Below are 44,576 nucleotides of genomic sequence, written 5' to 3' on the forward strand. Positions count from 1 at the left end.
TCTGATGTCGGCTAGGTAGCCGCTGAATGCACGAGTCGAACGTTCGTTGCAGCCGGTTTCTTGACATACCAAATGAGTCGCGACCAGAATCGGATCACGGTTTCAGAACCAGTGTCTCAAAGCGTGAAACAAACCAGCGTCCAAGAGAGCTGTCGCTCATGACCGGGCGCTCACAGAGATGGTCTGGCGTTAATCAGGCGGATCGAGGCCGTAGTATTGTTTCGCCACGGTCAGGAACTGGTTCGCATCCACTCGTGGCTTGTACGTGAGGTCCTCGCCGTCGATGGCGATCTTCACCAGCAGGTCGACCAGTCGCCACACGTTGTAGAGGACGCACGCGAACGCGAAGTTGAAGAACCGATAGTCGCGTTCAGTCGAGGTGGTTCGCACCATGAAGTGTTTCTGCTTCTTAAAGCCGTTCTCGATACCCCAACGGCGGCGATACCACCGGATCAGCCGCTCGATCATGTGGATGAATTCCTTCCCCTCCATCCGTTGATCGTCAGTGCCACGCGCTGTCACGTAGGGGTGGTTGGTCTCGAAGACGACGGTTTCGGCGGTGTCTACGTCTCCATCCTTGGCTTTCTGCTTGCGCTCTTCGACTTCCTCTTCTCGCTGGATATCCGCGAGCAGCCGCGAGAACGACATCCCCTCGCTCGGTTCGCCGTCCACATTCTCGAACTCCCACTCGCCGCACATCTCCGTCCACACCTCTGAGAGACTGTCGTCCTCGTCATCGTCCGAATTCGACCGCTGCGGGAGGTAGATCTGTTTGCGTGTCGACGTGCCCTCAAGCGTCTCTTCCTCGGTGACGTGGAAGCGTTTGCCGTTGCGGTACATCCACGCGATGGTTTCGGCCTCATCACTGCGTTCAAAGATGCGTGTCGGATTGAGGAAGTGGACGCCGTACTCCTCACAGGTGTCCTTCACAGGGCCGCTGTCGAACTCGCGGTCCATCATCACGAGGTCGATATCCACCATTTCGGTCGTTTGCGACAGGAGCTTCTCGACGATCTCGTCTTTCGACTGACCTCGCACGCGCGGAATGGCGTCGAGGACGAGCGGCACATCCATCCCGACGATTTTGAGCACCGCCCACTGGTAGTAGTCGTTGCCGTCCTTGTAGCCGAGGATATCGTCATCGTGGTCCTCCAGATCACCGGTGAACGGGAAGCCCTTGGTCACGTCGATGGCCGCAAAGACCGGTCCATCGAGCTCGCCGTTCTGGCGAGCGCGGGCGATCAGCATCCGCGTCGTATTGCGAAGCATCGAGCGGATCTCCGCGACCGAGAGCTTTCCGATCTGGTAACGGTGGGTCGATCCCGTAGGAATCCGTTCGCGTGTGGTATCGAGTGAGAACGACGCGGGGCCGCTGCGGGCGTACATGTCCTCGCGCATCCCCATGTAGGCATGTTGCTCCCAGAAGGCGTTCTCATGAATCTGCCAGTTCGGGCCACGAGAGAGCGCGAAGGCGTCGGTCACGAACGGTTTGGCCTGCTGCCACACCTCGTCGGTTTTTGCGGCGACGAGTTGACGTTCGGGAGGGTCGTCGGCGTCCGACTCATCTGCTTCGTCGATGTCGATCCGGTCAGGAAGCGACACCCCGCAGGCACGCGCGGCCCTCACAATCGAGTCAGCACACTCCCGTACGGCGTCGCGGAGCTTCTCGCTGAAGCGTTCGTTCCACGCGCGCCAGAACGTCGATTGATTCGGGAGGGTTTCGAAGCCAAGATTCTGGCGCAGCGAAGGATGTGTTCGGAGGTGGTCGTGGAGGGCAGTTTCGTCCCACCCGTTGATCTCCATGAGGAGGGTCGCTCGAACGTGGATCGCCATCGGATACCGTCCCGAATACGGTGCTAACGAATCTTGTGCGGCGAACGTGAGATGATCGATCGGAAGGTGGCAGACCAGCGTCTCGATGTCGGTGTAGCTCCCGGCCCGCTCACACTGTGATTGCGCGATGGTCGTGACATCCGCAACGAATCCGTCGAGAGCATCGCCTGTCCCGTCGGGGTCGTCCTCGAAAAACCGTGACCGGCCATTGTAGCCGGTGGCGTCGGCGACGAGAGCCGCTGCCACCATCTCCGCAGTGTCGTCCAGCGGGCTTGTGGTGGGTGATTTCGCGTCGATACGTGCATCTGTGTCGGCTGAGTCCGACTCTGGCGTTGACTTCGGACTCATATAGTATATCTAACCGTACCCACAAGTCGTCCGACAGACGAACACTGCGCGGAGGTGGCGCTGTTCACACGCGGCTACGGTAGCGTGGCGAGTGTTGTCCCATCGGTTTCTGTCGGGTACGACGACCGCCTCGTCACCGGATCATGATCGAGTCGTTCTCGCTCGGGGGCACCGATGGTTCCGAACGCTTGCACTTCCTTGAACAGTTACTGCTCTGGGACGCTCGTCAGTGCGGGAGAGTATCTGCTCTGGGCATCGAGCGGCGGGAGGTCCTTCTCGCCAGCGCTGACCTTCGCACGTTCGAGCCGCCACTGGTCGTTGTCGAACGGGACGTCGTAGTTCGCCTCGGCCCGCGCAAGAATGCTCTGGACCGCTGACTCGGGAATCTCGAAAAAGCCAGCGGTGGCGTGCTTCTCACGGCCCTTGCGGACCTCGCGGATGAACGTCTGGGTGCGGACGTACTCGGCGGGAATCTGCTGGAGGAAACCATCCTCAACGGTATAGCCGAACGGCGGGCGACCGACACGCTTGCCGTCGGCGATGGCGGCGTCGATACCCTCCTGGACGCGCGAGCGGATCATCTTGCGCTCGGCGTCGGCGAACACCATCATCATGTTGAGCATCATCTCGGCCATCCAATCGTCCTCGCCGACCGTCCCGATAGGTTGGTTCACGAGGTCGATGCCAACGCCTTTCTCGCGGAGGTCCTCGACGAAGCCAGCGAGGTCGGCGAACGACCGCCCGAGCCGATCGAGTTCGTGCGCGACCACCACGTCGTACTCCGCGACGTGCTCGCGGAGACGCTGGTACTCCCGCCGGGAGGTCGATGCCCCGCTTTCGCCAAGGTCACAGAACCACTCGATCTCGTTCGATGTCTCCGTCTCACTGTACTTCTGGCGGATCGCGCGCATCTGGCGATCCTCGTTCTGGTCGTCGGTCGAGACGCGGACGTAGGCGGCGATCTGCATGGTGGATTCGGACACCCTATTCGTACCGGGATTCAGTACATAAAGAACAGGGGTTTTCGTATCGATGCGAAAAACAGCTGTTTTTCGCGTCCGTTTTGCCGCGGTGTTTTCATACGATATGCAGTCGTCAACAACGATAGACTCAGATCATACGTCTGTTTCGTCTAACCCCTAGAGATCATTCGCTCGCCGCGGCTTCTTTGAGCTCATCGTATTGTGTCTTGATCTTCGAGGCACACGACGTACAGCAGACTTCGTGAGTCTGCTCACCCAACTCGACTGTCTCGCCGTCATCAACTGATTTTCCACAGACGGTACATTCCATCGAGACCGACTCTGCACCCAGCTGTGGTTTCCAAGTTGATTCACTCACCAGTCGCACCGTGTAACTCCGAATCTGTGCACCATCGAGAGTTTCCGAGAGGAGAGCCCGGATGTCTTGTTCGCTCCCGTGTGCGACAAATAATACCGTCGCGTCGAGCGTTCGAATAATGTGTTCGACAGCTGGCGTGTCAGCGAGCGTGTTCGCTACGGTTTCATCACTATTGGGTTCAACATCAAGTTCGACGAGTACCGACGGTCCTTCGACCAATATCGACCGATCAATATCAAGGGTGAATCGTTCGATGACGCCTATCTCCTGAAGACGTTCAACGCGATCCGAAACTGTCGGTGGCGAACGGTCGACCTGCTTTGCGATCTCTCGATAGGAGTGACGAGCGTTCTCCATCAGCAGCTCGATGATCTCGTAATCAACGTCGTCGATCCCAGTCATGGCTATGTGTATGCTATGGCGAGTCAAACACATTCTCCTGTCGTTTGCAAGGGGAGCGAATACCGCGTAGAAATGGTCTGTACTGCTGCTCATCGCTAACTTCGAAACAGAAGATCTGTACCATCCCCTCGTGGTGGTTTTCGTTTTTGGGACTGTTCCACAATCTACCTCAAGCCACCCGAAATAGATCTGTGAAACAATCGAATATCGTTGCCCAGAAAGCACAAAAACGATCCGCCCGATATCTGAGGTGCAATGGCAGTCCAACAGATCGGTCTGAGCGATGAGATGGAAGAGTGCGTGGATACCTGCATCGAGGCCGCCGAGGTCTGTGAGTGGTGTGCCGACGAGTGCGCGGGCCACGGTGAGGGGATGGCCGAATGCCTCCGGCTCTGCCGGGACGTCGCCGACCTCGCGTCGCTGTGTGCGCGACTGTGTGTTCGAGACTCCGAATTCAACTCTCAGGTCGCCGAGGCCTGTGCTGAGGCGTGTGAGGCGTGTGCTGAGGAGTGCGAACAGCACGACCACGACCACTGCCAGGCTTGCGCCGAAATCCTGCCCCGCTGTGCAGAAAGCTGCCGGAACATGGCCTGAATACGGTCTCCACAGCTGCAGGAGACTCCTCAGCACGGGACAGTACAGAATCGATCGTTATTTTTGATCCAAAGCAACTTCCGAGAGGAAGTTCGGGTGTGTCGAACTATACCCGGACAGTACAGTTGAGGGGGTTCCCACCGGAAACCCCTCGTAGACGACGGTTTGAACGGGGACGATTGCACCATGATACGCAATAACCAAGAGAACGCCCGACTCCGGACGTACTGATGGCTAGTGAGGACATGATGACTTCTTTGACCCACGAGACGCCACCTACTCCAGCGGAGCGTTGTAGCTACTCTTTCGACAGCGAATCCGACACTGCCGGCGCGTACAGTTGCTGGCGGCCGTCATGGGGAGACACCGATCACTGTGTCTGACACGTTGAGCGAGCGAACAAGCCAGTAGATGCGCTCGCCGCGGCCCGTACCGATAACCGAGAGCGGTTGGACGGGGCGTATCTCCCGAACGTGTCGATAGGTTCTTCCCTCTCGTTTGCGGACTGTACGCTCCGGAATGCCTGTCTGACAAACGCAACCCTACGGAACGCCGACTGTAGTCGCGCCGATCTCTCCCGAGCGAACTGTACTGGGTGTGACTTTTCGGATAGCGTTCTCGACGCCACCTGCCTGGATCGTGCTACGCTCGATGGGGCGGATCTCTCACACGTCAGCGGGGCGGAGGTGACCCTCGTTGGCGCTACGCTCGTCGGTGCCGATCTCTCGCATGCACGATTCGAAGACGCCGATCTCTCGGATGCGGACTAACCGACGCCACCTCAGCAACACGACTCTCAGGCGCGCGATGCTTCGTGAGACGACCTTGACGGATGCAACGCTCAAAGAGACGCTTCTGGTTGACGCCGATCTTACCGAGGCGGACCTAGAGTACGCAGCGATGATCCGAACCGATCTCCGCGGGGCGGATCTCACCGGGGCTCACTTCTACGGGAGTGTCCACGACAACTGCCGGATCGACCACTGAACGTCCCTCGATGGGGTTTGTAGCTACGAGCAGATGATCCCTGAGGACGAGTCACTCGGCGCTGTCGTCGCCGATGGGAATGTTGATCTACTGGATAAGGCGATCTGGACGTACGGCGCACTGCAAACCATTTCCCGAGAGAACAAGCTGAACCAGCAGGCGAGCGAGTATTACGTTCGGCAACACGACACCCAGCGGCGGCAAGTCTGGGCGAGGGGACAGTACCTTCGCTGGGCGAAAGCCGAAGGCGCACGCTGGGTGATGCAGTACGGTGAGGGGATTTGGAACGTGGTCTACACTGCACTCGTGGTGATCGTTCTGAGTGCAGTGCTCTATCCCCTCTCCGCGGTCGGCGGGTTGCGCCGGTCGAGTTCGGGGGCAGCTCTCACCTATGCGACGGGCGGCCCGCTCGATCCCTCCACGGTCACTGGTATCAGGAATTTGGTGGCCATTCTCGCGGAGAGCCTCTACTTCAGCGTCGTTACGTTCACGACGCTCGGCTATGGCGACTGGGTTCCACTCGGGTATGCGAAAGGGCTCGCGATGGCCGAATCGCTCATCGGGACGTTCATCGCATCGCTTCTGATTTACGTACTCGCGCGACGGGTCATGTGGTGACGGTTCCGTTCAAATTAAGCGATGGTTGATACCATCGCCGTGACCAGAGACCGCTTACGTGCCACGTGGCGTCGAAGAGGTGATCTCGGCAAATCTGCTAAAATCGATCGTCGTCGGTTCTGTTCGAACGATTTCACCCTCGTGCTGACAGGGAGTCACCCCTGCAGGGGTAAACTCGCCGTCCTCACCCGTATCTGGATACGCGACCACACGAATCGTGTGCTCCCCTGAAAGTTCGGTCCTGAGAGTAATCGGCACCCCAGCCGAGGCCGTACCAGTACTCGGTGGCTGTCCGACCCGAGTCGTACCGAGGACGGTATCGTTTTCCAGCACCACCAACCGAACCCGTGTGCTCGCTTCACGGCTGAAATCGACCCAAACGGTATCCTGACGCCAAATTCCATCGGCAATCTCGCCAAGCGCATAGAACGAGATCTTGCTTACGCCCCTGCAAGCGGTTCCGGACTCTCGTCGAGAGACAGCCGTGGTGCTCGGTTCGTCGGTACCTCCTCCAGCTCGTTTCGAGATCGTCTTTGATCTCGGAGTGGACGTGGGACATTGCTGGGGTGATTGATCACTAGACTTGCCCGTTGGTGGAACGGCCGTCGGACTCTCGTTCGCTCCACCCGAATCACCGGCACAACCTGCAAGAGAGGCCAGAGCCGCTGTAGACACAGCGAGAAGCGTGCGTCGTCTCATATATATGGCTGAAACTGGGTGGAATATGTGCTTTTTGAGAGGGTGACCTGAGTGTTGCCGAATCGATGGCCGGTTCCACACGTGAGTCGTCCGTAGCTAATGGGATGATGGACGATCACGCCAGCGCATAGAGGACGAGGTTTCGAACTCCGGGGAGGAAACCGGCGAGCCCCGCTGCGAGAAAGAGAAGCCGCGTCCCGAGCGGCGTCGTTTCGCTGTCGGTGGCGACTACCCAGACCAGACCCGTTGCGAGACTCAGCTTGAGGACGACGAAGAGCCATCCGACGCCGATTATCGATGCGGTGGGGAGCGTCGCAGCGAGATTTAAGACGGCGCGTGAAAGCGGCACCTGCTCGGACACGGCGAGAATGTCGACGCCGACTGCCGTCGAAACCGCGTCAATCGCCTGTCCGAAGACGACGAACACACCCATCCAGCCAGCCTGTTTGGATACCGGTGGCGAGGCGCGATGGACAGCAACCCAGACCATGGCTGTGAGTGCAACCGCTCCGAGAACACTAACAGTAGGCCATAGGACGTGCACGTGGCCAACATCACTCAAAAGCGAGGATAGACATAGAAGTCCTCCCACAGAGAGTGCCGCACCGGTGGCGAACCCCGTCGCTGCCCGCGTGCGAACACCACTCTGGCTCATAGGAGAATCGCCATCAGGCCGTTGGTTACCGATGTTGATTGATTCATCTCACTATATCTCGTCGTTCTGCTTCGGTTTTCGTGCGGTAGCGATGAAAATCGTTCCACCGTTGAATGTGGCTACCGTCGTTGATCCGAATCGGCTGGCGAGCGCTGTTGGGATGTTTTCCTCGGGAAACCAGTTCGTCGTGTACTTCGAGAGAGGGACGATCACGGGGTTGAGAATCGTCCACGGGAACTCTTGAAATGGCTGCGCGTCGAGGACGACAATCCGACCGCCGGGACGCAGCGCTCGGTACGCCGTGTCGACCGCGTCTGCTGGATTCGGCATGGCACTCAGCGTCATTGCAGCATAGACCGCATCGAACGCCCCGTCATCGGCTCCGAGACGCCCTGAATCACCATGTACTAGATGAACGTTCCTCCAGCCTGCCTGCCGAACCCGTTCGGCGGCGCGCTCCACCATTCCGTGGCTGTAGTCCACGCCGACTACAGCTCCCTGGCTCCCCACACGAGTGCGAAGCGCTTCGAAGGAGTTGCCCAGACCACAGCCGAGTTCCAGTACGCGCTCGCCGGAGTCGAGCGCAAGCGACTTCACCGCCCGCTCGCGGAGTTCGGTCTCACGACCGAGGAAGGCGACATCGTACAGTCGGTTGAACAGGCGTTCGTGACGACTCCACCAGTCGTAGATCGACCGACCGCGCTCGCTCACGAGAGGTCTACTCCGCGGAGTCGGCGGGCGTTGATGGCGACGATAATCGTCGACAGCGACATGAATACTGCGCCCACTGCGGGCGAAAGCAGGATACCGATCGGTGCGAGTACCCCCGCGGCGAGCGGGAGCGCGAAGACGTTGTAGCCGGTCGCCCAGACGAGATTCTCCTGCATCTTCCGGTAGCTCGCCTTCGAGAGGCGCACGAGCCGCATCACGTCGAGCGGGTTGTTCTCGACGAGGATGATGTCGCCAGATTCAATGGCCACGTCAGTACCGGAGCCGATGGCGATACCGACATCGGCCCGCGTCAACGCGGGTGCATCGTTGACTCCATCGCCGACCATTGCAACGAGCTTTCCCTCCTCTTGCAGCTGCGTGACCATTTGATCCTTCTCCTCGGGAAGCACCTCAGCGAAGTACTGGTCGATGTCTAACTCTTCGGAAACCGCGGCCGCGACGTCCTCGGAATCGCCGGTGATCATCGCCACCTCGATGTCCATATCATGGAGCGCTCGGATCGTTTGGTGGCTCTCCTCGCGGATGACGTCCGCGAGTGCGAACGCGGCGACCACATCGGTTTCCTCGCGGACGAGATAGATGACCGTCTGTGCGTTCGCGCCGGCTTCTTCGGCGAACGACGTGATGGATTCGGACCGCTCGATGTCGAATTTTCTGAGGAGGTTCGGTCCGCCGAGATGCACAGTCGTCCCATCCACGGTAGCGCGGACGCCGAGACCACGGAGGTTCTCGAACTCCGAGACCTGCGGACGGTCGACGTCGCGCTCGTCGGCCGCGTTCCGGATGGCACGGGCGATCATGTGCTCGGAGTCGCCCTCGACGGCCGCAGCCACGCCAAACGCCCGTGCTTCGTCCCAGTCTTCAGCCGTCTCGACGCCGACGACGCCCTGCTCACCCTTGGTGAGCGTCCCAGTTTTATCGAACATCACTGTATCGAGATTCCGGGACTCTTCCATGGCAATGCGGTCGCGGATGAGCATCCCGTTCTGGGCCGCGGTCGAGGTGTTGATTGCAACTACGAGTGGGACCGCGAGTCCAAGCGCGTGCGGACACGCGATGACGAGGACGGTGACGACACGTTCGAGGACCATGATGTCGAAGCCAGTTGCGATGACCCAGCCGACCAGCGTGAGAGCCGCAACACCCAACGCGACGTAGAACAGCCAGCCCGCCGCCTGGTCGGCGAGCAACTGCGTCCGGGATTTCGACTGCTGAGCTTCATCGACGAGACGCATGATACCCGCCAGCGTCGTCTCCTCACCCGTCGTGGTCACCCGCACACGGAGGCTGCCGTCCTGGTTGACCGTCCCGGCGACGACTTCGCTACCAGGATCTTTGTCGACCGGACGGGACTCGCCGGTTATCATCGACTCGTCGACCGATGACTCGCCCTCGATGACTTCGCCGTCGGCAGGGACGCTCGCGCCCGGACGGACGAGCACGACGTCGTCCTCGGTCAACTCATCAATCGGAACTTCCTCGGTGTCGCCGCCCTCGGTGACGCGCTCTGCGGTGTCGGGCATGAGCTTTGCGAGCTCGTCAAGTGCACCCGAGGCCTGCCGGACCGAGCGCATCTCCATCCAGTGGCCCAGCAGCATGATGTCGATCAGCGTTACGAGCTCCCAGAAAAACGGCGTCGTCCCCGGAAGGACGAGGCTCGCCAGCGAGTAGACGAACGCGACGGTGATCGCCAGCGAGATGAGCATCATCATGCCCGGCTCGCGGTTTTCGAGCTCCGTCCGCGCCATCGAGAGGAACGGCACGCCCCCATACGCGAAGACGACTACCGAGAGAATCGGCGTTATCCATTCACTGCCGGGGAAGACAGGTGCGGTGTAGTTGAAGATATCCTGGATGAATTCGCTGAAGACGATGACTGGAATCGAGAGAGCCAGCGATATCCAGAAGCGTCGGCGGAACATCTCCTCGTGACCTGAGTGGTCCGTCTGAGCGATGTCATCGCCGCTATCGCCGGGCCGGTGGGTCGGCGGTGTGTCGGTGGTTGCAGGTTCGTTTCCTCGTTCGGTTTCGTCACGTATCGAATGTTCGCTCATAGTAGTGTAGTGTCCTGTTTTCGTGTTCAGCCGGTGTATTCGATGATACGTCCCATACCGCCGTCGAGATGGTAGATGTTGTGACAGTGGAACAGCCACTCGCCAGGATTGTCCGCGAGGAAGTCAATCGTGACCCGGCCCATGTGGCCCGGCACCATCACCGTGTCCTTGAGCACGTCGCCGACGTGGAAGAAGTGTCCGTGGAGATGCATTGGGTGAGCGACTGGACTTCGATTGTTCAGCCGTATCCGAACGTGCTCGCCAGCCTTCACGGCAAACGGGTCCGCGTCGGGGAATCGCTGGCCGTTGATGAGCCACGTTCCCGGACCGCGGCCTGCCGAGAGGGTGACATCGAACGTCCGGTCCGGTGACCCCTGTAGCCCCTCGATGGATTCAACCGCGTGAAGGTCGCCGTAGCCGAGCTGATTGCCATCGAACGACGGTTTGCGTGGAGTGCCGGTAGCACCCTCGTAGCGCAGCGTCGCCGTGGCCGGTTGTTCGTCGCCATCGACCGACCGGGCCTCGATGGCCCACGCTCCGGGATTGTTCGCTTCGACGACTGCATCGTAGCGCTCGCCGGGACCGAAGGCGAACGAGTCGGTCGTGACGGGTTCGACGGGCTGGCCATCGGCGTGGGTGATGTTCAGTCGATGGCCACCGAGACCGACGCGAAACGTCGTCGCCCCGCTGGCGTTGATGAATCGGACTCGGAGCCATTCGCCCTTTTCGATGGTGAACTCCGATGGATTCGACGGAAGACGGCCGTTTGCGAGCAGGCCCGCGTAGTCCGGACGTGAGGCCATGTTCATACCACCGTCCATCTGATTGCGACCCATACCTCCACCCATTCCACCACCCATACCGCCTCCGCCCTGAACGGCCCATTCGGATTCCGGCTGCGGGGCACCCCGCAGGTAATCGTTGAAGATCACGACGATGTCGCGGTCGAACGCAACGTGTGGCGACTCCTCCTCGACGATGAGCGGGCCGATGAGGTGGCGGTCGAGCTGTAGCCCAATATGACTGTGATAGAAATACGTCCCGGCCGGGACCGCTTCGAAGGTGTAGGTGAACGTGCCGTCGGGTTCGACGGGCGCTTGCGTGACGTTCGGCACGCCGTCCATCGGGTTGGCGAGCGGAATCCCGTGCCAGTGTATCGTCGTTGGGTCGGGCAGCTGGTTTTCGAGGCTGACCTGAAGCACGTCGCCCTCGGCGACCCGCAGTTCCGGTCCGGGCGTCTGTCCGTCGTAGAGCCATGCGGGATTCGAGCGTTCGGTTCCGTTGGGCGAAATCGGGCCGGTCGTGGCAGTGAGCGTTCGCTGCTGATCAGCGTTTTTCGGGACGGTCGGTGACTGCGAGGTGGCTGCTTCGGGCGATGGCTCGGCGCTTGCTGGGGCCGAAGCCACGGTCGGCGTGGACGAATCGGTGCTCGACGACGAAGACGAACAGCCGGCAAGCATGCTAAGAGACGCGCCCCCGGTGGCTGCGAGCAGCTCTCGTCGAGAGATATCCAGGTTCATATAATTGGAGTCAGTCGCTTTCGAGTTTCTCCCGGCGAGTTTCGAACTCCTCGTCGGAGAGGTCGCCGCGTGCGTAGGCGCTCCGGAGTTCCTCCAGCGCAGTATCACGCGAGTCGGTGTGGCCGGCTACGCGACGGACGAGGAGATAGCCGGCTCCGAGAACCACGAGAAGCACGACGAGCGGGACGAGAAGCCCGACGAGTCCGGCGTTCCCGCCCGCGCCATAGCCGTACATCCCACCCATCATCGGCATTGCGAATCCCATCATGAGCATCGGAGCCAACACGAGGATGGCGAGACCGACCAGTAGTATCGTCGCAAGGTCCGTCCGAGTAGAGTTGGCCATCGCCTCACGCCTCCTCGCCAACGGTTTCAAGGACGCGCTCGAAGCGCTCGTAGACTTCTTCGGCGATGGAATCAAGCGCGGGGTTGTCGGTGATGCCGACGAGCTGTCCGGGATCGACCGCGCTCACGGTCACACTGTCGTCGGATTCGTAGACGATGACGTTGCATGGCAGGAGCGCACCCAGTTCGGGTTCTTCGTCGAGACCTTCGTGGGCGAGCTGTGGGTTACATGCACCGAGGATGCGGTACTGTCGAGTGTCGACGTCGAGTTTCTGTTTGAGCGTCTCACGGACATCGATATCGCTGAGGACACCGAATCCTTCGTCTTCAAGTGCATCAGTTGTCGCGGCCACTGCTTCGTCGAGCGATTCGTCGGCGGTCGTGGTGAGCGTGTACGTCATAGGCTTGGTTGTGTGTAGTAGTGTGTCTTCTACACTATATTGTCCCTTGGATTTCTTTTGTGCGGTGGAATAGGGTGGAATGCTCACACCGAGGCTTCGTAACCCGTGTCTTCGACTGCTCGGACGATGGCGTCGCTGTCAGGGTCACCCTCAATTGTGGCGTTTTCCGCCTCGTGATCCGCACGGACATCCGAGACGCCGGAGATGCCCTGAAGTGCCTCCTCGACAGTCTGTTCACAGTGCTCGCAGCTCATTCCTTCGACTGTGATTGTCGTCGTCATACAGGTAATCCTATGCCCGCCTGATTTATTCCGATTTCTGCTTCGATAGTGGTGGTTTGATGACCCGGAAGCTGTTGGTTCCAAAGTGGATATTCGGAAGAGCATTTAGTGGTTGATGCCGTCAGTAACAGTATGCGCGATCTCGATGAAACGGACCTCGAAATCCTCGACCTGTTGCTGAGCGATGCACGTCAGCCGTGGAGCGAAATCGCCGAGGTGGTTGATCTGTCGCCACCGGCTGTCTCAGAGCGTGTCAAGCGGCTACAGGAGATAGGCATCATCCGTCGCTTTACCGTCGATGTCGACCGGTCACAGCTTTACGAGGGCGTTCCCATTCTCCTGAAGCTCACGGTTAAATCGGAACGGTTCGAATCCGTCCGTGCAGAGCTTCTCGAAGCCGAAGCAGTCGAATACGTGTTCACGACCGCCGAACACGATCTCCTCTGCTACGCACTCGTTGTCGATGGCGATGTCCCAACGTGGCTTGCAGAGATACTCGACGTACGGAGCATCAAGGACTACGACGTACAGCTTCTGACGGGTGTCAAATGGACGCCCACCCTCAGGGAAACGAAGTTCGCTCTGACGTGTGCTGAGTGCGGCAATACCGTCACCCGTGAAGGGACTGCCGCCCGTATCGGCGACGAACTCCACCAGTTCTGCTGTTCCTCGTGTGAAGCCCGGTTTGAAGAGCAGTACGAACGGATGGAAGAGGAAGCAACAGGGTAGATTGACTCTCATCGCAACCACTTTCGAACCATAAGTCTGCACAGGCCTGAGCCTTGAGTATCATAAGAACAACCGCATTAAACGAGCATCACGTAGTTACTGGTGATGAGTCACCGAAAAACACAACTCGACATACAGGGCATGAGTTGTGCGAACTGTTCGCAAACAATCACTCAGGCCCTCACCGACCTCGACGGGGTGAGCGAGGCGAACATCAACTTCGCCACCGACGAGGGAACTGTCGAATACGACCCGGAAGCAACGTCACTCGCGGCGATCTACACGGCAATCGACGACGCCGGGTACAGCGCACTGAGCACGTCAGCCTCCATTGGCATTACGGATATGACGTGTGCAAACTGCGCCGAGACCAACGAGGAAGCGCTCGAAGACGTTCCTGGCGTGATTTCGGCGGAAGTCAACTACGCGACCGACGAGGCGAACGTCGAGTACAACCCCGCCGAAACCGACTGCGAGCAGCTCTACGATGCGATTGAGAGCGCTGGCTACTCACCCGTGCGCGACGACGGGAGTGGGGACTCCGAGCAGGACCAGCGCGACGCCGCACGGAACGAAGAGATCCGCCACCAACTTCGGCTGACGCTGTTCGGCGCAGCACTCTCGCTCCCGATGCTCGCGTTCCTCATCGAGAAATTCATTTTGGGCGGCGGGGCGCTCCCCGAGACGATTTTCGGCATTGAGTTCGGCTGGGTCGAGTTCCTACTTGCGACGCCCGTGCAGGCTGTCCTCGGCTGGCCGTTCTACAAGAACTCGTACAAGGCGCTCGTGAAAAACCGCTCGGCGAACATGGACGTGTTGATTGCGCTCGGCTCGACGACCGCGTACCTCTACTCGGTCGTGGTCCTGTTAGGCCTGCTCGCGGGCGGGCTGTACTTCGACACCGCCGCGCTGATCCTCGTGTTCATCACGCTCGGCAACTACCTCGAAGCCCGCTCGAAGGGACAGGCTAGCGAGGCACTCCAGCAGCTCTTGGAGATGGAGGCCGACACCGCAACCGTCGTCGATGAGGATGGAAATGAAGAGGAAGTCCCTCTCGATGAGGTCGATGTCGGCGACTGGATGAAGATCCGGCCGGGTGAGCAGATTCCGACCGACGGCGTGGTGGTCGACGGCCAGTCGGCAGTCGACGAGTCGATGGTCACCGGCGAGTCGGTGCCCGTCGAAAAGGAGGAAGGTGACGAAGTCGTGGGTTCGACCATCAACGAGAATGGTGTCCTCACTGTTGAAGCGACCAAGGTCGGCGCGGACACGGCGCTCCAGCAGATCGTCCAGACTGTGAAGGAAGCTCAGTCTCGCCAGCCCGACATTCAGAATCTCGCCGACCGCATCTCGTCGTATTTCGTGCCTATCGTGATAGCGAACGCGCTGCTGTGGGGTCTCGTCTGGTATCTGTTCCCCGAAGCACTCGCAGGATTCGTCGGCGCACTGCCGCTGTGGGGACTCGTCGCGGGCGGACCGGCAGTGGCTGGCGGTACGGTCTCGATCTTCGAGTTCGCTGTGGTCGTCTTCGCCTCCGCCGTGCTCATCGCCTGCCCCTGTGCGCTCGGGCTGGCGACGCCGGCGGCGACAATGGTCGGGACATCTATCGGTGCCCAGACAGGCGTGCTGTTCAAGGGTGGTGACATCCTCGAACGCGCCAAGGACGTCGACACGGTAGTGTTCGACAAAACGGGGACACTCACTGAAGGTGAAATGGAACTGACCGACGTCGTTCCGCTCGACAGCACTCGCACCGCCACTGACGGTGGCGACGCTGAGACGGCAGCCGACGGTGGTACACAGGCGATCAGAGGAGAGGCAGAACCGGGAGCTGAAACGGAAATCAACGAGGAGACCGTACTCCACGCTGCGGCGAGTGCCGAAGCTGGCAGCGAGCACCCGCTCGCGCAGGCCATCGTTGAGGGCGCTGAAGAGCGCGGCATCGACCTCACTGACCCCGAGAACTTCGAGAACGTTCCCGGCCACGGAGTCCGTGCGACGGTCGACGGCGAGGAAGTGCTCGTCGGCAACCGCAAACTCATGCGCGACAATGACATCGATCCATCGGCCGCCGAGGACGAACTCGAACGGCTCGAAGGTGAGGGCAAGACCGCGATGTTGGTTGCTAGCAACGATACTCTGCTGGGGCTGGTGGCTGACGCCGATACGGTTAAAGAGAGCGCGAAAGAGGCCGTTGCGGCGCTCCACGAACGGGATCTCGCGGTCCATATGATCACCGGCGACAACGAGCGGACGGCCAGAGCGGTCGCCGAAGAGGTGGGGATCGACCCCGACAACGTTCGCGCGGAGGTTCTTCCCGAGGATAAATCCGATGCGCTCGACGCCATCCAGCAGGACGGTCGGAGGGCGATGATGGTCGGCGACGGCGTCAACGACGCGCCCGCGCTCGCAACCGCCTACGTGGGCACCGCCATCGGCTCCGGTACTGATGTCGCTATCGAGGCCGCCGACGTCACGCTGATGCGCGACGATCCCCTCGACGTGGTGAAGGCCATCCGCATCTCCGACGGCACGCTCCAGAAGATCAAGCAAAACCTCTTCTGGGCGCTCGGCTACAACACGGCGATGATTCCGCTCGCCTCGCTGGGATTGCTCCAACCGGTGTTGGCCGCGGCCGCGATGGCCTTTTCGAGCGTCTCGGTGCTCTCGAACAGCCTGCTGTTCCGGCGGTATACCCCCGACCACGACTACAAGCTGCTCGGATTCCTCCGCTAACGAAGCGGAAGCCTTCTCTCTATGACCAGTCTCACACATCAAATGATCAGAATACATCTGAAGTAACAAGGATACAGTAAGCCAACCGATCTCAAGGCTTGTTCCAATCGATGGGATAGACGTCGAACCCATCTTCGAGTAATCGGCAGACGACGCTCTTGTCTGGCTGTAAGTCGGGGAATGTAGGGACCAGTAATTTTTATGATATCGTGGACAGCACTGCGATCAATGACTGACTCTCGGAGCCGTTCGCCCCCTCGCGCGTGGCCGTCGTCGCGGTGTTCGACCAACCGCGGGAATCTGGATTATGTTGGTCCTGCCGATGCTCGATATCGGACTGTTTCAGGACCCGCTGTTCGTCCAGTCCAGCTACGAGTTGCGGATGAAGCTCTTTCCCGGGCATCATCCCTTCGCGTAATCGTCGATACCGGTTTTACACCGATGTCAATACGTTAGTCCCCACGGCTGGGCGGTTGGCTACCTTCTCCTCGCTATCTTCCTTGTAGTGGGCGTGTTCTACCGGCGAACACGCTTGGAGCGATAGTTGGTCACTACGCTCCGTTTATCCCAACAGATACCGGAGCCACGGATTGGATTCAACCACGCTAAGCTGTTCGAGATAGGAATCGAGGCCCAGAATCCGCCCGGCACCGAACGCGCCCAAGCCGAACAACAGGACCGCATACACGAGGTGGTCGTCGACGACCCAGCCGTTGGCGAGCGGGAGTCCGGCCAGCAGACCACCCTCAAGGCTAGCCGCCCAATAAAACAGCATCATCACCGCGCCCCAGAACGCACTCCATCGGACGAACGCACCGAGGATGAGCGCGAGTCCGGTCAGCGTGAGACCCCACATGTTCAACAGGTCGATGAGGGGACTGCCAGCCATATCGACCCACGCACCCATCAGTGGATTGCCCTCCGGGACTGCACCCGTCAAGAACCCAGCCGCAGTCCAGTTGTTTGCTGGATCATCATCGAGATACGTGATGAGTTTGGTAATCCCGCCCTGAAAGAGCGTCCATCCCATCATGATTCGAAGCAGGAACAACGAGTAGCCGATCCATCGTTCGGAATAGTCAAATCTCACCGACCGATTCAATATCTCCGTTTCGAGCGTATTCGTCGTCGACATGATACAGTATCTACTGACACGTCGATGCTTTATTGCGATTATGGCTTTCACAGTTCCGGTAATATCACCGACAACCTTCGAACTAAAGCAGGGGTCATAGAACCATGAAAATCCAGCTGAAACCGAGATAGAGGAAATCTACGGCTCAAATTGATATTCGTGATTATTACTGTTCATATCAATATAGTGTCAGTTGTTTGTCCGCTCTCAATACGACGAAATCCGCCTTCAAATAGAGAGAATCAATAGTGTACTGCTTTTATTCCGTCCGCAGACGCCAATAATTCTCTTCTATACTGCCGTCGGGTCCGGTTGATAGTGTCTTCCAATTCCGCAATATAGCGCCTCTCTTTCTTCGGTTTCTGAGCAACAATCGACAAAAATGATGCCCACCTCATTCGAACTATGCCGACAACACTCGTCGATGGAGTTCTCGAATCACTCCGCATCGGCGTTGGGTTCTTGTGGGTCGCTGCGTGGGCAATCATCATGGGGCTGGTCATCACCAGCCTCGTCCAAGTGTACGTCTCCAAAGAGCGTATGGCGAAGGTTCTCGGTGAGGGAGACCTCTCCGGTCTCACGAAAGCGACGCTGTTCGGTGCCGCGAGTAGTGGCTGTAGTTTCGGCGCTGTCGCCATCGGCAAAGGGCTATTCAAAAAGGGTGCTCACGTTGTGAACTTCCTCGCGTTCATGTTCGCTTCGACGAATCTCATCGTCGAGCTGGGTTTGATGATCCTGCTACTGCTCGGCTGGGAGTTCCTCGTCGCCGAACTCCTCGGCGGGATCATCCTCATCGCCGTCATGGCGCTGCTCGTTCATCTGACGCTCCCTGAAAATCTCTTCGAGGACGTGCGAGCGGAACTCACCCAGCGTGATAGAGAACAGGGTGTCACCGAAGACCCGACCTGTGGGATGGAAGGCAAAGACGAGTATTCGCTCGTCACCGACGGGGGCCAGACAGTGAAATTCTGTTCAGCGGGCTGCATGGAGACCTACGAACAGGAGATGGCCAGCAGCGGTGGCTGGCGCGACGAACTGCTCTCATGGGGCGGCTGGTACAAGATCGGTAACCAGTATCGTAAGGAGTGGTCGATGATCTGGACCGACGTCATCGCGGGCTTTCTCATCTCCGGGTTCGTCATCGTGTTCATCCCGCAGTGGGTCTGGAACGCGCTATTCTTACAGGGCGACGGGCTGCTCGTCAGTGCTGAAAACGCGATCATGGGCGTTGCAATCGCCGTCATCAGCTTCGTCGGCAGCATGGGCAACGTCCCGTTCGCCGTCGCGCTCTGGGGCGGCGGCGTCAGCTTCGCCGGCGTTATCGCGTTCGTTTACGCCGACCTCATCACGATTCCTGTGCTGAACGTCTATCGGAAGTACTACGGTTGGAAAGTGATGACCTACATCCTCGGCGTGTTCTTCGTAACGATGGCCTTTTCGGGATTTCTCATGGAAGAGCTGTTCGACGTTCTCGGCATCGTTCCGAACCTCGCCGGCGGCCAGACCGCAACCGAACAGACGTACTTCGAACTCAACTACACGTTCTATCTCAACCTCATCGCGTTTGCGCTCTCGGGATTTCTCTTCTACGTTTATCGGCGGGGTCTCGGTGCTCCGGGCCAGTACCGGGATCCAGTCTGTGGGATGCGGACCGACGAGGACGGTCCAACCGTCACTCACGATGATGAGACGTACCACTTCTGTTCGGAGAGTTGCAAGCGTGTATTCACTAACGATCCCGACGGCTACTCCGACGTTCACCCGATTGCCTCTCCGACTGGCGGACAGGCTCACGACCATGACTAAACACAGTAAACCGAACTCTGTCCAAATGGACGCCATCCTGAAGTGGTGCGTCATCCACGGGGGGAGTGAATACCGTGATTGAGCGCCTCCTGCACGCGTTCGGATACGCCCTCGCCTACGGATTGTTCTTCAGAGCGGAGACCCCCGAAACCGTCGTGCGTCGGTTGCGGCTCGCCTATCGACTCGTTGGCGTCCGTATCGAGCAAACAGCGAGCATCAACGGTATGGAACGAACTGTCTTTCGTTGCCCGTACCGGAGCCTCTTGGCCGGCCGCTACGGCGAGAAGTGGGTCTGTCACGAAAAGCTGGACCGCGTCGACGATGGCTACGTCACATATCTCAAACGACACAAGGGAATCGATTACAACCGACCGCGGAGTTGTGAGCAGCTGACAGGCTGTGAGGATTCCACGTGCTGTTTTTCGGAAGTATCGGAACCCGAGGTGAAAGAGAATGGGCCGTGATGACGGTCAAACGCGCATCGCCGACCAGTTCTCGTCTCTGGGAGAGCGTGCTGCCATTTGGAAGGCGTTCGCCCTGTTTTTACCGACTAACCAATTCCTGAACGTCGGCTATTCCGAGTGGTATCAGCCGCATTTCGTCGGATTGAGCCAGCGTCGACTCGCCGAACGAATCGGTTCCGACATCGCTGCTCGGCTCGGGTCGACGGACGGTGTCTCTCTGCTGGATATCGGCTGTGGACGGGGTGGTCCCACCCTCCATCTCGCCACCGAGCACGGATTTGTGACCACGGGTATCGACCTCGTTCCGTGCAACGTCTCGATGGCGAGGCGAAACGCGGCGGCAACCGTGGACGCGCAGTTCGTGGTTGGTGACGCGTTGCAGCTTCCATTCGAACGTGACTCGTTCAACGTCTGTACCGCCATCGATTCGCCACCCTACCTCCCAAACAAGCGTGAATTTCTCACGGAGATGGCGAGCGTGACCGTCGAAGACGGTCTCGTTGCCGTTTCGGATTTCGTTCGACCCGAATCGTTGTCACAGGAGGCGCGCGATACCGTCGATACGTTCGCGGATGCGTGGGATCTGGCTCCGATAGCGACGCTCGAACAGTACAAGAGAGCTATCGCTGTGAGCGGCCTCCACCTCGATGCGGCAGTCGACATCAGTCCCAACAGCATCGCTCGATTCCAGAAGTGGACGGGATTGTACCTGTCTCTGGCTCGGCGTGGTCTGCTGAAACCAGTCGAGCGGTTTCTGGATCGACGTAATATCGACTGCGACGCGATCACTGAGCAGGTATCTACTACTCATCCAGCACTTCCGTTATTGCGGCACGTCATCATCTATGCGCGAGCGTGACTGAGATTCGACTCCTCACCATCACACTCAAAAGTTGAGCTGGCAGATCTGTCATGAAGTGGTAGAGTGAAACCAATTTCAGTTGTCTAAATTTCGGATGAGAGTGTGCATGACGAATCTACCTAGCCGACCTCAGCTATACTAAGCGCTGGCCGACTTGATCAGTCAATGATTGACGGCTAAGATCGCACTTCTCGCACACAAAGTATCCGTGCTCGTTCCGAACGAACTCGTGATCAGTCGGGTCACACGCCCGCTTCTTGAATGGTGGATCCTTGCCGAGTGGCATACACGCTACACTCGCCGGGAGTTGTTATAGATCAGGATTTGTCACGAGGTGTCTATCGGAACTTCGCGAGGGGACTCTCCTCGGTATCGTCGCTTTCGGTGTCGTCGTCCCCATCGAGCAGCTGGCCGATCGGGGTTCGGTCGCCACTCGGCTCTAGGACTTCGAGCCCGTCGTCGGTCACGGCGATCACGTCGACCATGTCCCGGTCGATCCGTCCGGGGAGCGCCGGGCGCTTGACCGTCGACCACTCCGAGAAGTCGGATATATCCTTCTCCGTCGCGGGGTAATCCGTCGGATCGGCGAATACGTCCTCCGGATCAGTGAACGTGGCGAGCGTTTCGTCGTCCGAATCGCGGAGTTCGACGGTCTCGGTGTCCTCGTGATAGAGCCATACACTCTGGCCGCCAGCGGGTCGATAGACCCGGACGTCGTTGGGTCCGGCCCTCACGTCCCCGTTCGCATTGTAGAGACGAGAGACCCCCTCATTTCCGCTGTAAGCACGCATACACTCAGGGTACTCGTCGAGACGCCGGGCGATGCTCTCGGCGGTGTCGGGTCGGGCGAGCATGAGACAGCGCCGACCGTTCTCGACTGACCGAGCGATGTGCTCCAGCGTCACTCCCGGCGCAGTGTCACCCGTCGAATGTTCGGCTTCGACGTCAACGGTCCCCGCGCCGCTCAGTCTATCGAGTAGTCCGTTCTCCTCGCGGAATTTCTCGACGAGGGAGGCCACTTCCGCGGGTTCAAGGGTGGGGTTTTCGCGTGCAAGACGTAGCTTCGTGCTCTCTGGTTCAGCGAGGGCGTCGGGGTCGTCGTCGCCACCTTGCCGAACGACGTGCAACGGGAGGCCGACCGCAAGGAGATTGTCATAGGCGTCTCGCATGAGCTCGGCGTGAGCCATGCCGCCCGTGTTCTCATTCACTTTGTTGTCCTCGTCGACGGGTGAGAGGAACCGGGCCTTGCCCTCGTCAGTACACCGAACGTGCAACTCGCCGCGGTGGTCGCGCTCGAGGATGCTTTCGGGGAGTGGTCCAAGTAGTCCCTCGATCTTACTGGGTGTATCGGGGACGTCGTCGCTCACTCGTTCGACGTACCGGGCGATCCGATCCGAGGCGTCGGAGAGGCTTACGAACCCGTCCTCGTCGCCGTCGTAGTAGCCCGCGTCATAGACGGCCTGGAGCGCCATGGCCCGAACGAGGGCGGGCGTGTCGTCGTCCTCGTCGCTCTCGTTGGTGCCGTCGTCCTCGCCGGGATAGAGTAACGTATCGGCCTTGATCTCCGCGCTCGTGCGGGCTTTCTGGCCGTGTTTCTCTTGGGAGTGGGCGATCAGTTCGTCCGTTTCGTCCTCGCCCCTGAGTGGGAGCGCGTCAAGCGCGGGAGCGAGGGCTTTCACCTTATAGGAGTCCGTTTTCTCGTCGCGGTCGTCGTGGGTCCGCATGTAGAGGTGATACTTCGACAGTTCGGTGAGGTGCTCGGGTTCAATGTCCGGCGAGTGTTGGGGCGCGATCTCGCGAGCGTCGGCCGGGTCGCCGGGGTCGAACGTCAAGAAGGTCTTACAGTTGCCTTGAATCGCCCGCTGAACGCCGTCGGGGAGGCCGATCTTGTCGTCGTTGCCCGTCTCGAGGTTCTGGCAGGCCAGCGTCAGCGAGAGCCCGAACGCGCGGGCCTCCCGGAGGATATTGTGAATCTCACTTTCCTTGCTCACGATCTTGTCGAACTCGTCGATGACGGTGTAGAACTTCGGCGGGTCGGGCTCGTCGTCGGCGTTCGACTGCTCGCGAATGGCGATCCAGATTCGCCGAATGAGGGCCGTCGCGATGAGGCGCTTTGCCGTATCACTCGACGAGCGATTACGGACCACGATGATCTTACCCTCCCGTACGGCCTCCTCGATCGAGATCGTACTACTCGGGTGGGAGACGATTCGGCGGGTGGTCCCCGACTCGACCCACTCTTTCAGGCGTCGGATGAGGGGCTCAACACTATCCTGTTCGATGTCCGCGAGCACGCGCTGGGCGTAGTCCTCGATCCATTCGATCCGCTCAGAGGCCATCATGTCGGCGTACTCTTGGCGGCCGTCCTCGTCGAGCAGCGCGTAGTACATGTCGAGCATGGTCACGTCCCGCTCAGTCTCGATTTGCCACTGAGCAAGGCCACGGACCACCGACCGGGTAATCCCGCTCATGCGGGCGTGCCAGCCGCCGCCTGAGCCCGACTGTGCGAGCAAGGCCTCCAGGTCGTCGGCCAGCGCTTCGATCGCCGCCTCGGTGCTCGCCGTTCCGAGCTCGGGATTCTTCAGCGGAACCTCGAGGAAGTTGAAGCCGATCTCGTACTCCGAATCCGCGCCGATGTCCAAATAGAGAAGGTCGTCTTCGCGACCTTCGGGGATGAGCGAAACGACGTCCTCCGCGTCGTCTCCTTTCGGATCGAAGAACAGCCCGCCGTGGCCGCGTTGCATGATCTGGCGGAAGTAGTTGATGAGCAAGGTGGTCTTACCCATCCCGGTCGATCCCCCCACGAACTGATGGACGTTCAGGATCTCCGGGTCGACACCCGCCTCAACGCCGTTCTTGGTCCCCCACCCGTACCATATCGGGTTCGCGGGCTCGTCGTCGGAGAGGAGCGCCCGCTGTTTGTCCTCTAGGGGCGAGGTCGCCCGATCGAGACCGACCGAATCGAAGTCGAACCGCGGGGTTCGTGGTGGAACGCCCTTCCCCGCCGTCGTCATGCTATAGTCGGCCTGTTGGGTGTTGAGGTCGGTCGGGACGTGACACGCGCCCGTCGCGGTGTCGATCGGCATGAGGATGTTACGGTCGGCGAACTCGCGACCGGCGGCCGATCGAAGGAACTCATCGAGACCCTCGCCGGTCATTGGGACCGTTCGGAACCCCTGCCGATTCTTCGAATTGTAGAACTTCCGGTACATTCCGGCCGTGTTCATGACGCGCTGCTCGGCAACCTCTGGATCGTCGGAAACGGCGATGATTCGAAAGTTGAGGTGGTAGGCCTTGCTCCCGTACTGGGATTTCACGACCTGATAGACGTCGTCGTTATCGAGATCGACCGTCGTCGTGTGCTGGATATCATCATCGCCACCTTCCGTGAACGTACTCGCCATCTGCTCTAGGATCGCACCCTTTCTGAGGCTCGCTTTCTGCTCACCCATCTCCTTGAGCGTGTCCGGGATCCCCGAGAACCAGTTCTTGCTATCCTTCGGGTGACTCGATATCGCTGGGCGGAGGACCATCTGTACCAAAACGTCGGTATCGGCGAGTTCGGGCGACCCCACCATTTCCGACGTAATCGAGTCGTACGGGTCCTGTGCGAACTCGTTTTGCTCGATTTTGTAGTGCTTGATCGGATAGTAGAAGTTCTCCTCCATGAGCTCGAGGCGAGCGCCGGCGATGTACTTCCCCGCTGGCGCGTCCATGAAGTGCGGGGTTAACTCCTGAATGTCCGAATCGGGATAGTACGTCTGTAGTTGCCGGAGCATCTGGCGTTTCGCGTCCTCAGTACCGGGTGCGAATCGGAATTGAAGGATCTCATCGCTGTCTGTGTAGAGGAGCTCGAAGGCGTGGGTCGGCGACGTGTTCTTGGTCCGGAAGCGACCGGACCACTCGGCATCATGCAGCGATTTGAGGAGCCGCTCGCCACGCTCGAGGCCGTCGTCGCCACGGTAGGGGCGAATCCCCAGGATCGGCAGGTCGCCCCGTGCACGGTCGTATAGGTCCGTACTGAGCGCCTCGCTGATCTGGCGGGCTTCGACCTCATCCGAGCCACCGAACAGTGAGAACATTAGGTCCACCCCCAGTTGCACGGGTCGCGTCCCTGATCGTCCGTGTAGTTCGCGAGGTACATCCTCGTATCGGGGTGGTCGGTCGGGTCGTGCTGATAGACAGCGAACTGTCGCGGGTTGATGTCGTCCGACATTTCGATTCTGAGCGGGTACTGATCCTCGTCGACGACGAACAGCGCTTGACTGTAGCCGTCGCTTTTCTTGCCCATATCGGCGTTCCTGATGTACTGTTGGGACCGAGGAGTGAGGTCGAGGATGTCCGCCCACGTCGGGTTCATTTCCTTGGTGTGGTGGTAGAGCTGCATGGCCTGATTATTGTAGATCACTTCGGCGCTCTCGGAGAGTGAGACTTCCGTGCTTCCGTCGTCTTTCGTTGAGGTTTCGAACAGGTCGCCGATCTCCTGAGTTGCGAGCATGATCCACTCGCCCCAGTGGCGAGCGTGGCGGTGGAGTCGCTTGAAAAAGCCCGCACTCCGGGGGTTTGACAACATATAGTGGAACTCGTCGACGCACATCGCGGTGTGTCCCTCGAAGGCCTTTTGCTGCTCGTGGAGGTCGGACAGACGCATCATCATCTCGAGGCCGCCAGCGCGTTGATCCTGCTCTTGGTCTTGGTGATCGAGGTAGATCACGTCGTGATCCATCAGATCTAGGTCCGACCGCTCGCAAAAGTGCGAGAATCGGCCATCAGGCTCGAACGCCTCGATGTCGTGGGTAATGATATCTCGGGCGACGCCTTGGCGCTTCTCTAAGGTCCCCTCCTCGTTCGCGAGGCGCTCCCGAACGAACTCGTCGGGGTCGAGCACGATATCCTCGAGGACCTCGATAACGTCGGGGATCGTTGCACTCGGGTTCCGGTAGCTCTCGGGATCGCCGCGTTCGATCCCCTGCCGGCGCTGGGCCTCCTTGGCCGCGAGCGTCCATGTGTCGCGCTTCTCGCCGATATTCGCGAGGTCCATCATATCGTAGTAGGCGTACAGGAACGTGTCGAACCGATTGAGGAACCCGTGCCATGGCGACCCTTTTTTGATATTACGGTACTTCTCAGGCGGGACGTACGGAACGTTCAGCGGGTTCACGGCCGCGTCCTTTCCGACGCGGATCCACTCGCCACCATAGATATCACACAGGCTTTTGAGGTCCTGAAGCGGCGTCGAGAGGATCATCTTAAACGGGATATCGCGCTCGTCGTGGTGTTGCTTGAACGAGTTGACGAGGTGCTGGAGCGAGGTCGTCTTGCCGCTCCCGATAGTCCCGTAAATTCCCATTGAGTGGCCGTTCTCGAGATCGCCGACGTCGACGCGGGTCGGCTCCCGGAGGTAGTCATGCAGGCCGATCATGGTCCCGTCGGCGTCCTCGCGATTCTTGTACTGATAGGCCCACTGTCGGGCGAGGGCGTCGGCCCGAAGTGTGACGTTCTCGCCGAGCTCGTTGTTACAGACGGGAATCGACGACTGCCACCCCTCGTCGTGGCGATCGTCCATCCGAGCGGTGTCGAGCCCGCACTCGCGTTTCAGGATCATCTCGATATCCTCAATCGCGTCGGTGAGTCGGTGGTCCGAATGGTTCACTTCGCCGGTCTGTTCGTCCCAGTGGCGCGTTGAGGCCTCGATCGTGACCGAGAGGCTCGCAGAGAACACTGCGAAGTTGGTATCATCGATCGACTCGGCGAACGAACTGGCCTCGTCGTACTTCCGCTGCACGTAGTCCTCGAAGAACGTCCCGAATTGCCCCTCAAGGCGGTCTTCCATCGAGTGTTCTTGGTTCTTGGCGGTGCGCTTCGGGTTCGCCTGCCGTTCGAAGTGGGTCGCGATCTTGACGTCCACTCCCGGCCGGTGGTACTGGTACAGTGGCTCGAGAAACGCCGTCGGGGGGACGTCCGGCCAACCCGTGACCTGGAGCGTCGCCGAAAGAGTATCGCCGTCGAGTGTGATCGACCCGTCCGTCTCGGGGTCGAACGTTTCAGGCATGACGAGGGTCCGGTATTGGTGCATCAGGTCGTCCTCGTCGGTCACGTCGCTGATCCCTTCGCAAAAGTCGACGTCATTCCCTGGGTGTGAGACGTTGTGATTCGGGTCGCCGGCGTCCTCCGAACCGGGAACGGGCGACTGTCGGACCATATCAGTGAAATGCTTGATCTGCGTAACGTCGTCCGGTCGGTAGGCGTCGGCGATCACTTCCGTGAACTCGGCCGATGTGAGCCGCCGAGCCGAGATCCCCTGTAGCTTCTCTAAGCCATTCTGGAGCGATTTGAGGCGGCGATTCAATTCGCGGACCATGATCCCCGTGAGGTCGCTATTCTCCCGGAGACGTCGAACGCGGCGCTCCTTGACCGGCTTACCGATGAAATCGAGGTCGGCGAGGCCGCCGTTGATCCCCGAGAGGGTTCGGGCGGCGTCGAGTTCGTTCGCTTCGAGGACGATGTAGTGCTCGCGCTTCGCGGTCGTGTTCTCGTAGAAGCTCTCAATCGTGGCCCGTTCCTTCGCGATGTCCGCTTGGACCTCTAGGGGCCACGTATCGGGCTCGTCTCCAGCCTCCATCTCTAGGACGGCCTGTATGGCCTCACGTTCGGTCTTATCCACCGACGGGTCTATCTCCCGTGTTGGGGGCTGATCGACTGTTCCAGAGCGAATGGTGGCCCGCAAGCGCCGTTCATGCCCCTTGGCACTCTGTTGGTGGTCAGTGTAGTCGACCGAGCGGGGGATATCGACCATCATCCCACGTTGATGTGGAGGGAGTGTCGAGAGGACGCCCGCGAAGGCGTTAATGGGGAGCAGAAGGTCATCTTTCTCGTACATCGCCATGCTCGCCGGGTCGACCTTGATCGCTCCGACGACGCCATGACCACCGTCGAGCTCGACAGCGTGCTCGTGTTTGAAGGCACGCTGTACGGCCGCGAAGTCCTGAATGATCGTGCCGCGCTCGGGTTCGAACCACTCCGTGATCGGCGAGTGGCTCAAAATACCCTCGAGTGGCGAGCCATTCACGAGGCGGTCAATCCGCCCCGGCTTGATGGCCGCCTGAAGGTCGGCGTCGATCGACGGCGTTTCGGTATCAGTCTGTTCGGTCGGTGTATCGTCTGTTTTACTCATATGAGTCGTGTCAGTGTCGGTTATCGGTCTCTGCGGCTCGGAAGCGTCGGATCCGAGCGAATCGTTTCACGGCCGTGCCACTCGGCGTAGCGCGAGCGGAGATACTGGAGGGTCGACTCGTGACTCGGCGTAACGATCGAAGCGAGCAGCGCCGTCACAAGAACGAGGGCGTCGAATACGAGTGTCGCGACGAGGACCACCAGCGCGACCTGCCACGGGGCGATATTGAACAGGACCACCGACGGAACCAACAGGAGAACACAGACGACGACGAGAACCATTGCCCACACGGCATTGAACCCCAGCCAATTCGGCATGAGGCTCACATTCTCCATCGTCAGCTGCTCGCCGGTATCCCGCGGGTCGTAGGAGCCACTATCACTTGCCATCCGATCCCTCCGAGCCATCCGTACCGAGGCCGCTGTCGAACGCGCCTTTCTCTTCCATTTTCAGATTGAAGTATCGCTTGCGCTGGGTCGTCGTGAGACCACCCGCACGGTCGTTCATCTCCTCAAATCGCCGCATTCGCTCTGAACGGGTTGGGGAGACGCCACCGTCAGCCGACGTCTTGCTACTCGAGCCGACGCCCGGGTCGTCACTTCGCCATCGGTTGAACCGCTCTTTACCGCTGTATGCAACACCGGCCGCACTCCCCGACGCCGCCGAACCGAGGAACTGAGCGCGGTTCTTGACGTCCCACCATTTGCCCTGAGCAGCGGCCCCCTTGCGCTTGACGTAGCCCTTGCCCTGCTCTTTGACCCGCTCCGTGTCCGGGGCTTTCTCGCGAACCTTCGCCGCGACCGCGCTACTGCCGGCGGCCGCCCCGGCCCCAGCGCCGACCGCCGCGATCAGGCGGCCTTTCGAGAGCCACATGAAGATCAGCATCAACGGCGGGGTCGCAAGTGCCGACGCGATTAGCCCCAGAGAGACGAAAGCCGCGACGATCCCATCGAACGACAACCCCCAGTCGAGCTGCGAGGCGGCGAACAGTTGCACGGCGACGGCGGCCTTAGAAATGAGCAGTGCGAGGTGGGTCACATGCAGGTAGCCGCTAAACTTCCCGAATGTCGAGGTCGGAGAGTAGAGCCATGCCGCCGTGAACGGCATAGAAATCATCGGAAAGAACGCGATGTAGATCCAGATTATCGCGTACAGTAGCCCGGCCCATTTCAGAATGTCCCAGCCCATTTCGTATAGCCCCATTCCAACGAACGCCGTCGCCAGCGAGAAGTCGAGCAGGCCCATGTTCTCGATCATCTGAGCGGGCGACGCGGCGACGTGCTCGGTGAACCCGGCGAACAGCTCATGTACGATTGAGAACCCGACGAGGTGAAACACGATCCCGCCGAGAATCGCCACGAACGCGCGTACGCCGCGGCTCAGTGTCCCGTGCGTACTCCACGGGAACGCCCGAAGGCTGGCGAATGGTGCGGCTCCAAACGACGCGAAGGTGATGATCCCGAACGCGACCGTCGTAATCGGGACGGCGATCCCAACATACAGGACCGGGAACAGGATGTCATACGGCGAACTCGTTGGTGTGTGAATCCCGCCGGGGTCGGTCAAGCCGATATCAATCGTCGGGATGTCAAGGATGAACGTGAATATCGGCCCGAGAGCCATGTTCGCAGCCGCCTGAGCCCCTCCCGTGGCGATGTTAGCCCCAGTGTTCAGAACGCCCTGGGCGATCCCGATCGGGCCGCCCGTCCCCGTACTGTTCCCGCTCGTCGTGTTGTTCCCACCGACGCCAGGAGCGGTCGGAGCGTCCGAGGGGGTGGCGTTCGTCGAGTTCGTCGCGTTATCAATGCCAGGAGCGCCCGCTTGCGCAAGCACTCCGACAGCGCCGACGCTACTCGCGAGCAGCGCCACGGTCACAGTCAGCACCAAAATCCGACGGCGATTCATCAATTACGCCCTCAGAAGAACACGACGCACTCAGTCGGGGGCGTGACGGGCATGGTGCCGAAGGCGATCCCAGCGGCGACAAGGACGAGTGCGATTAGACCGAATGCGGCCAGCCCGCCGACGAGCATCCCGTTGCCCGCACTCGAGACGCGCCCGGAGACGAAGCCGAAGGCCTTCGCAGCGCCGCCGGAGAAGATCGCCGTCCCGATCGCGAGCGTCGAGAAGCCGATTACCATCCACCCGAGGCCGACAAAGAAGTTGTACGGGGCCGACTGGCACAACTGGACGCCCGTCTCTTGACCACTCTGTTGGGCGAACGCCGGTGAGACGAGCAGTAGCGCGCCCCACAGGACCGGGATAGACTGAATCAGCAACGGTCTTGCACGAGCAGCGGCTCGCGATTTGAGTCTCTTGGCGGCTGAGTCCGCCACTTCTTTTACTTGTAGTACTTGCATCACATGTGTACAAGGGCTCGAAGGATAAAGAAGTTTTCTTAGTTGTGACACAAATAATAAGATACACCACAATTAATAGATGTGTAGATACGTGGGGTTGATATGGCATGCAACACAAATCCATAACCAGTAATGAAATCGTACACGACTCCCGACATCCCCGAAGCTATGTGGGTCCACTGGCGACGGCTCACCCCACACGAGCAGTCGCTACCGCCCCGATCGAGGCGGCTCTATGCGGCCGACGTAGCTTGCGCACAAAAACACGGACAAGGGATAATCGAAACCGCCATCGAGGAGGGGTTGATCGATGAGCAAGACATTCAAGACGCCTTCGACATCGAGTACCCAGACGACTACAACTCAGACAGTGAGTAACCCCATCGATACGGCCGAGCGCAAAGGCGCGAATATCCTCGCCTACGCCGTCGCTATGGTCGGGGTCTTCGCCGTACTCAACGGCGGGTTTCTCCCCGGCGGGCTCTTTCTCGCCGGGGCGTTCGTCCTCATGCCACGGTTCCCGCTCTTTGGCGAGCTCCCGCAGTTCGTCGGCTGGATCTTGATCGCTATCGCGTTCACGACACTCCCCTCGTAACGCGATGGCCACCGAAATCACCACCCCAACAGACGCGAGTCCGTCACTCTCACTCTCGAGGCGGGCGTTCCTCGCCAGCGCTACCGTCGGGATCACGGGCGGGCTCGCCGGCTGTACGGACGACGCCGGATCAAGTGGACGTGGAGGGATCTCGTCCTCAAAGCGCGCGGCCGGGGGGGTCGGCGCGGGGTTTGCCTACCAAACCCCCGCCATTACACGAAAACAGGCGACACATATCGCACGCACACCCGATCAATTCGACGCCGCTCTCGACGCTGCTACGCCCGACAACCTCGTTATCGTTTGGATCCCCGCCGACGCTGCTATCGACTATACGGGCCGCTCCCGTCGCGTCAGTAACGCTGTAATCGCGTCCTCGAGATCGACAAGTCACGCGGGCGGGCTCCTGTACAGCAACGATATGGGCGGTACGTCGTCGGCCTACCGTGGTGGCGAGGTTGACGGTGTCCTGAAGCTCGGCGAGAACTCCCGCATGACCGGCGTTCGATACCGCGGCCCGACAAGTGCAACGTGGAACCACCCGCTGTATCCGGGCTATATCCCCTTCGGGAGCGGGAACGCGGCTCGACGAGAGGAGTACCGTTCGCAGCGCCATTCTCGAGGCCTCAGTATCACCGCCGGAAGTGTCCGCGTCGACAACTGCGAAATCTTCGGCTGGAGCACTCAAGGGATCTCGGTCAACTGTCCGCGTAGCTACGGTCGGGAGCGGGAACAGTCGTATCCCGGGATCCAGAACTGCTCAATTCATGACTGTGGCCTCAGCGGCTACGGCTACGGTGTTGAGGTCAACGTCGGCCATCCGATCATTCAGCGCTGTTTCTTCAACGGGTGTCGCCACATGATCGCCGGCGAGGGATATCCTGATTGTTCGTACTCCGTTGAGGGGAGTTTCTTCGGCCCCGCTGGGAGCCTCTTTCCCCTCGATATGCACAACCTCGCCGAGAATATCGGCGGGACTACCAACCCCGACGACTACCGCTATCGGTACCGCTCAGGGGGACTCATTCGCGTGCTCAACTGTACGGTTGCGTTCTCTCATGTGATCAATATCGCCGCCTCGAGTTCGCTCAGTGCTGGCGGGAATCCCTTTGCCGGGAATCAGACCTCTGCTATCGGTATCGGCGGCCTTCCCGCTCAGGGCGTTGTCGTCCAGGGCTGCCGGTTCGTCCATGATGGCCCCGGGTCCGCGTTTACTGTCGGACTGCTCCCGCGCCACGCCGAGACTGATCAGTATGGGCTCGCTCGCTGGGAAACCAAGAACAATCAATTCGGCCTTCGGGCGGACTTCCCCGTCGGCCAACCTTAGCTTCGCGTTTGGACGTTCTTCGCGATCTCGTAATCCGTCGCCCCGCTGAGCTCGCTCCCCCTCGCGCTGATCGTAAACTCCCATGAGTCGCCCGGCTGTAATCCGGTGGTCCCTCCCAGTGCTGGCCGTCCGAGCTGCTCGTCTCCCTCCAAGAACTGAACCTCGAGGTCTATCGTCACTGGTTCGTCCCCCTCGTTCGTCGCCGTCCCCGTCACTGTCGCCATGTTAGACTCTATGACAAGCTCAGTGTCAGACAGTGTAACATCCTCCGCCGTCGGCGTTGTATCCGGGGCGCTCTCGTTGATCGCACTCTCATTTGTCTCCGGTCCCTCTGGTTCCGGTTCCGGGTCTGCCGCCGCTGGTTGACTTTCGTTCTCGACGTCCACCCTACTCGCCTCGGGTGCCGTTCCGTTCTCGTCGATACTCCCGCCCGTCTCGTTTCCGTCGCTCTCAGCATTGGACTGGGCGCCCTTCTCGTCGCCCTCGGTATCTCGAGTGAATAGCCACGTCGTCACTCCCGTTACGGCCATGCCTACTGCCGTCGCTGCTCCCGCGATAATCCCTCTCCGTTTCATTGTTCTCTATTCTTTCTGATACTTCTATTACTCTGTTCGCTTTGCCACTCCCGGCCGTCGGCCTGAGACTGATTCGGGCCACTTTCTCCACCGCTACCGCACAACAACAGCATTCGGCTGGCTGAATATGGTGCAGGTCCATGCATGATCTTACGTTACTGTTTTACATGCAGCGGTGCATTAAATTCCTATGGTAGATCTCGATGAACTGGCCGTCGAACTGAGTAGAAAACAAGAACGTATACTGTTGCTAATGTTTCGTCACGGCGAACTCAAAAGTCGCGAAGTAGGCGAGCTGACTCAGTTCTCGCGGGGGTCGAAGAACCACCAACTCGGTGTCCTGTTAGACCGCGAGTTAATCGAGATTATCGGGTGGGACGAGGACGCCGGGCGCGACGGCGAGCGGATACTCGGGTTAACGGACACCGGCCGCGATCTCGTTGAGCAGCATCTCACTGAGAAAGGCGAGCGGCCCGACGAGTACCGGCTCCGCGTCGAGCGCCTAGAGGACGACGTCGACGAACTTGAAACTGAAAACGAGCAACTCAAGGACGAACTCGAATCGCTCCGGCAGGACCACGAGGAACTCTACGAAAAACATCGGGGGCTCGTTGACACGCTCGAAAACGAACTATTCTGACGCCGCGAATCCATGAGCAACGGGTAACGAACTACTTTCAGAGTCGAGATACGAATCGGACGACTGACCCGTCACTCACAGCAGCACCCCGACGCCGCCCCCGAGATCGAGGTGCGATTTGTGGGTTCAGGCGCGAGTGCGCGCGAGGCAGCATCTCGGCGGTTATACCCCTACCTATCGGTCCTCAAGACGGGGAAGCAAGGAGTGGTCACAGGGGTAGGGGGAGTGGTTAGATATCCTCGCCTCCGTCCGTCGCGACCTCCGCGTTCATGAGTGCGTCCATCTCGGCGGCTGCGTCCGACGTGATCGTCTCCCGTTCATCGTTGTCGTCTTGACCCTCCTGGTCGTGATCGTCCTGCTGGGCGTGGTCGGAGCCAGTTGAATCAATCTCACTCGACTGGGAGGAGGACTGAGATCGTGTCTGTCGAGAGGACCCGCCCGATTTCCCGAGGATCTTCTTCTTGCTCTTTGTGTCGCGGAACCCGAACCCGTCCTGATTGGCGATCTCGGTAGCGAGTTCGTCGGCGTGATCCCACGACCAAGCGCCGTCGAGAACCGAGGATTGGATCTCGGAGACGCTCATAGCCCTTGCGTTACGGTGAAGCGCGATCTTGATACCTTGGATCCGCTCGTCCCGATCGAGGACAGCAGCGGGTTTCCGGTCGATCGGTGGCGAGTGCGGATCAATGTCCAGACCGACCCTCGCGCCGACCTCCTCCAAGCGCGATTCGTGAATGTACAGATCGGCGTCGTCGGGATGATACACTAACTCGAGGTCATCGAGAACGTCCGGGAGGTACTTGTCAATCGTCGGTTGCGACGATCCGGCGACGTCCTCGATCGCCTCGATAAGTGTCTCCTCGGAAATGTTCCTGTCCAATCCAACGGTGCCCCTGATCCGATCGCAGATGACCTCGTGCTTCTCTGCCGGGGTCGTGGGGTTGCGTTCCTGCTCCTGCTCCTGTTCGTAATCGTCCTGCTGCTCAAGCTTCTCCGCGATCCTGCCGAGTCGGCCACCCTCCCGATACTCGCGAATCGCGTACGCGAACATGACACCGGGGTTCTCGCCGTTGGATCGGGCGAACGAGGAAAACGCCTCCTTCGTTGGTGGGTGGACCCCCACTCGGACCCGGCACTTCTCCTGTTCGGAGAGCGGGGTCGTAGTTGCGTTTGTTTTTTCTATCTCTGATGGACCCCCAGTCTGGAGGGTGTCGGAAATCTCCTTTTCGACCTCTGCGAACTCGTCGATATCCATGTACTGCCGCATCGCTTGACTGGCGATAATTCCGCCGTAGAGGGCGATATCGCCCCATTTCTCTTGCATGAGGTTGCAGTACCGTTCCCACTCCTTAGCAGGAACGAGCCAGTCAAGATCGGTAAGATACGTCATCAAGAAGTCACCTCCACAACAGGACTGCTACCACTAGTAGTGGTAGCGGTCTCACCAACTACCACTACTAACGGGAGTACAGTGGTGGTGGTGGTGGTGGTGGTGGTTGGGTGGTTGCTGACCCCGTCTTGTTTGTTAGGGCCTCTTCCTGCCGTTTTCCCGTCTTGAGGGGGTTCTTCTCTACCCTCCCCACACTCTCGTCCGTCCGAGATAGAAAAAATAAACGCTCCTGTCATTCGTCCCCCACCTCGGTTGAAACGGTCGTGACTTCATGACATCGCGGACACTCAACCGTCGGGCTGGTGGTCGTATCGGTCGGGAGAATCACTCCACAGGTCGGACAAGTGATCGTACCAAGGTCCCAACTGGTTGGACCATCCGACGTGTCATTTGCGTTGGTTTCCGATTCGACTCTCGCGGTCTTAGATGCGTCTATAGCGTTGCTCGACATTTGTGGGCTCGTAACTGCGTGGCGTCGCCCACCGAACAATTAAAGGCATCTGAGCCCCGATAGGAAAGTGACCTGTCGAGGCCGCAACCATAGATGGAATTGTCCGGCAGGGATCCGCATATGCGTTGACGACGTTTCGCCTCCGGCCCTAAACCGGGGGGAACCTTTTCATGGTTCATCGTTGTGATGGAGAGTAGTTATTACTCTTTGAGTTGCCAGAGTCGCGCGTTTGCGACCTTCCGGCTCGTGATGGGTGAGTTCTCGTTGTCTTCGAACCGACGGAGCGCTGAATAGACGGTGTCGTAGTTCGCGTCGAGCGCATCAACGATCTCTTGAGTACCGGCGGCACCGTCGAGATCGCGGATCGTCTCGATATAATCCGTTTCTTCGTACTTTGTAGCGTAGCGCCCGGAGTCGGGGTCACGCTCTCGCCCATCCTTGACCATCGTGACCTGGTTTGCTCCCATCACAGATAGTTGTGTTGTACCTCTCTTATATAAAACCCACCCAGATAGGTTTGATGGTAAACTTTTTACCTTCACAAGTACTTGTGAAGGTTAGGGAAGCCCGGTCCTGTTGGGCGTTGAATCGCCCCGGTGATAGGACACCGAGGCCGGGTTTCTCTGGATCAGGAAACCCATGAACACGAACACAACGCCAACGAAAGAAGGTATCGACAAGCGAACGATCCGCGCCGCAACAGAGAGCATGAGCATCGACCGCCATGCCGGTGAGGCCGGCGAGGTCGACGTCTACAGCGAGAGCGGCTCAGTGTACCGCGTGTGCCTGATCACCGAAACGTGCGAGTGTCCCAGCGACACGTATCAAGACGGTGCGTGCAAGCACCAGCGCCGCGTCGAGATGGCACTCGGCCAGCACGACGTGCCGAATCTCGACGAGGAGACGGATGTCGAGCTGATGATCGCCGCTCGCGAGCAGTATCGCGGGCTAGGCGATTCGACGGTCGAGCACCGTCCGGCTGACGATGCTGTAGTTGTGACCGACGGCGGTGTTGCGACCGAGAGCCCCATGCAGGACACTGACGTCAACGAGCCGACAATCACCGGGCCGTGGACGGAACCGGCCGAGCAGGGTGGTGCGGAGTACTGGCGGTGCGAAGACTGTGGGCGCGAATCGCTCCGACGTGGGGACGTCGAGCGCTCGGAGTTCCACGCTGAGGAGTGCGTGCTCCGATGAGTCCCGAGGACGACAACTGAGAGGAATTGGCGAGCGAATCCAGACAGTGGTTCTCTTTATTTGCCGACAATAGATATAAATCTCGTTCAAAATACACGACGCGCATCTCGCAGAGATGTAAGTTCAGGGAGGATCGCTATATCGGACAATACAGGAGGAGTATTCTCCATACAATTTTGGGGGTGCGAGAACTGGATTGATACTATCAATCAGAGGTGCGTTCGTCAGTTACACTACTCACTCAGGCTCAATTCGGGAGAGCCGCATCGCGTTACCAGTGACGCCGAGACTCATCCCCATATCGCCGACGACGACCGCCAGCGCCACGCTCACTAGTCCGAGTGGGACGCCAAGTGCGAGCAGGGCCTTCACGCCGAGGCTCGACCAGATATTCTGGCGGATCACGCTGTTGGCCTTGTGCGACAGCGCATAGAGGTACGGCAGTTTCCCGATGTCGTCACCCATCAACGCGATGTCGGCGGTCTCGAGGGCAGTATCGGTGCCGGCAGCGCCCATCGCGACGCCCACCTCGGCGGTCGCGAGCGCGGGCGCGTCGTTGATGCCGTCACCGACCATCGCCACGTCGCCGTACTCCGCCTGCAACGTCTCCACGGCGTCGACCTTCTCGTCTGGCAGCAGCTCGGCGCGGTAGTCGTCGACGCCGATCTGCTCGGCGATCGCACGGGCGGTCCCTTCGTTGTCACCGGTCAGCATTACCACGTGGACGCCGAGGTCGTGCAGCCGTGCGACCGCCTGTTCAGCGGCCGGACGAACTTCGTCAGCGACGCCGATGATGCCGACCAATTCGGTGTCAGTCCCAACGAGGACGACGGTCTTCCCTTCGTCCTCGAATCGCGAAATCGCGCCGTTGTCGATGTCGGTGCAACCCTCCTGCTCGCACTGTTCGTGTGCAGTCTCTGCGACCGCCCCGCCGTCGGTCCGGAGATGGGCGTGCGAAAGGTCGAAGCCCAACTCCTCGAAGAGAGCGGGCTTGCCCGCATAGTACGTCTCACTGTCGATGTTCGCACGGATTCCTTTTCCAGTGATGCTCTCGAATGCCTCGATACTAGGCACATCGTCGAGTTTCATTTCGTCGGCCCGGGCGAGGATCGCTTCGGCAATAGGGTGTTCACTGCGCTGCTCAAGCGCGGCCGCGTGCTGGATGACCTTCTTGTCGTTCGCATCGCCGAGCGGCACTACGTCAGTGACCGCGAGTTCGCCCTTCGTGAGCGTCCCCGTTTTGTCAAGGGCGATGACGTCGACATCGCCCATTGCTTCGAGATAGTTGCCACCCTTGATCAGGACGCCGTTTTTGGCGGCGCTCGTGATGCCGGAGACGACCGAGACGGGCGTCGAGATGACGAATGCGCACGGGCAGGCAATCACCAGCAGGGTGAGGCCACGAATGAACCACGTCTGCCAGCTGCCGCTGAACGTGTGGGAGAAGCCAGCGAGACTGACCGTGGCACCGCCGCTAATGAGCAGCGGCGGCAACGTAGCAGTCAGGATCGCCAAGACGACGACAGTGGGTGTGTAGTAGCCTGAAAAGCGGTCGACAAATTGTTCTTTCTCGGTCTTTTTTTCCTGTGCGCCTTGCACCATCTCGATGATCTGCGAGAGCGTCGACTCTGAGGCAGGTGACGTAGCCTCAAACTCAAGGTACCCTTCCTCGTTGATGGATCCGGCGTACACCTCGTCGTCGACACCTTTATCGACCGGGACGCTTTCGCCGGTGATCGGCGACTCGTCGACCGCACTCTCGCCTTCGACGACAGTACCATCAAGCGGGATCTTGTCACCCGGACGGACGACGACGGTCTCACCAACTTCAACCTCATCGACGGGAACGGTTACCTCGTCATCACCTCGCTTGACGGACGCCTCGTCGGGCGACAGTTCCATCAGTTCGCGCAGCGAGTTGCGGGCCTTATCCATCGCGTAGTCTTCGAGCAGTTCGGCGATGCTAAACAGGACGGCCAGCGTCGCAGCCTCGACAAAGTAGCCGATGCCGGTCGCGGCGATAATCGCCGTCCCCATCAACAGATCGATGTCGAGACTCCGGTTCTTTGCAGAGTAGTAACCGCCGCGGACGACCGGGAGGCCGCTGGACACGATTGCGACGAGGAACACGATGTCAGCGAGGTGGAGTGGGTAGTCGAGAACGCTCGCTACGGTGACATCCTGTCCGGTGAGGACGAACTCAAAGAGCAGGCCGAGCGTCAAGAATCCCGCACCAATCCATGTCTTGATAGCTCGTGAACTCGTCCAAATATCCGACGGCGGCGCAACGTTGACGCCGCCGTTCGATCCAGATGTCTCATCGTTCGAGCCGCCCACGACCTCATAGCCAGCGTTCTCGATCGCTGCGGCCACGTCGGCCTCAGTAACGCGGTCGGAGTCGTAGGTGACAGTGGCCGTGCCGGTAGTTGGTTGAAGGTTAGCGTCGACGATACCGTCGACGCGCTGGAGACTCTTGTCGACCTTTTGCGCACAGGACGGGCAGTCCATCTCGGGGACGCTGAGGCGGACGGACAGCTCTCGTCGCTGTGCGTCCCCGCTCACCCCGGCTGCTGTTCTTGGGTTCTCTGTCATTGCCCCGTTGTAGGGGCGTTAGTTCGATAACCCTTTGTTGGAATATTCCAAAGCCGTGTCGTTAGAGGGATGCCGGCGGTTCTTCCGGGACTGATTTATTAGCGACGTGCTGCTTCGCTAGGTGTTCCTCGGCTCGCCGAAGTCGATAGGTAAGCGTCGAGCGCGGCATATCGAGATGCTTGGCTAACTCGCCGACGTCGACCTCGCGCGGTGACTCGTAGTAACCGTGGTCGACAGCGGCCCGGAGCGCAGCCTCCTGCTCGGGAGACAAGTCACTCGCATTCCTACTAGTACTTCCCTTCGAGGCCGTCGTTTCCGTGGTTCGGAGCATCTCCATCTGTGCACACTCGCCGACAGCCGTCTCGAGATCATCGAAGAACGCAGCCACGTCGCCCTCGTCGGAGTGAATAAGTCGCCACGTGTAGTGGCGGCCCTCGTGGCGCGTCTCGAATAGTACGCCGTCGCCAAGATGGTCACGAGCGATGTGGGGGACAGACGCGCAGTCAGGTGTGCGCTCCCAGTAGGAGTAAAGGACGAGCGTATTGTCGGTCCGGTCGAGAACTTTCGTACTCTGTGTAGCGCCGCAGTCCTCGGTAGCCAGACAGTCTGCATAGTAGTCGCTGGTGAGGAAGGCGTTCTCGATATCGGCGAGGGCGTCCGAGTCGCCAGTAACGTGGTCGACCCGCCAGAGATTTTCGCTAGTGGCGTGCAGCGAGAGTGAGCGAATGCGGGCGTTGGGGTGATCGGCAAGCGCGTCGGCCACCCTGTTGCAGCCGGGCTTATATTCGAGAGCGAAGACCAGTTCACGCATGTGGCCAACGTAGGGAGTACGGATATAAAACTGCGGGCGTGAGTCACTTGCGGACGGCTCAAATGGGGTCGTCCGGGTCGTGGATCTTGGCCATCCGCTGGGCCTCGGTCGCGTACTGTTCGCGCTGGTCGGCGGTGTCGACGCTGCCGAGGTTGCCCGGGTCGACGGTGACGGCGGCGGTCGTTTCACGGGCGGGACCGGTGAATGAGGTAAGGGCTCTTTCTTTACGGAAGTACCGCTCACCATCCGGGGTAGCGTAGATGAGGATGATGAGGTTCTGCTCGTCGTCGGAGTACGTCCGCTCAACCAGCCACACGCGAACGTCGTCGTCGGGATCGTCAGGCATATTAGCGTACTCGCTTTCCCCTCGGAAGGGTGTGGTGGAAGGACTGTCTCTTATTAGTGCTGGTAGGGTGGTGACAGTGGATACAGGGTAGAGAGTATATTCGCCCTTCTTTTTACTTGGTCTTGTCTTTAGACAGTACGATCATTTTTGCGAGTCACTCTGAGACCGATCCATGATGTTGGGACCGATGATCAGATGAGATTATGTTATATACTGAGATGTTCCAGAAACCGGGATACCCGGGCGGCGCCGGCCTACAAACACTCGTAGTTCCGAACGTTCGGCAGAGTTGCCTCTGCCGTGGTTACGGTTATCGCGCGGATTCTAACCAGTAGGGGTCTCAGTCGTTTGGCTGTGAGATGCGCGCTCTGTATTCAGCAGAGGGTCTGAAACCTAACATCTATTGTAGATCTTAACAACCGAGGTATCCCCTTCCGTCAGCGCAGGAACGTTCCCAAGCTGATCGGCGGCCCAACCCTCTTGGCCCCACATGGGAGATATGCAAAATCGGGGGATCGGTTTTTCTGTGCGTGCAATTCCGTGGGGACTGTGTAGTAGCACCCAGGAGAGGATCTTCATTATCGGCAATTTGTTCTTCTTCAGCCACATAAGGTGAACAGTCGAGATGGTCGCAGACATTATCACTTCAATCGGTAGCCCAGCGATCGGGGGCATAATCGCAGCGGTAGCAGGCTGGCAGGTGACTAAGTGGGATCGGGAAAAGAATCGAGAAGCGAAGAAAAAGCAGTGGTATATGTCTTTGTTTCGGCTAAGTCAAGAACTCAACACCAGTCCTACGACTGCCTTGTTCATGGAACTCGGAACGGATCAACAACGTCTGATTCAGCAGTTTGAACAGATAGCCAGTCAACTGGATCAAGAACGATACAGAGCCCCAGCTGACATTGAACCGGGGTTAATAGCAGCATTGGTCGACACAGCGACAAACGCGAATCGACTTAGATTAGATAGAAACGATTTCCGGACCAAACTAGATCACCACAAGATGTTGATGTTTGCCGAGGAACTCCACTACTATATTCAGAGTGAACTCGGCGACGACACACCGATTAAATTCGACCAAGAGAGAATGGACCGGATCGAGGATCAGATCGCCACCCGAGAGGAGATGGATCCCACGGAATGGCGAGCAAAGGTGGCCAGCGAGATGGCGGATAAGTGGGCCGAAGACAGTGAAGCTAGCGAAGGAATGGAACGTACCCTTGGACAGCGATAAAGTGACTGACAAAGAAGACGAGATTAAGTAGTCGATCCCGATTAAGTGAGTAGACCACCGAATCGAAGAACAACAAGAAGAAGAGCGAGAGACAAACCTTCTACATCTAATCACACCGTGGTGTGATATGCTCGCGAAGCCAGAACAGCCAAAATCGTTTCTATCTACTACACTACTACTGTACTAAACTAGGATTGTTCGGCGTTGTTACTAGACCGACCCTTGTTTACGTGGTTCGCTCTCGCGGACTATTCTCGTCGGTAACCGGTTAGACCGTTCCGATCACTCTCTCGCTAGGGGTTTTACCGTCCCCCCGATCACAACGACTGTGATATCGATCCGCCGCTTCAGGATCGACGACAACGAACTTCTTCCCCTGGCGTTTCTTCACCTTGATGTCGTCTTTCCCGAGGTCGTCGAGAAAGTCCATGACACGGGCCACGGTTTGCGTGTGTGGCTTCTTGCCTTCTGCGGCGGCGATCACTTTCGTAATCGTTTGACTATCCATGAAGAGGCCAGCAGGAACCTTCTCGGCGTAGTCACGAACGTCCTTTGCAAGGAATCGTGCGCGCTTCTGGTTGGCTGTGAGTTCGCGATCGACAATATGTTCGGGGAGTCCACAAATTCGCTCGAGCGGCGTTTGACCGTTTTGGGCATCTGTTCCTCCACCGTCACCCGCTGTCGTGCCCATTGGATCGGGTTGCGTGTGACTATCTTCGAGATCGTCAACCCGCTCGGTCAAATCCGAGACGCGCGAGTGACAGCCACCGACATTCGATGATTGGACGTCAATTTCCGTTTCCAATTGCTCGATTTTTTCTGCCTGCTGCTCAATGCGCTCGGCTTGTTCGTTCACAGTTTCTTGAAGCTCTTCAACAGTTTGAGCGAGTGCTTCAACGGTACTACTGTCCGTAGCGTCGGCTGTTGCGGTCATGGCTGGCTGAGCAAAGCCACGGCTCTCCGAGGGGCAATCTATAAGCACCAGCCCCGACAAAGAACGGATGTTCACGTCGCGTTCCTTGTCGGGGTCGGTGCGGTGCCGCCCTTTCGGTTAGTTTCCGTAGCTTTGCGTATCATCTCACAGGCGGCCGTCTTAAAGCCCAGTGACAATTGCGAACCATTTGTCTGACGCTTGGCTGACAGAGGCTCAATGCAGAAATATTGAGAAGCATTTGATAGACCGCTATCTCAAGGCGGTTGAACGCCTTCCTGAGCGTTGACGGAGTAGGCTCAATATCACTGATCAAATAAATTCTGCTCAGCGTCACCAGAGAAGGCCTCTTTCATTCCAGTACATACTGACGTAAACGCAGCGATCAATATTGCGAATGACCTCAACGATGCGCTCGTAGAGCTACAAGCCGTGAGTCTTATCGTACCTCTCTGCGTAGTCTAAGCAGTTCTCGTAGAAATCAGAGTAGGCTTCCCACACCGACCAATCAACAGGTACCTTTGGTTGGTCTCGACGGAAATATTTGTGTAGATGTGTGGATCCATGTGCGTTATCGACCTTTGCAATCTCGACGTTTCCTACTGATGGTCGCCTGTAATAAAGAGTGACTGCAAACGATCCTTCCTCGCTCCTTACCGCGACGTGAAGTGGTTCCTCTCGATACGTCCCGACCTGCCCGGATGGTGGATCCTGCATTTCTTTAGAAAAGTTGAATGATCGATTTCGGAGACCTGTTCACCGTTCGTTAGAGGCCGAACATATTAAGTGTGTTGACGTCCTGAGTCAACATAGACTATGGGAGACCACTATGCCACAGCTGGACAATGCTCGACGAGCGAACTTACCACGGAAGGAGTGGCCACATCAAGATCACTCGATAGCTGAAAAATAACGAGTGAAACGCCGACAGCAGAAAATAAACATGTCGGTCTAAGTAATATCGTATCAAGCTACGGGATGATCACTACTCATCCCATCACACTGCCATGTGGCAGTAAGACAGACGCAATCAAGCAAGCAACCAAAATGAGTATCAAAACGCGGGTTAGCACCGCAGTCGAATTCGTCAAAAGACTGTCTGATGCCGGGTTTGAAGACACGCACCTATTACAACGAGAGACAGCAGAAAAAGTACTGACCGAAAAGCGAATGGAACTCGTTCGAGAGATCGCGACAACGGAACCGGAGTCCGTTCGCGAACTCGCACGTCGCGTCGATCGCGATGTCGGTCGAGTGAGCCGGGACCTCGATACGCTGTACAAGGCAGAGGTTATCGAGTACGAGCAGAAAGGACGGGCAAAGCAGCCTGTCTTGGCGCACGAGAACATCTTCGTGTGGCCTGTCGTGTACGATGGGTCAGTCCTCGAAGAAAACGTGCAGAAGTAGAGATCGGCTCGATAACCGCTCTACTGATACCTGGTTCTCTTTTGTACGATCCTGAGAATCGCCTCACTGAGTACACTTAGCGTCGTCGTGATTGGTATTGGGATCGTAGCCGAGCAACCACCACTTCGCGCGTCGCCACACAGGCCGGTCTGCCGATCGCGATGTCTGCGGGATCGGGCCCGTTACGTACTCGGTATCGACCCACCTTTGGCTTTGGTCTCGAGAAACTGCGTGAGTCCCTCTTGGAGTGGTAGAGAACCTTCTGTAGTGGTTGAACCCTCGGGGTTGGGGTGTGGCATGTGGGGTGGATGAGGTGAGGGCGCGGGGGGTGGTAAATCCACTGTTGACTTGTGATTTAATCAAAAGTGGACCAGTAAAACCCCGGATCGGCCGCTAACAAGGGGTACTACCCTCCTAACCTCAAAATCCCGTTCTATAAACCGTATCCGACTGCATATTTCTGTCTAGTCGTCGTCTCCCATGCCGACGAGCCACCATTTCGCACGGGTGAACACGCCGGCGTTGGCCTTCTGTTTCGCGAGTGTCCGCTCCTCTTTGACGGCGTTGACTAACTCGGTGTGCTCCTCGCGTTGCTCCAGTAGCAGGCGCTTTTCGCGTTGCAAGCGGTCGCACTCGGTTTGTAAGTCTTCGCACTCACTTTGCAATCGAGCGCACTCGGACCGCAATTCGTCGCGTTCGTCGAACCATTCGCGGATCACGTCCGACCGGGACATATCCCGCTGATCGGCCTCGTCAGCGATCCTCCTCAGTCGATCCTCTTGCAACCGGATCGTAATTGAGTCCATTGCAAACCGAGTGCGGGGCAATTGCCTTGATTCTATGTCAGACGGTGCTTGCTATGGCCGGGTGTGTCAAAACCTTGTGCAACCAATCGCCTTTTAGAGACGACGAGATTGCACAAGGTGAGAAAGGCATAGGTTCAGTCTGTCCCGTCGTCCATGGGGTTTGATTGTTTCGAGAAAAGAGAGAGCCCGCTATAC

Annotated in this window: 40 protein-coding genes; 16 read left to right on the forward strand and 24 right to left on the reverse strand. The window is 58.9% G+C overall.

Translation table 11 applies throughout. From position 1 onward, the window contains the following. Positions 1–189: 189 nt before the first annotated feature. From HACJB3_RS18075 to HACJB3_RS18085, 3 genes are all read right to left on the reverse strand, one after another. Positions 190–2,082: a transposase gene (locus HACJB3_RS18075; RefSeq protein WP_008414057.1), complete on the reverse strand. Its 1,893-nt coding sequence runs from the start codon at positions 2,080–2,082 to the stop codon at positions 190–192. Between the two features lie 305 nt (positions 2,083–2,387). Continuing rightward, on the reverse strand, positions 2,388–3,149 hold the full coding sequence (locus tag HACJB3_RS19430; protein WP_008414056.1) for a recombinase family protein: 762 nt from the start codon (positions 3,147–3,149) through the stop codon (positions 2,388–2,390). Between the two features lie 178 nt (positions 3,150–3,327). Further along, positions 3,328–3,924, reverse strand: a complete 597-nt coding sequence (locus HACJB3_RS18085) for a winged helix-turn-helix transcriptional regulator (RefSeq protein WP_238532901.1) — start codon at positions 3,922–3,924, stop codon at positions 3,328–3,330. A 255-nt stretch (positions 3,925–4,179) separates the two neighbouring features. Between HACJB3_RS18085 and HACJB3_RS18090 the strand changes: the two genes are divergently transcribed. From HACJB3_RS18090 to HACJB3_RS18105, 4 genes are all read left to right on the forward strand, one after another. Beyond that, positions 4,180–4,518 carry a hypothetical protein gene (locus tag HACJB3_RS18090; RefSeq protein WP_008414054.1) on the forward strand — a complete coding sequence of 113 codons (339 nt, stop codon included), beginning with the start codon at positions 4,180–4,182 and terminating at the stop codon, positions 4,516–4,518. Between the two features lie 473 nt (positions 4,519–4,991). Further along, a complete protein-coding gene (locus HACJB3_RS18095) occupies positions 4,992–5,288 on the forward strand; it encodes a pentapeptide repeat-containing protein (RefSeq protein WP_238532902.1) in 297 nt (98 codons plus the stop codon). Beyond that, positions 5,278–5,505, forward strand: a complete 228-nt coding sequence (locus HACJB3_RS18100) for a pentapeptide repeat-containing protein (RefSeq protein ID WP_148258256.1) — start codon at positions 5,278–5,280, stop codon at positions 5,503–5,505. Before HACJB3_RS18095 ends, HACJB3_RS18100 begins: the two co-directional genes overlap by 11 nt. A 33-nt stretch (positions 5,506–5,538) precedes the next feature. Continuing rightward, complete coding sequence (locus tag HACJB3_RS18105) at positions 5,539–6,123, forward strand: potassium channel family protein (protein WP_008414051.1); 585 nt, start codon at positions 5,539–5,541, stop codon at positions 6,121–6,123. Between the two features lie 814 nt (positions 6,124–6,937). On the opposite strand, the gene HACJB3_RS19435 is transcribed toward HACJB3_RS18105, so the two are convergent. The 7 genes from HACJB3_RS19435 to HACJB3_RS18140 all read right to left on the reverse strand — a co-directional run bounded on the left by HACJB3_RS19435 (position 6,938) and on the right by HACJB3_RS18140 (position 12,810). Then, the gene (locus tag HACJB3_RS19435; protein WP_081461331.1) at positions 6,938–7,477 is read right to left on the reverse strand and encodes a DUF63 family protein; all 540 of its coding nucleotides are present in this window, start codon (positions 7,475–7,477) and stop codon (positions 6,938–6,940) included. A gap of 51 nt (positions 7,478–7,528) precedes the next feature. Further along, positions 7,529–8,188: a class I SAM-dependent methyltransferase gene (locus HACJB3_RS18115; RefSeq protein ID WP_013199549.1), complete on the reverse strand. Its 660-nt coding sequence runs from the start codon at positions 8,186–8,188 to the stop codon at positions 7,529–7,531. Then, the gene (locus HACJB3_RS18120) at positions 8,185–10,263 is read right to left on the reverse strand and encodes a copper-translocating P-type ATPase (RefSeq protein ID WP_013199550.1); all 2,079 of its coding nucleotides are present in this window, start codon (positions 10,261–10,263) and stop codon (positions 8,185–8,187) included. Before HACJB3_RS18120 ends, HACJB3_RS18115 begins: the two co-directional genes overlap by 4 nt. Positions 10,264–10,289: 26 nt before the next feature. Then, on the reverse strand, positions 10,290–11,783 hold the full coding sequence (locus tag HACJB3_RS18125; protein WP_049934606.1) for a multicopper oxidase family protein: 1,494 nt from the start codon (positions 11,781–11,783) through the stop codon (positions 10,290–10,292). Between the two features lie 10 nt (positions 11,784–11,793). After that, positions 11,794–12,129 (reverse strand): SHOCT domain-containing protein, encoded by a 336-nt coding sequence (locus tag HACJB3_RS18130; RefSeq protein ID WP_008414038.1) that lies wholly within the window; start codon positions 12,127–12,129, stop codon positions 11,794–11,796. Positions 12,130–12,133: 4 nt separating this feature from the next. Beyond that, entirely contained in the window at positions 12,134–12,529 is a 396-nt protein-coding gene (locus HACJB3_RS18135) for a DUF302 domain-containing protein (protein ID WP_008414037.1), read from the reverse strand. A gap of 83 nt (positions 12,530–12,612) precedes the next feature. After that, on the reverse strand, positions 12,613–12,810 hold the full coding sequence (locus tag HACJB3_RS18140; protein WP_008414035.1) for a heavy-metal-associated domain-containing protein: 198 nt from the start codon (positions 12,808–12,810) through the stop codon (positions 12,613–12,615). Between the two features lie 132 nt (positions 12,811–12,942). On the opposite strand from HACJB3_RS18140, the gene HACJB3_RS18145 reads away from it, so the two are divergent. Both HACJB3_RS18145 and HACJB3_RS18150 read left to right on the forward strand, forming a co-directional pair. Next, a complete protein-coding gene (locus HACJB3_RS18145) occupies positions 12,943–13,539 on the forward strand; it encodes a winged helix-turn-helix transcriptional regulator (RefSeq protein WP_013199553.1) in 597 nt (198 codons plus the stop codon). A gap of 105 nt (positions 13,540–13,644) precedes the next feature. Continuing rightward, the gene (locus HACJB3_RS18150; protein ID WP_049934609.1) at positions 13,645–16,275 is read left to right on the forward strand and encodes a heavy metal translocating P-type ATPase; all 2,631 of its coding nucleotides are present in this window, start codon (positions 13,645–13,647) and stop codon (positions 16,273–16,275) included. A 562-nt stretch (positions 16,276–16,837) separates the two neighbouring features. Here the strand turns inward: HACJB3_RS18150 and HACJB3_RS18155 are convergent. Beyond that, on the reverse strand, positions 16,838–17,410 hold the full coding sequence (locus HACJB3_RS18155) for a DoxX family protein (RefSeq protein WP_008414028.1): 573 nt from the start codon (positions 17,408–17,410) through the stop codon (positions 16,838–16,840). Between the two features lie 405 nt (positions 17,411–17,815). Between HACJB3_RS18155 and HACJB3_RS18160 the strand changes: the two genes are divergently transcribed. The 3 genes from HACJB3_RS18160 to HACJB3_RS18170 all read left to right on the forward strand — a co-directional run bounded on the left by HACJB3_RS18160 (position 17,816) and on the right by HACJB3_RS18170 (position 20,539). Continuing rightward, the gene (locus tag HACJB3_RS18160) at positions 17,816–19,216 is read left to right on the forward strand and encodes a permease (protein ID WP_013199555.1); all 1,401 of its coding nucleotides are present in this window, start codon (positions 17,816–17,818) and stop codon (positions 19,214–19,216) included. 74 nt (positions 19,217–19,290) lie between these two features. Further along, positions 19,291–19,680 (forward strand): hypothetical protein, encoded by a 390-nt coding sequence (locus HACJB3_RS18165; protein ID WP_241430820.1) that lies wholly within the window; start codon positions 19,291–19,293, stop codon positions 19,678–19,680. Next, the gene (locus HACJB3_RS18170) at positions 19,670–20,539 is read left to right on the forward strand and encodes a class I SAM-dependent methyltransferase (protein WP_013199556.1); all 870 of its coding nucleotides are present in this window, start codon (positions 19,670–19,672) and stop codon (positions 20,537–20,539) included. The genes HACJB3_RS18165 and HACJB3_RS18170 overlap by 11 nt, the downstream gene beginning before the upstream one ends. Before the next feature lie 341 nt (positions 20,540–20,880). Here HACJB3_RS18170 and HACJB3_RS18175 read toward each other — a convergent pair whose 3' ends face one another. From HACJB3_RS18175 to HACJB3_RS18195, 5 genes are read right to left on the reverse strand one after another with little or no spacing between them, the layout of a single operon-like run. Beyond that, positions 20,881–24,624 (reverse strand): type IV secretory system conjugative DNA transfer family protein, encoded by a 3,744-nt coding sequence (locus HACJB3_RS18175; RefSeq protein ID WP_008414089.1) that lies wholly within the window; start codon positions 24,622–24,624, stop codon positions 20,881–20,883. Continuing rightward, positions 24,624–27,716 (reverse strand): VirB4 family type IV secretion system protein, encoded by a 3,093-nt coding sequence (locus HACJB3_RS18180; protein WP_013199696.1) that lies wholly within the window; start codon positions 27,714–27,716, stop codon positions 24,624–24,626. Before HACJB3_RS18180 ends, HACJB3_RS18175 begins: the two co-directional genes overlap by 1 nt. A gap of 20 nt (positions 27,717–27,736) precedes the next feature. Further along, positions 27,737–28,105: a hypothetical protein gene (locus HACJB3_RS18185; protein ID WP_013199697.1), complete on the reverse strand. Its 369-nt coding sequence runs from the start codon at positions 28,103–28,105 to the stop codon at positions 27,737–27,739. Further along, complete coding sequence (locus HACJB3_RS18190) at positions 28,095–29,621, reverse strand: hypothetical protein (protein ID WP_013199698.1); 1,527 nt, start codon at positions 29,619–29,621, stop codon at positions 28,095–28,097. Before HACJB3_RS18190 ends, HACJB3_RS18185 begins: the two co-directional genes overlap by 11 nt. 11 nt (positions 29,622–29,632) lie before the next feature. Beyond that, positions 29,633–29,995, reverse strand: a complete 363-nt coding sequence (locus HACJB3_RS18195) for a hypothetical protein (RefSeq protein WP_238532966.1) — start codon at positions 29,993–29,995, stop codon at positions 29,633–29,635. Positions 29,996–30,208: 213 nt separating this feature from the next. Between HACJB3_RS18195 and HACJB3_RS18200 the strand changes: the two genes are divergently transcribed. Genes HACJB3_RS18200 through HACJB3_RS18210 form a run of 3 tightly spaced genes read left to right on the forward strand, consistent with a single transcriptional unit; the run spans position 30,209 to position 31,998 of the window. Continuing rightward, the gene (locus HACJB3_RS18200) at positions 30,209–30,454 is read left to right on the forward strand and encodes a hypothetical protein (RefSeq protein ID WP_008414080.1); all 246 of its coding nucleotides are present in this window, start codon (positions 30,209–30,211) and stop codon (positions 30,452–30,454) included. After that, positions 30,447–30,671, forward strand: coding sequence for a hypothetical protein (locus HACJB3_RS18205; RefSeq protein ID WP_008414078.1), 225 nt, complete (start codon positions 30,447–30,449; stop codon positions 30,669–30,671). The genes HACJB3_RS18200 and HACJB3_RS18205 overlap by 8 nt, the downstream gene beginning before the upstream one ends. 4 nt (positions 30,672–30,675) lie before the next feature. Next, positions 30,676–31,998, forward strand: coding sequence for a hypothetical protein (locus HACJB3_RS18210; protein WP_008414076.1), 1,323 nt, complete (start codon positions 30,676–30,678; stop codon positions 31,996–31,998). Here HACJB3_RS18210 and HACJB3_RS18215 read toward each other — a convergent pair. Further along, a complete protein-coding gene (locus tag HACJB3_RS18215) occupies positions 31,995–32,528 on the reverse strand; it encodes an FxLYD domain-containing protein (protein WP_013199699.1) in 534 nt (177 codons plus the stop codon). The genes HACJB3_RS18210 and HACJB3_RS18215 overlap by 4 nt on opposite strands. A gap of 235 nt (positions 32,529–32,763) precedes the next feature. Between HACJB3_RS18215 and HACJB3_RS18220 the strand changes: the two genes are divergently transcribed. Next, entirely contained in the window at positions 32,764–33,213 is a 450-nt protein-coding gene (locus tag HACJB3_RS18220; RefSeq protein WP_008414073.1) for a hypothetical protein, read from the forward strand. A gap of 229 nt (positions 33,214–33,442) precedes the next feature. On the opposite strand, the gene HACJB3_RS18225 is transcribed toward HACJB3_RS18220, so the two are convergent. Both HACJB3_RS18225 and HACJB3_RS18230 read right to left on the reverse strand, forming a co-directional pair. Beyond that, positions 33,443–34,603, reverse strand: a complete 1,161-nt coding sequence (locus HACJB3_RS18225) for a hypothetical protein (RefSeq protein ID WP_013199701.1) — start codon at positions 34,601–34,603, stop codon at positions 33,443–33,445. A gap of 651 nt (positions 34,604–35,254) precedes the next feature. After that, the gene (locus HACJB3_RS18230; protein WP_008414069.1) at positions 35,255–35,521 is read right to left on the reverse strand and encodes a hypothetical protein; all 267 of its coding nucleotides are present in this window, start codon (positions 35,519–35,521) and stop codon (positions 35,255–35,257) included. A gap of 172 nt (positions 35,522–35,693) precedes the next feature. Between HACJB3_RS18230 and HACJB3_RS18235 the strand changes: the two genes are divergently transcribed. Beyond that, a complete protein-coding gene (locus tag HACJB3_RS18235) occupies positions 35,694–36,251 on the forward strand; it encodes a hypothetical protein (protein ID WP_013199702.1) in 558 nt (185 codons plus the stop codon). A 237-nt stretch (positions 36,252–36,488) separates the two neighbouring features. Here HACJB3_RS18235 and HACJB3_RS18240 read toward each other — a convergent pair whose 3' ends face one another. From HACJB3_RS18240 to HACJB3_RS18250, 3 genes are all read right to left on the reverse strand, one after another. Continuing rightward, entirely contained in the window at positions 36,489–38,843 is a 2,355-nt protein-coding gene (locus tag HACJB3_RS18240; protein WP_013199703.1) for a heavy metal translocating P-type ATPase, read from the reverse strand. Between the two features lie 61 nt (positions 38,844–38,904). Continuing rightward, the gene (locus tag HACJB3_RS18245) at positions 38,905–39,654 is read right to left on the reverse strand and encodes a helix-turn-helix domain-containing protein (RefSeq protein ID WP_008414064.1); all 750 of its coding nucleotides are present in this window, start codon (positions 39,652–39,654) and stop codon (positions 38,905–38,907) included. A 58-nt stretch (positions 39,655–39,712) separates the two neighbouring features. Continuing rightward, the gene (locus HACJB3_RS18250; protein WP_008414062.1) at positions 39,713–40,000 is read right to left on the reverse strand and encodes a hypothetical protein; all 288 of its coding nucleotides are present in this window, start codon (positions 39,998–40,000) and stop codon (positions 39,713–39,715) included. A 625-nt stretch (positions 40,001–40,625) separates the two neighbouring features. On the opposite strand from HACJB3_RS18250, the gene HACJB3_RS18255 reads away from it, so the two are divergent. After that, positions 40,626–41,237, forward strand: coding sequence for a hypothetical protein (locus tag HACJB3_RS18255; RefSeq protein ID WP_013199704.1), 612 nt, complete (start codon positions 40,626–40,628; stop codon positions 41,235–41,237). 268 nt (positions 41,238–41,505) lie between these two features. Here HACJB3_RS18255 and HACJB3_RS18260 read toward each other — a convergent pair whose 3' ends face one another. After that, positions 41,506–42,171 carry a hypothetical protein gene (locus HACJB3_RS18260; RefSeq protein WP_238532967.1) on the reverse strand — a complete coding sequence of 222 codons (666 nt, stop codon included), beginning with the start codon at positions 42,169–42,171 and terminating at the stop codon, positions 41,506–41,508. Positions 42,172–43,215: 1,044 nt separating this feature from the next. Here HACJB3_RS18260 and HACJB3_RS18265 point away from each other — a divergent pair. Continuing rightward, complete coding sequence (locus HACJB3_RS18265) at positions 43,216–43,575, forward strand: HVO_A0114 family putative DNA-binding protein (RefSeq protein WP_238532968.1); 360 nt, start codon at positions 43,216–43,218, stop codon at positions 43,573–43,575. Between the two features lie 464 nt (positions 43,576–44,039). On the opposite strand, the gene HACJB3_RS20945 is transcribed toward HACJB3_RS18265, so the two are convergent. Next, positions 44,040–44,198 (reverse strand): hypothetical protein, encoded by a 159-nt coding sequence (locus tag HACJB3_RS20945; protein WP_238532969.1) that lies wholly within the window; start codon positions 44,196–44,198, stop codon positions 44,040–44,042. Positions 44,199–44,576 lie beyond the last annotated feature (378 nt).

Source organism: Halalkalicoccus jeotgali B3 (assembly GCF_000196895.1).
Classification (GTDB): domain Archaea; phylum Halobacteriota; class Halobacteria; order Halobacteriales; family Halalkalicoccaceae; genus Halalkalicoccus; species Halalkalicoccus jeotgali.

What these genes read in the sequence shown, in the direction of transcription:
- HACJB3_RS18075 (WP_008414057.1), bottom strand. Translation starts at nt 2,082, where the DNA reads ATGGTGGCAGCGGCTCTCGTCGCCGACGCCACCGGCTACAATGGCCGG.
- HACJB3_RS19430 (WP_008414056.1), bottom strand. Translation starts at nt 3,149, where the DNA reads ATGCAGATCGCCGCCTACGTCCGCGTCTCGACCGACGACCAGAACGAG.
- HACJB3_RS18085 (WP_238532901.1), bottom strand. Translation starts at nt 3,924, where the DNA reads ATGACTGGGATCGACGACGTTGATTACGAGATCATCGAGCTGCTGATG.
- HACJB3_RS18090 (WP_008414054.1), top strand. Translation starts at nt 4,180, where the DNA reads ATGGCAGTCCAACAGATCGGTCTGAGCGATGAGATGGAAGAGTGCGTG.
- HACJB3_RS18100 (WP_148258256.1), top strand. Translation starts at nt 5,278, where the DNA reads ATGCGGACTAACCGACGCCACCTCAGCAACACGACTCTCAGGCGCGCG.
- HACJB3_RS18105 (WP_008414051.1), top strand. Translation starts at nt 5,539, where the DNA reads ATGATCCCTGAGGACGAGTCACTCGGCGCTGTCGTCGCCGATGGGAAT.
- HACJB3_RS19435 (WP_081461331.1), bottom strand. Translation starts at nt 7,477, where the DNA reads ATGAGCCAGAGTGGTGTTCGCACGCGGGCAGCGACGGGGTTCGCCACC.
- HACJB3_RS18120 (WP_013199550.1), bottom strand. Translation starts at nt 10,263, where the DNA reads ATGAGCGAACATTCGATACGTGACGAAACCGAACGAGGAAACGAACCT.
- HACJB3_RS18125 (WP_049934606.1), bottom strand. Translation starts at nt 11,783, where the DNA reads ATGAACCTGGATATCTCTCGACGAGAGCTGCTCGCAGCCACCGGGGGC.
- HACJB3_RS18130 (WP_008414038.1), bottom strand. Translation starts at nt 12,129, where the DNA reads ATGGCCAACTCTACTCGGACGGACCTTGCGACGATACTACTGGTCGGT.
- HACJB3_RS18135 (WP_008414037.1), bottom strand. Translation starts at nt 12,529, where the DNA reads ATGACGTACACGCTCACCACGACCGCCGACGAATCGCTCGACGAAGCA.
- HACJB3_RS18140 (WP_008414035.1), bottom strand. Translation starts at nt 12,810, where the DNA reads ATGACGACGACAATCACAGTCGAAGGAATGAGCTGCGAGCACTGTGAA.
- HACJB3_RS18145 (WP_013199553.1), top strand. Translation starts at nt 12,943, where the DNA reads ATGCGCGATCTCGATGAAACGGACCTCGAAATCCTCGACCTGTTGCTG.
- HACJB3_RS18150 (WP_049934609.1), top strand. Translation starts at nt 13,645, where the DNA reads ATGAGTCACCGAAAAACACAACTCGACATACAGGGCATGAGTTGTGCG.
- HACJB3_RS18155 (WP_008414028.1), bottom strand. Translation starts at nt 17,410, where the DNA reads ATGTCGACGACGAATACGCTCGAAACGGAGATATTGAATCGGTCGGTG.
- HACJB3_RS18160 (WP_013199555.1), top strand. Translation starts at nt 17,816, where the DNA reads ATGCCGACAACACTCGTCGATGGAGTTCTCGAATCACTCCGCATCGGC.
- HACJB3_RS18170 (WP_013199556.1), top strand. Translation starts at nt 19,670, where the DNA reads ATGGGCCGTGATGACGGTCAAACGCGCATCGCCGACCAGTTCTCGTCT.
- HACJB3_RS18175 (WP_008414089.1), bottom strand. Translation starts at nt 24,624, where the DNA reads ATGTTCTCACTGTTCGGTGGCTCGGATGAGGTCGAAGCCCGCCAGATC.
- HACJB3_RS18180 (WP_013199696.1), bottom strand. Translation starts at nt 27,716, where the DNA reads ATGAGTAAAACAGACGATACACCGACCGAACAGACTGATACCGAAACG.
- HACJB3_RS18185 (WP_013199697.1), bottom strand. Translation starts at nt 28,105, where the DNA reads ATGGCAAGTGATAGTGGCTCCTACGACCCGCGGGATACCGGCGAGCAG.
- HACJB3_RS18190 (WP_013199698.1), bottom strand. Translation starts at nt 29,621, where the DNA reads ATGAATCGCCGTCGGATTTTGGTGCTGACTGTGACCGTGGCGCTGCTC.
- HACJB3_RS18200 (WP_008414080.1), top strand. Translation starts at nt 30,209, where the DNA reads ATGAAATCGTACACGACTCCCGACATCCCCGAAGCTATGTGGGTCCAC.
- HACJB3_RS18210 (WP_008414076.1), top strand. Translation starts at nt 30,676, where the DNA reads ATGGCCACCGAAATCACCACCCCAACAGACGCGAGTCCGTCACTCTCA.
- HACJB3_RS18215 (WP_013199699.1), bottom strand. Translation starts at nt 32,528, where the DNA reads ATGGCCGTAACGGGAGTGACGACGTGGCTATTCACTCGAGATACCGAG.
- HACJB3_RS18220 (WP_008414073.1), top strand. Translation starts at nt 32,764, where the DNA reads ATGGTAGATCTCGATGAACTGGCCGTCGAACTGAGTAGAAAACAAGAA.
- HACJB3_RS18225 (WP_013199701.1), bottom strand. Translation starts at nt 34,603, where the DNA reads ATGACGTATCTTACCGATCTTGACTGGCTCGTTCCTGCTAAGGAGTGG.
- HACJB3_RS18230 (WP_008414069.1), bottom strand. Translation starts at nt 35,521, where the DNA reads ATGGGAGCAAACCAGGTCACGATGGTCAAGGATGGGCGAGAGCGTGAC.
- HACJB3_RS18235 (WP_013199702.1), top strand. Translation starts at nt 35,694, where the DNA reads ATGAACACGAACACAACGCCAACGAAAGAAGGTATCGACAAGCGAACG.
- HACJB3_RS18240 (WP_013199703.1), bottom strand. Translation starts at nt 38,843, where the DNA reads ATGACAGAGAACCCAAGAACAGCAGCCGGGGTGAGCGGGGACGCACAG.
- HACJB3_RS18245 (WP_008414064.1), bottom strand. Translation starts at nt 39,654, where the DNA reads ATGCGTGAACTGGTCTTCGCTCTCGAATATAAGCCCGGCTGCAACAGG.
- HACJB3_RS18250 (WP_008414062.1), bottom strand. Translation starts at nt 40,000, where the DNA reads ATGCCTGACGATCCCGACGACGACGTTCGCGTGTGGCTGGTTGAGCGG.
- HACJB3_RS18255 (WP_013199704.1), top strand. Translation starts at nt 40,626, where the DNA reads ATGGTCGCAGACATTATCACTTCAATCGGTAGCCCAGCGATCGGGGGC.
- HACJB3_RS18260 (WP_238532967.1), bottom strand. Translation starts at nt 42,171, where the DNA reads ATGACCGCAACAGCCGACGCTACGGACAGTAGTACCGTTGAAGCACTC.
- HACJB3_RS18265 (WP_238532968.1), top strand. Translation starts at nt 43,216, where the DNA reads ATGAGTATCAAAACGCGGGTTAGCACCGCAGTCGAATTCGTCAAAAGA.